This window comes from Paenibacillus contaminans (genome assembly GCF_003285015.1).
GTDB lineage: Bacteria > Bacillota > Bacilli > Paenibacillales > NBRC-103111 > Paenibacillus_V > Paenibacillus_V contaminans.
The window spans coordinates 1-42,245 of sequence record NZ_QMFB01000054.1; the positions used below are offsets into that span (position 1 = coordinate 1).

The following is a 42,245-nucleotide window of genomic DNA, read 5'->3' on the forward strand; positions in this document are numbered from 1 at the left end:
CGCCGGAGCCAATAACGTTCATCACGACCAGCCTGCCGAACGGGAAAGCGGGGACGCCGTATGCCGTGACGCTCGAGAGCTCGGGCGGGATCGGGACGCGAAATTACTCTCTCGTCAGCGGCGGATTGCCGATTGGAACGGCATTCTCATCGGCGGGCGTTTTCTCGGGGACGCCTTCCGTGGCAGGCACTTACACGTTTACCCTGCGGGTAACGGACAGCCAGCCGGCAAGCGCCTCTCAAAGCTTCACCATCGTGATCGCCCCATAAGGCGAGCCGCTGCTGCTACCGACTTTGCTCCGCGGGTTATGACTCTCATGCAGAGCCCGTCATATACAAAAACACGCCTTGTTTGGCGTGTTTTTTTGCATAAAAAGAATTATTCTTGACCTCATCGTTTGCAGCGATGCGCTCTCCTGGCGCTGCCAGTTATGCTGTCGCTACCATCACTACTCTATCATTTTATAGCCATATGCATTGCTGCGACGCCGCCACTATAGCTTTTTACATCGACTTTGGAAAATCCCGATTCTAAAAACATTTGTTTAAGTACATGTTTATTGGGGAAATTACGAGCTGATTCTTGTAACCATGAATATTCATCATAACTTTTGGCAATAAACTTTCCAAGCAAGGGCATGATATAGCGAACATAAAAAAGGGAAAGCTGCCTATAACCGATTAATGTCGGTTGGGAGGTTTCTAAACAAACTACTTTTCCGCCCGGTTTTGTTACTCGATACATTTCCCGTAAAACGGTTGAATAGTCCGGTACATTTCTTAAACCAAAACCAATGGTTACATAATCAAATGAATGATCTTCAAAAGGGAGCTCCATGGCATTTCCTTGGATAAATGTAAGTTGCTTTAAAGCTTGCTGCTCTTGCTTCTCCTGTGCAATTTTGAGCATGTTTTTGCTAAAATCTAATCCAATTACTTCCCCGCGCGTTCCAATAGCATTTGCTAAAGCAATCGCCCAATCCCCAGTTCCAGTGCACACATCAAGTGCTTTACTTCCTTCTCTAACCTTCATCTGTTTCATGACATCTTGACGCCATGCGAGATGTCTCTTAAAAGTGATGATTGAATTCATCGAGTCGTATTGATTCGATATCTTTTCAAATACATGATGAACCCTTTCCATCTTTGTTTGTTCAGTCATGAAATCCCCCCTCTTCCACAAATACGATATCATGAAAATGTATCTTTCTATTTTAATATTAATCCCATACAATATAAAACTGCCGTCGTTTGCCCGCGAGCTGAGAATTCAAATATACCATAATGATTAACGATAAACGTAGAAAAACAAAAACGGCATCTCTGTCGTTGCCATTAACCGTTCTTAAGCAAAGCATCCGCTGCAGCTGGAGCGATGCGGGTTAGCAGCTTCAGGAGTTTGACTTTGCCGATGGCGACTTCAAGCCGGTCTCGGCGGTACGATGTCCAGAACTCTGCCGCCAGCTGTTGCGGAGTTATTTTTCCCCTTCCTCTTCCGCGAGTCATGTCCGTATCCACGATGGGCGGAATGATTTCGAACACCCGAATATTCGTCGTTTCCAGTTGATAACGCAAAGCTTTGGTAAAAAGATGCAATCCCGCTTTGGTTGCGCAATAAACGGGAGCGGATTTCTTGGGCACAAGCCCTAATCCGGAGGATACGTTAACGACTGCAGCTTGTTCGTGACGAGCGAGCAGCGGCAGCAATTTCGCCGTAAGCCGGATTGGCACGGCAAGATTAAGCGAGATCTCTTCCTCGATCCGGTCGAACGTCCCCGTTTTGTCAATTTCCATAAAGGAATAATTGTACTGAACGCCCGCATTATTAACCAGAACGCTTAAGCTTGGATGCTCGTCGTTCACTCTCCTGACCAGCAAATCCACTTCGTCCTCCGACTGAAGATCGCATGCATAGGCTGTAATCTCCGGATAGCGCGTCTTCACCTCGTTAAGCTTGCTCTCGCTGCGGCCGATAATGATGACCTTATTGCCGTTACGGACAAATTGCTCTGTCAGAGCGAGACCGATTCCGGAAGCGCCCCCTGTAATTAATACCGTATGATTGGATGTCTTCACAAAAAATCCCCCTTTCCTAATTATCAGTATAGATAGAAAGGAGGAAATTTCCTTAACCTAGGTTAAGCTTCGGCGAATGCGGCTTAACGCAACAGGCGTAATGCCCAGATAAGAGGCGACATGATATTGCGGGATTTGTCCCGATAGATGACCGTATCGCTCCAGGAACAGCAGGTACCGCGCTTCGGCCGATAGCAAAAGCAGCTCCCGTTCTCGGGTTTCTTTGTTGATGAACAACTGCTCGGCAATGATGCGCCCCAATCTCTCCCAACATACATGCCGGTCGTACAAAGCTTGAAAATCCTTGTAGCGGAATGTAATAAGCTCGCTGTCCGCCAGCGATTGCACGGAGAAATAGGAAGGCATATTCAGCAGCAAGGCGCTGTATGAGGCAACGAAGTCGTTTTTTGCGCAAAAGCTTTTGTTGAACTCCGCGCCGTCAGGCGTGGTATAGTACAGCCGAAATAATCCGCCGGCACAAATGCCGATCGAGTCCGTCCGTTCGCTGGCTTTGACGAAATGACTGTTTTTGGATATGGTCCGATGAGACGTCAGCGTCCGAAAATAGGCCCATTCTTCTGGCGGAATCGGCACTCTTTTTTGCAGCTCTTCATAGAGGGTTTCCCATGTCTTTTCCATATCTAGTAAGATTCGATACGTCGGGCATAATTCCTGTCGGATGGGAAACTTAAGCTTCCCCCCTTTCTTCCGGAGTATCTCTGTGAATCAAGCTTGCCGAAAGCAAACCGAAACCTAGAACGAGCGCCAGCAGAACGAATGTAATCAAGTAACTGTACGTTTTCATGAAATGAATGGATACAATCGGTCCAAGACTTGTTCCGGAAAATAAGATGAACGTATAAACCGAAACGGCAATCCCCCGCGACTTGCCGCCCAATTGACCGATTAACGAAACGAGGGACGGGACCGAGATCGCAATGCCGGCGACAAATAACACGCTCATGCCTATCAAAACAGGCAGACTGGAGAACATTCCTAAGGAGGCCAGGCCGACTATTGCTAAACATAATCCTCCGCGAAGCACCGGACGAACGCCAAACCGCTTCGCCAAATTCCCTGCAAACGGGGAGATCAGCATACCCAGCACGCCGATGGACCGAACGTAAAGAACTTCTTGTTTGCTCAGTCCGAAATCGGGACCGCTCAAATAATTGCCCAAAACCGTGTACATACTGACAAATGACATAAGCAGCACTAACGCGACCGCGTAGCTTAAAACGAGATTTTTTTGTGTAAATACGGTTCCGATTTGCTTAAGGGGCGCCCAAATGCTAACGTGCGCTTGCTGAATCTCCCCTTTCGGCAGCAGCCGCATGATCATAAGCGAAGTCGCTGCATAAACGGCGGCAAGCCAATAAAAAACCGTATTCCAGCCATATTGCTGACTAATCAGACTGCTTACCAATTGCCCGACGATCCCCGCAACCAGAAATCCGGTGCTTATAAATCCGATTGTCGTCACCCGCTTCTCCGCCGGGAACATTTCAACGGCATAGGCCAGGGCAACCGGCGAGAAAGTAGCTGCTGCAGCGCCTTGGACAAATCTTAGCGCAATAATCCATGCGAAATGATCGGCCATACCAAGCAGCAAAGTTATCAGCGTTAAAGCAATAAGTCCGATTAAAATGATTGTTTTGCGCCCATATTTATCGGATAACGCTCCGTAAATCAAACAACCGATCGCAAAACCAAGTGAAAATACGCTGCCTGTCGCCGCAGCTTGCGTTAATGTAATATTAAACATTTCAGCGAACAAAGAAATAAGAGGAATGGTTACGTATAGGCTTGACATGACCGCCATTCCAGACCAACAAAGTACAGCTGTCATAACGGAATAGTTTCTTTGATTCATGGTTGGACACCTCTTCTTTAACATATAAATTCGAGCTCATTTTGATTAGATAATCTAACTACATTCGTAAAAAAATTTATCTTCCCACCCCCAGTCTTTTTTCAATGCCGTCATTCAGTTTAATCAGTATTTTTTCCAGCACCTTTCGCTCCTCCGGTTCCATTTCGATGATGATCGAAGAGCAAACAGACCAGAATGCCGGTAAAACTTGATCGACCAATTGCCGGCCTTCGGACGTAATTTTGACATGAATCATACGGCGATCCAAATCGCTCGGCTCCCGGACAATCCAGCTTCTCTTCTCCAGCCAATCCAACAAAGCCGTTACCGAAGCGCGCCTGATACCCAGCCTGTCTGCAAGCGATGACGGAGTGACAAGCTCTCTGCCTTCATGCAGGGTAAGCAGCAGCAGCAAATCGAATTTGCTCTCGGTAATGCCGAACGGCGCTAAATCGAGATCAACCGCATCCAAAATGTTATCCCCAAGCCAAAGCATCAGCAATCCGAGATGTGCCGATTTGCGGTCCGTGCCTTTCGATGCGGTCTTGTCCATCAGCTCCAAATACGGCTTAACGCCTAATTTCGGCAGCTGATCGGGCGTATATTCCTTGTTGTTTTTTCTGCTCATGCCATCACCTTGCATTTAATTAGATTATCTAACTATAATTTAATATAACGGAATGATTTCGAGAATGCAACAACTTTATCATTTAGAAGCCTCGCCCACATCCTGAAAACTTCTCCCCCAACGTCAGCGTGACCATACCTCTAAAACTCCAAAATATTTTTCACCTCCAAAGACAAAAAACGCTCGGAAACCCGAGCGTTAAGCATTTATTCATGATGATGCTAGAGACGGACTATTCATCAGCGCTTAGCCGCACTATGTCCGACGCATATAAGCACGTACCGTGATGGGGGCAAAAATCGCCACAATGACAACAGCTCCGATGAGCGAGATAACAAGATCCCAACCTACCGTTCCGGAGTTGGCAAGCTCCCGGACGGCAGAGACTAGGTGCGAGATCGGATTGATGTTAACGAACCACTGGAGCCAATCGGGCATCGTTTTAACCGGCACGAAGGCGTTCGATAGAAACGTCAGCGGAAACAGCACGATCATCGAAATCCCTTGGACGCTTGAAGCCGTACGGGCAATGACGCCGAAAAAGGCGAATATCCAGCTAATCGACCAGGAGCAAAAAATGACGAGAAGCGCAGCGATGGCCACGTGTTCCAATCCTCCGTCGGGCCGATAGCCCATTATATATCCCATGGCAAAGGTGAGCACCGTTGCAATCGTATACCGGACGGTGTCCGCCAGCAAGGCTCCGGCCAATGGCGCTATGCGCGCAATAGGCAGCGACTTGAATCGGTCGAACACGCCTTTATCCATATCCTCGCGTAATTGCACGCCGGTGACGATTGAGGTTGTGATAACGGTTTGGACGAGGATGCCGGGAATGATGACGGGCAAATAACTCTGCACGTCTCCGGAAATAGCACCGCCGAAAATGTAAGTAAACATCAAGGTGAAAATGATCGGCTGGAGCGTTACGTCGAACAATTGCTCGGGGGTGCGGCGAATTTTCAGCAGTCCTCTATAGGCCATCGTCAACGAGTTGCGCACCGACTGGCCGAAGCTCGTGTAGTTTTTCAACTGCCGATCCATGCCCGGCTTCATGACAGCACTTTTCATATGGTTACCTCCTCCGCTTTGTTCGATTCAAATGACTCCGGTGAAGAGCCCTCCTTCACTCCATGGCCTGTGATCGTTAAAAATACCTCGTCAAGCGTCGGCTTCTGCACGCTCATCTCGGTCAAGCGAATTCCCGCTTCGCGGAGTGCGATAAGCAAGTCCGTGACCTTATCCGTGTTCGCCATAGGAGCAGTAATCTTACCGGCTTCATCCGACACGGCCGACTGGATGTTAAGCACCTGTTCGACGGTCAGTCGGGCAATTTCGAGGTCCTGCGTATTTTGGACTCGTAATTGCAACGACGAAGTGCCGACCGATGCTTTCAACTCATCCACAGTCCCCTCTGCGACGACGCGGCCATGATCGATAACGGCGATCCGGTCTGCCAGCTGATCCGCCTCTTCGAGGTACTGCGTTGTCAGCAGTACGGTTGACCCCGTCTTCACAAGCCGGCGGATCGTATCCCACATCTGCGCGCGCGTGCGAGGGTCCAGCCCTGTAGTCGGCTCATCGAGGAAGATGAGCGGCGGCTGCGCAATGAGGCTGGCAGCCAGGTCCAGACGGCGGCGCATGCCGCCGGAGAAATTTTTCAACGGCCGCTTCGCCGCCTCCGTCAAGCCGAATTCCTCAAGCAGCTCTTCCGATTTACGCCGAGCCTCTGCGCGGCCTAACCCGAGCAGCCGGGAGAAAATAACCAGATTCTCGGTGGCGCTAAGCGACTCGTCGACCGATGCGTACTGACCGGTCACGCCGATCAATTGACGAACGATTTGCGACTCCTTCACCGCATCGTGACCGAAAATTCGCGCCGACCCCGCATCCGGCCGAAGCAAAGTCGCCAGCATACGAATCGTGGTGGTCTTGCCGGCTCCGTTCGGACCAAGCACACCGTAAATCGTCCCGGCGCGCACATTCAAATTCACGCCGTCCACCGCGCGATTTTCGCCAAAAACTTTGACGAGCCCGTGTGCCTCAACGGCCCAATCACCGTTGTCCGGGGCCTTTCTGCCTTTGTTTACATGGTTCATTTCAATTCCTCCCCTGAAATCGTCTATTAGTGATGGTAACTTACATTTATAAACTGAATGTAAATAATGGGGAGCCCGCCTCACGTTCTCCGCCAAACGCAAAAAACACGCCAAAAAGCAGCGTGTTTTTGCATGTAACAAATATATATAGCTTACAACCCCAGCTTATGACCTTTCTCCAGCCGAACGATCTGCTTCTCGCCGTCGTCAGCCAATTCCCGGAACTGATCGATCGTTTCGCGCATTTTAGGCAGCGCTTCCTGCTTGTAGGTGCTGATGGAATCCAAAGCAGACAACACATCGGCAAAAGCTTGTTTCAGCGTTTCAACCGAAATGTTCGTTTGGAGCGATTGTTTATGGATTTCGGCTCCTTGATTTTTTAGCATTCTGGACGTGCCGGCAATCAGATCGTTCGTCGTTTGGTTCAATAGCTCGATCTTTTTCAGTACAATCTTCTGATTGTACAGTGCGCCGGCCACCGTTACGGATATCTTTAACGCGGATATCGTTACATTTTTCGCCCTGTCTACCCCGCGAATCAGTTCTTTGTTATTTCTGATAACCACCTCGATTGCCATAATCCCCTGTTGGTTGACGACAAGCATCTGCTGCAGGTCCATAACCCGTTGACGCAGAGGGAACAGCACTTCTTCGGTAATGAACCGGATCTTGTCCGGATCTTCGTCCCTCAGCTTTGCGGATTCGATTTGCGACTCGATCGATTCGTCCATCAAAGTCCCAAGCTGAATTTCTTTTTGAAGCTTCTTGGTCAAATCCCGAAGCGTCTGCTGCTCGATCTCGAGTGTAGTGTTATCGTTTTTGAGCGTCGACTTGCCCTTATCCAACGAGACAACGATATCCGCGATGACGGAATCGGCTTTTTGGTACTTAAGGAAGTAGGCCCGCAGCGGGTTAAACAGCTTGCCCAGGAATCCGCTTTTGGCAAAATCGACCAAGCTCGGATCCAAATCCTTCAGCTGAATGTGCAGTTCAGTTAAACCTTTGGCCACTTGACCGCCCTCATCGCCCGTTTTGGATAGATTCCCTACCGAAACCTGAAGCAAGGAATTTTTCTCCGAAGACGATCTCATCGTGTTGAGACCGAAGGCTTCGATGGATTGCAAAATCTCTCTGCGCTTCTCAAGCGACTCGACATCGAGCGTCATGATCGTGGCGACATTGGAATCCGCCACTTCTTTAAGCTTTGCAAGCTCCTCGGGCACAGGCTTAACCTCTTGTTCGATCGCTGCCTTAATCTCGGCTGGACTCGCCACTTCCATCGAAAATGACATGGTACTCCTCCTTCGGTTTTACGTTACATTTGAACGTTAAACAAGTTTCCGATCTTATAAATAACATCATCCGTATCGGCATTGATGCTGGCCGCTTCATTGATGCTCGATATGCTTTGAAGCGCCTTAATGTTGGCATTGTACCCGATCGTATAGATGGGAACCTCGTAGTGCTCGATTAACCCCTTGATATCCTTCAACGAATAGCCCTCATTCGTCTCGCCGTCGCTCAAGACAAAAATAATCGGTTTTACATTCGGGTTAACCGCTAATTCATCTTGGAGCATTTTCAACGCCACAACAATGGCATCGAAGGTAGCCGTACCTCCGCTGGCTTGGAGACTATTCACCGCACCGACGAACATGGACTGCTGGTTCGTGTCGTATTTTCCGATAGGTAAATTCATGGATACGGCGCTTGAATAAGAGACAAGACCGATACTGTTGTCTTTACCTAAGTACTTTTGCCCCTTCAGCAAGGACTCCTTCAAACGGTTCAGCGGCTGGCCCGCCATACTGCCGGAAACATCCGCTACAAACACGGCGACTATAGGCTTATTGCCGTTTTTCTTTTCTTTCCACAATTTCTGCGCTGACGACAGAAGGCTGCCATCCGCTACGGCAAGCTCCGACTTGTAGTCTTCTAGATTGTTAAAGCCCTTTTCCTTCGCCGATTTTTGATATTTATCCTGTGCGACAAAGTCCGCAAACTTTTGGATAATGTCTAACTTCGCCTGCGGCAGATCGCCTAGAGCATACAATGGACTGTCATGCCTTACGCCAAAAGGAGTGAAAACATAACCGCCCTTCAAGTCGGCAGCATTGGCATATGTTTGATACTCCAGAACAAACCCGTCAAGCATACCCGACTTTGCCGCATCGCGCATCTGTATTGTTGTAGAAGCAATAAACGGAACGTTAGCTTGGAATTTCTCAAACCCTTGAACGGCCTTTTCTCCCAATATATTGGAGCTGTCGAAAGCATTGAGAGCTGTCAGAAGGAGGTTTAAGCCTGTAGAGCTGGCAAAGGGATCCGTATACCCCATCGAAAACTCGTTATTTGCTATCGCTTCGGTAACGGTTTTGACATTCACGGTTCCATAAGTACCTACTAAGGCGTCGTATTTGGCTTTGGCAATGACGATGCCGGGAACGTTGCCGACGAGACGATTGGTTACAAGCTGCGTCTTGACGCCGCTCGCCTTAACCATTTCGCCCCATAGCTCGTTTGAAGGCGTGAAGGCATCCGGCACATACTTACCGGATTTGATGTAGTCCGCGGCCGTACCTGAAGCGATATTGCGAACCAAAACGGAAACGGGTTTCCCGTCTATGGTGATATTCGCCTGGTTGAACTCGGTCGCTACATCCGTCAACCACCCGTCGACACCGGTACCCGACTTTTCGGTGGATGAAAAAATCTCCACGTATTGATTCGTCGTGTTTTTTACGGTTACCGGGAATTTGGAGATATCCGGCAGCGACTCCGCAACATCGATCGGGTTGAGGTCGATCTGTCCCTTTAAAGGCGGCTCAGCAGTTACTGTGATATTGGAGTAAAGCTTGCTTAATTTCTTAGCCGCATCTTCCGAAGACACTTCGGCTTTGGATTTCCCCAAGTTGGAGGTCAGATTTACCCCCAAATACACAAGCGCGAAAACCAATACCAAGATGACGCCTGATAACAGGAAGAACTTGCCCTTCTTTGCCAAACCTAGCACCTCTCACTGTTTATAATATTTGGTTTGCTTAATTAACGAGTCTATTTCCTGCATGCAAGCCATATTTTCAATATCCCCCGGCTCAAAACTATCCAAGCGGGATATTTCCAGCAGCAGCTTATCCAGCTTCAACAAGATTTCCTCATTCGTGCTTAGAGAATCTTTCATAAAAGTCAGAAAATCATTGTAGAGATTAGTCTTTTCTTGAAGAAGCTCTTGAGAAAACGCCGTTGATTTTTGGCCCCTGATACGCTCAAACTCCGCCTCGTCAAAAACATGGAGTCTGTTCAGCATACTTCTGACGTTAAGATAAAATAGCTTCTCTATTTCCTTAATTACGGAAGCAAACTTCTTGTAACTTAACTCAGCCGGGTCGAATCTCTGCAAGAGGACATGTAACAAGGTATCGTTCTTTTTGCTTAATCGCTCCATCTGGTCTAAAGCGAGATTGATATCGCCCTCCAAGGATTTTACGCGTCTGTAGCGAGTCAAAGCTTCCACGTAGTCTTCGCGCGTACTGATTTGCTTAACCGGTAAAGCAACCGGCTGTTTAAATAACAAGACGTAGCTCCCGTATAGCATCGCAAGCGCACTGGCGAACAGCAATGTCACTCCGATTGCCGTTTCAAGAGCATCTCCACCTATCTCAACCCCTAGAAATCCGGGAGAAAGCACGAGGATATTTAAAATCGCCACACCTACAAGCAGTCCTGCTAGTTTTATGTACTTTGTGCCAGTCAACTTTTACACCTCCTCTGCCCCCCACAAGGAAATACGTCCAGATTATAAATATGTGGCGCCTCTTTTGAATGTGAATCCGCGCTTCCATATCTTGCAAGAAACTCGTGCGTACTATGGACATTCGACATATTTCCTCATTTTCCTTTTTATAACTACTTTTCTTACCATGGATTATGCGAATGAAATCGATAACGTACAGACATGCCTGCCTGGAAAAAAACAAAATAAAAAAACGGCATTTCTGCCGTTTGTGCTCTTGAGGAAAAATCTGTTCTCGACGATTATAAGACTTTACGGCATTCCGTCATTGAATGCCCCCGCCAATTGCTCCAGCTTGCCTATGTCGAGAATGATTATTTTCTTTTTGGTGATCGTTATCGCTTCCTGAAGCTGCATATCCAGCAGCACCTTCGTTACGGTTTCCCGCACCGTTCCCGTCAAGTCGGCAATTTGCTGATGCGTCAGCCGGATATCGATGGCGATGCCGCCTTCTTTCCGAAGGCCGTGCTTCTCCGTCAGCCGCAGCAATCCTCTGGCAATGCGGGTACGCGCATCAAGTGTAGTCAAGTCGGTGATGAATTCGTTGGCTCGCCGTAACCGGTCCAGGGCCGCCTGCAAAATACGTATAGCGATTTGAGGACTCTTATTGATAAGCGATAGAAAGTCGTGGCGCTTCAGCACGAAAAATGTCGACGGTTCCATCGTTTTGGCCGATGCGGAACGCGGATATTGTTCTTGCAGTACGGCCATTTCGCCGAATAAATCGCCGAAGCCCAGGATTGCCAAAATAATTTCCCGCGAATCGTCCGTGCGATATATTTTAACGGCGCCCGATTGTATAAAAAACAGCTCGTTGCCTTCGCCGTATTCCTGAAAAACATCGACGCCCCGCTCATACTTTCTTTCCATAAACAGCGTCGACAGCTCATCCAAATCTTGCTGGTTCAGATCCTTGAAATATGGAAGGCCGTCTAAAAAAAACTTCATATCCTGCATAGCTTGACCTCCCCTCCACTTGGTTCTGTATTGCTTGCATAAGGATGTGAATAGCGGATAATCGGACTTACCGCCCCTCCCGAAAGAAAGGGTACTATGCCGGAGAATTTTGCATTTGACGAGCGAGCGCAACTGTTCTTGTACGCCGTTTGACCAAAAGCTGGAATGTAATTACCAATTCATATCTACTATTATAGCATCCAACTCTGGGAAATCCCACCCAATCGATCGTAAACAAATCTCACAAGGTAGAATCATCGCCGTAAGTAAAAAAGAAGAGCCTGAATCGCGTGGATTCAGGTTCTTCCTTTATTTAGAAACGATAGCGCTTATCGGTATCCAACCACTTCTTGAACAAACCTTTCCAATGCGGAGACGTTTGTCATGTTTTTGTTGCAGACGCCGCTATCCACGCATACATAGTTGCCGATCGCCTTATAGTAGTCGGGCGAGGCGTTTACCGGCTTCATCCTGGTAACGGCAGTAAATAACGCAACTTCTTCATGCCGATTGCATAAAAAGCATACGCCTTTATTCGTCGGCGTGAATCTTCCTTCGATGCCGATGAATTGGCCGTTCAGCGGATAAACGAGGAATAGTCGATTCGTCGCGATATCGTTCCAGCCCAGATAAGTGATATAACGGTAGTCGATAGCGGTTAAATCGGGAACCTTCAGCTTTTTGGTTTTGGGAAACAGCTTGTTAAGCATCTTTCCCGTAACCGGTGAAAATTCCGTCATATAAGGTTCCAGCGAATGCAGATAATGCTGGAATTGTTCCTCTGTACGTATCGCCGAAATATTATTGAGCAATTGAAGTTGAAGCTCTGTCGCGTCCGGGAACGCTTCAATAATTTTCATCTGAGCGCTATATCTTACCGATTCGACCACTTTCGGATCGGTAACTGTATGAAAAGCCTTCTGCAGCAAAGCAGCCTGCTTTTTGATTAGGTTATATTGATGGTTTCTAATAAATGGAGTACCCACTGTCTTCAGCCCCTTATTTTAATAAAAACAAAAATAAGTGCGAAGCCATTATTAGAAACGATATCGTCTTAATTTGGGCGACATTGTACTATCGCAGTCCGCCCATGCAAAGTATCGCCCTAAGTGTAGGCTTCGCATGAGCTGCTTCTTAATTCGGCAATATGATTTGCCATTCCTATCGCCCTCCGTTCACCAGCATTATAAAAGAAGTACAACCTGCTCCGCAATTGCTTAAATGATTATAGTGAAAGTTTCGTAAGCTCTCCCCTAGCAGACGCTTCACTGCTCCAACTCCATCCATAATTCGAGAAGCGCATCCAGTTTCGCTTGAGTCTCTTCGCGCTTGCTCCAAATTTCCTGAAGCTGAACGGTATCGCCGGTACCGCCTAGGTGATCCAGCTTTTCATCTTCTCGTGCCAGCTCCGCTTCAAGCGCTGCAATCTCAAGCTCTATTTGCTCGGCTTTCCGCCCGTTTGCTCGTGCCGTACTGCTCCCGTCGGCCTTTGTGGAACTCTGCCGATCACGAAAAGCCGACTGGTTCGATTCCTTCTTAGCATCGTACCGCCGATTGTTTTCCTGTGTCGGGCGCTCCCCGCACTTCTCCTTGTAATCGTCGTAATTGCCGATATAACTCGCGATCCCGCCTTCCCTTAATTCCCACACCCGCTTCGCCAGACGATTGACAAAATACCGGTCATGGGAAATCGCCAATATCGTTCCCGGAAATTCCTCCAGCGCCTCCTCAAGCGCTTCGCGCGAAGCGATATCGAGATGATTCGTAGGTTCGTCGAGCAGCAGCAAATTCGGCTTGCGTCTCACAAGCAAGGCCAGCCGCAAACGCGACCATTCGCCGCCGGAGAGCATTTGCAGAGGCTTGAACACCTCAGCTCCGTAAAATAAATATTTGGCCAGCACGTTTCGCGCTTCGCCTTCCTCAAAGGCGCCCTCTGTGCGGAAATAGTCCAGTACCGTAAGCTTACTGTCGCTGGTCGGCTCTTGCTGCGCCAAATAACCGATCTCTACCCGCGAGCCTTGCTCGATCACTCCTTCATCCGGTCCGATAACACCCAGGAGCAGCTTGAAAAGCGTCGTTTTTCCAGAACCGTTATCCCCGAACAGCACGACTTTCTCACCGTAGACCAAACTGCCTGCTGCCCCGTCTAAAATCATTTTTGTGCCGAAACGTATCCTTACGCCATCAAAGTCGAGCACCTTCCGACCGGAACGGTCCTGAGGGGTCATCGAGAAATCGGCTGCTTTCTGCTCTAAAACCGGACGTTTTATCGGATCTATCTTCGCCAGCGCTTTTCGCATCGAAGCCGCTCGCTTGAAAAACTTCTCGTTGTCACCGTTCCGTCCCCATTCCTCAAGCTGACGAATCGTTTCTTTCATTTTTTTGATCGTTTTCTGCTGTTCCTGGAACTGCGCGAACTGCTGCAGAAGCCGTTCTTCCTTCTCCTTCATATACCCGCTGTAATTGGTCAAATACGTGAAAGCTTCACCGTCTTCCACTTTAATCATTTTTGAGCATACGACATCGAGAAAATAACGGTCATGCGAGACAATCACACATGCGCCTTCATAACGCATAAGGAACTTCTCCAGCCACTCTATCCCTTTGAGATCGAGATGATTTGTCGGTTCGTCCAGAAGCAGTAAAGCCGGCCGGGTGACAAGCTGGGACGCAAGAAGGACCCGTGTCTTCTCTCCGCCGGACAAACTCCCGAAGCGCCTCCGGTCATTGCTTCGATCGATTTGCAAACCGCTCGTCACTTGATCGATCGTCGTGTCCATCTCATAGCCGCCATTCTGCTCGAACCGCTCTTGCGCCAAAGCGTACATCTTGAGAAGACGTTCCATCGATTCGGGGCTGCCGGCTGTATCGGCGCTTGACATCTGCCGCTCAATATCCGACATTTCCCGTTTGACGGTCATCAAATCGTGAAAACCGTATGCCAGCACTTCATATACGGTCAGCTCCTCGAACTCGGAAGGAACTTGCGGCAAATATCCGATCCGCAAATCCTTTTTGACGCTGAGCGTCCCTTCGTCCGCCTGGTCATGGCCCGAAATTAATCGGAGCAAAGTCGATTTTCCGCTTCCGTTGCGGCCGATCAAACCGGCCTTATCATGATCTTGAAGCTGGAATGTTACTCCGTCCAAAACAAGGTTTGCCGCATGGTATTTCTTTATCTGTTGAACGTTAACGATAATCATTGTAAAAGCCTCCTGGTTTTTAGGAAGACCCCGCCGCAAGTTCACAAGGATAAATCGGCTTCGCCGCCCTAAACGCTTTCGAAAAAAGCGACTTCGTAAGCAGATGCTTACGGACTGGCGCGGTTACCGAGGCTGAAAGCCGCTTTCGCGACATACTTTCTGATAAACCAAAAAGAGCCGCGGCAACAAGCCCGCGGCCCTCTGGATGTGAAGCTTTATCCGTTGTGGCTAAGGTAGGCGTCTTCTCGCGAATGGTAAAACGTATGACCGTTATTGGACAGACTGATCCCGTTCGCGAAAAATACATGAACAATGCCGGCACAAGCTATCGGCAGCTGGCTGATCCGGCTATTGACCAATTCGTGATTCACCTACCTCACCCCCTTTGCATGAATAGCATGAATATATCATAAATCATGTCGCACTGGCAAATTTATTAGGACATCCGGGTTTAAAGCAAAAAACACGCCGGCTGTCGCGTGTTCTTGCTTCAATGCGCATATAAAGTCGCGATAATGGCTTCTTTGTTCCCGTATTTCCCGTATTAGCCGGTAAATTCTTGAACCCACTCTTTGTTATAGTAAGCTATGCCGATTTGCGTAAAGCCGCTGTTCAGGATGTTGGCCCTGTGTCCGGGACTGTTCATCCACTGATTCATTACTTCCGAAGGGCTTGACTGGCCCTTGGCGATGTTTTCACCTGCGGAGTTATAGGTAACCCCGAACGATTTCATCATATCGAATGGAGAACCGTAAGTCGGAGACTGATGATCGAAATAATTGTTGTTGTACATATCCTGCGCTTTAGCCATGGCTACTTTTGAGAGCTTGTCGTTCATGGTAAGAGGCTTCAGACCCGCCTTCGATCTTTCTTGATTGACGATGTCAAGCACTTGCTGCGCATATTTGGCCGAATCGCCCGATTGCTGCGGACTCGCCGGCTGCTGAGGTTGCTGCGGTTGTTGCGTTTGCGTTTGCGGTTGCTGCGGCTGCGGCTGAGTTTGCGGCTGCTGCGGTCGCGGATTTGCAGGATTCTGCGGACTGACCGGCATCGGATATAAGGATCGATCTACCGGATTTTTAACCTGATCATTAATGCGATTGAACCAATCCATCCAATTGGAAGCGTCGATTGGCATTTGATTGGCCGTGATTTTCCCGTCTTCCGCTGTAGATAAGGATGATGCCTGCGTTAAATTGGACATTTCCGAAGCTCGGTTGGATTTCATCTCAACCCTTGTTTGATCTGGAACCGACTGCTTTTTTGTAACATGATTATTGCTTGTACAACCTGCAGCGACTAAAAGTGCGGCAATTACGACCATTTTCTTAATGACGAATACCTCCCTTTGACTGAAGTATTGGTGTTATCGAACAAAGTTTTTGCATTGCGGCTTTGGTTTATTCGAAATCGGAATATGCAAAGCGAGGCCAGGCTTCCCCTTTTTAACAATCCGCATAAAAAAATAAGAAAAACCGTCCGGAAATCGCGGACGGTCCTTTGGTGCATGGATATACGTTTGCGCGTGGGGGAGGTAGTGGGTTGGAGCTTTCAACCGCTCTTGAAATCGTGTGATCTGGAATTGGTTTTGCGGGTATCACACGATTTCAAAGGCGGCACGTAAACTTTGCAGCCCCAACCCACTACCTCTTCTCTTCTTTGTNACGTAAACTTTGCAGCCCCAACCCACTACCTCTTCTCTTCTTTGTTGCTTTCCCATCACGTCTTTTCCAAACCGCTCCCCGATCGATCACGGACGGTTCTTTTTACTGTGTGCGCATTGACATTTTTGCGTTCAGTTTTTGCCCACTTGAAATCGAGTAAGGCTTCCTTTCCTTGCCTGTAGTCCGAAAACGCCTCCTTGCCGGCGGTAAAGGCTTCCTTTCTCCGCTTGCAGTCCGAGAACGCCTGCTTGCAGCAGGTATTTTGCTCGGCACCATACTTTTATTTATGATCGCCATGATTCACGGTGATGATTACATTTCCTTTTTTATGACCTTTATCTACGTAAGCGTGAGCTTCGCGAATTTGTTCAAGCGGATAACATCTGTCAATAACGGATTTTAACTTGCCCGATTCGATAAGCCCTTTAAGAAAAACGATATCTTCCATCAGCTCCTTAGCTACCCCCTGGCCTTCAACCGACACAAATTTCCCGTTCGGAGCCAGCGCTTTCCTGCAGGCGGATTTCGAGGTTTTTCCTACCGCATCGAAAATGATATCGTATTGGTTTCCTTTTGCCGTAAAATCCTCGATCGTGTAATCAATAACGTGATCGGCTCCCAAAGACCTTACTAATTCCAAATTTGACGTACTGCAAATGCCGGTAACTTCCGTCCGGAAGTGCTTGGCAAGCTGTACCGCCGAAGTGCCTACCGATCCGGAGGCTCCGAAAATAAGAACCTTTTGACCGTTCCGGATATTGCCCTTCCTTAGAAAATGCAATGCGGTCGTCCCTCCGAAAAAAACGGCGGCGGCTTCTTCATACGTTATGTTATCCGGCTTGACGGCCAGTAGTCCGTCTTCCGGCAAACAGATATATTCGGCATAACCGCCAAAACGCATCCCGGTAAACGCAAAAACCCGATCCCCATTTTTATACCGCTTCACATCGCTTCCTATCGCCTCGACTTCTCCGGACAGTTCCACACCGAGTACCGGTTTTCGCGGTTTCCGGAAGCCCAGCACGATTCGCATGGGAAACCAATATATAATCGGACTGACGAATCCTCGAACCCGGCAATCGCCGCTTGTTACGGCAGTCGCATGAATTTTAACCAATATTTCGTTTTTCCCGGGTCTGGGCTTTTTGATCTCATGCAGCTCCAGAACATCAGGGGACCCGTATTTTGTGCATACAACTGCTTTCATGGGGTTTCCTCCAAACCTCATATTTGCAATTAGTATATATCCCGCACATGGTTACAATATAGATACTTAAGTATGGTTTCAAAAATGCCGTTTATAATAAACCCAGGCTGCGGGCGCGCGCAACAGCTTCGGTGCGTCTTTTGACCTGAAGCTTGTCGAACATATTCCGGTTATATCCCTTAACCGTACTCAGTGCGAGGAACAGCCGCTCCCCGATCTCATGATTCGAAAAACCTTGGGCGATAAGGCGCAATATTTCCAGCTCCCGCTCGCTCAATGGCTCAATAAGAGCCTTGTCGTTTTGGTCGGGATGCGGTTCGGATTTACCCTTGCTTTCCAACCCCTCGGCTTCGCATAACGCCAGCAATTTTGCCCTATAATCGGACTTCATGTCCTGCGCCGCCGCTTCGCGCAATAGCTTTTCCATCCGGCTCCCTTCATCTATAAAGATCCGAATGAAGCCGCCGGGCTCGGCTATCGTTAAAGCGTCCTGCAGCAGATTCACAGCCTTGAACGTTTGGCCATGCGCATACAAAGCGGCCGCCAGCAAAACCGTTGTCTTGAGCCGTTCATCCTTCAGGCCTTTTGCGTCGGCTTGTTGTCTCGATGCTTCCAAGATCGCCGCCGCTTTTGCCGTGTCACCTCGAGCCAGATGCACCCTGGCCTCGCAAATAGGAAGTTCATACTTAATCGCCAGGCGGGAAGCTTCAGGCAAATTGTCCTGTTGAAGCAAAACAAGCACATGTACGGCTGCGATTTGGGGCTGCAGGTGCACGAAATGTTGCCGGCCGGCGAAAAAATCGGCTTTAGCCAACATTTCAGCCGCTCCCTTTACGTCTCCCCGCGTTAACTGAAGACGGGCGAGAAACACCTCGCCTGCCGTGACCCGATCCGTATTTTCCAGCTGCTTCGCCAGCTGCGTGCTCAATTGTCCATGCCGCTCGGCAGCATCCATGTCGTTCCATTCATAAAAGATGCGGGCTAACCCCAGATGCGCTTCGCTTGCGGCCGGAAACGGCGGATTTCCTGCCATTTTCAGAACGGAACGATAGGACTCCGCCGCTTCATGAAGCTGATTATCCGATTCCTGTATACTCCCGACGCCGAGTGCAGCCATGATCGCGATCAAGGCGTGGCCGATTCGCCGGCTGCTCGATAAGGCTTCTGCATACGCCCTGCCTGCCGCGATTCGATCCCCTTGAAGCTGATAAGCATACCCCTGTGCCCATGTCGTAGCCGTGCGGACAGGCAGATTATTCGGATGCAAGTACTGGAGGGCGCGCCGCGACTCGCTCATAATCGTCTCCGCCTGATGCTGGCTGACAGCCTGCGCAGCGCGTATGGCGGCAATATGTCCGATCAGATCGCGGGATTTGTCATCTAAATGTTTGCCTTCAAGGGCTTGCTCGGCAGCAAGCAGCTTCCGCTCGACTTCGGCCGTTTGGCCCGTCATCAGCATTCCGGAAGCGTACATCACCCATAATGAAGGTCTCGCATCGAGCTCTTTTTTGGGCAAAGCATGCAGCCAATTCATGACGGGAACCATTTCTCCGCGAAAGAGCAAAGGCATCCCTTCTCCCTCCGCCAGTCGAGCGGCACGTTCCACATCGCCCGCGGCTGCGGCATGATGGAATGCTTCCATTTCCAAACCGCTGCCTTCATACCATTCGCTGGCACGTATATGTAATTCCGCCACGCCTTTCTCACCCAAACTTCGAAGCAGCCGATTCCGCAGCAGATCGGCAAAAAGATGATGGTAACGATACCAGCGTCTCTCATCGTCCAAAGGAATGATGAACAGGTTGGCATGTTCGAGATACTCCAAACGTTCTTGCCCCGAATCGGCAGTATCGCCTTCAATCCCGCCGTCCTTGCGAAGGACTGCATCGCAAAGCGCTCCGCACATCCGATCGAGCATCGAAGTGCGCAGCAAGAAATGTTGTATGCTTGCCGGTTGCCGCTGTAGCACTTCTTCAACGAGGTAATCGACTATAAGATGATGGCTTCCGGTAAAAGAGCGGATAAAGCCGGCTCCGTCTTGATGCCCCTGCAAGGATAGCGCGGCTAATTGCAGTCCGGCAATCCAGCCTTCAGTGCGTACTTCAAGCATGGCGATTTCTTCCGTGGAAAGATTGATGCCCATCGTATGGCTAAGAAATGCTTCGGCTTCCGGATAAGTGAACCGCAAATCGCCGGCGCGCAGCTCGGTCAGCTGGTTTCTGGCACGCAGCCGGCCCAGCGGGAGTTGAGGATTTTCGCGGGAGGCAACGATCATATGCAGCTGCGGCGGCGAATGTTCCAGCATAAAAGCGATAATGTCATCAACCGGTTTGGATGCAATCGTATGGTAATCGTCAAGCACAAGGACGAACTGATGCGGGATAACGGCAGCTTCATTGAGCAGAACGGTTACTATCGACTCGATCGGCAGCGGCTGAGAAGCTTGCAGCGACGCCAATATGCCATCCGTGTTCGCTCCGACCGTCTGCAAAGCGGCGCAAACGTAAGTCAAAAATCGGGCAGGGGGTTTATCTTTCTCGTCCAGCGACAGCCAAGCGGCCGGGGTGCTGCAGGCGGAAAGCAGCTCGCTGACAAGCGTCGTTTTGCCAAAGCCGGCGGAAGCCGTAATGAGGGTCAATTTGCGGTGCAGTCCCTCATTCAGCCGCTCGACCAATCGCGGGCGGAGAACGATGTTCGGGCGAAGAGAAGGAACATAAAGCTTGGTGGATATTATGGACGTGGACATCGGTCATAACCGCCGTTCTGCACCTTAAACCACAGTGCTTTATCGATATTATTATGTTCGACGGTTTGTCTTTTTTTCCTTTTCGCTTACCGGCTTAACCGGTATAATCCGCTCCAATAAAATACGAAAACCACGTCCGTCGGACGTGGTTCGTGGCCTATTGCAAATCGATGACTCTACCGGTAATCATGCCTTTCTCATCTCTGGAAAATTGAAGCGCCAAATATTTATCATCTGTCCCGCTAAAGTGGACGGAGTCCGAAAATCCTGTCTGGCCTTCCGTAAACAGCGTTTCCGGAGAAAGCGTTACACGCCAATCGTCATACTCATAGGTGAAGCTCCCATTTTTATCGAAGGACACTTCCTTGACGGATTCGGGGATGACTGTGCCTTCGGGTATTTTCCTCTTCAAGTCTTCGATGTGCTTCACAAGCTCCGCTTCGGCATCATCGACAGGGGCGGCCGATTCGGAATCTTTGCCGGAAGCCGGTTCCTTCAGCAGCTCCTTCAGATAAGCCTCGGCCTTGGAGGGATCAGCTTTGGCTTTATTCAGAGGCAGATCGAACACGATGGAGCTCCCCTTATAATCGCTTTTCGGGCTTATTTCGCCTGTGGCTTCGTTATAGGCAAAAGCTTCGCTGTTATAAAAGCTGCCGCCGCTGCTGATTGCGAGATACACCCCTCTATCGGCGAACATTTCCACGTCGTCGCATTCAATCAGTCTGTACATGACCCCATCCATAACGAATTCGCCGTAGCCGCCCTTCATCGTCATGATGTTCACCTGCCATGGCTTCTGGCCTTTGATGAAAGGCGAAACGAAAAACGGATCTTTGCCGTATTCCGGATCGCTTGTTTTCGGCATCGGCGCTCCGTCTTGTCTGGCGACGGATACGACGGCATAAGTTCTGTCGGGATTTATGTCCTGCGGAGAGCTTTCCAGCTCTCGAAGTCCCGCCCCCGAGACAATGCCGTGCAAGGTAAATTGATAGTCGCCGGAAGCGACGGATCGATTGATTTCTATGGCGTCTCCGCCTTCAAAAGCTTTGGCGAGACTGTTTTCCCCCAGATGCTCGGCAACCTGCTTGGAGCTAAAAAGCTGTGAGGCCGCTATAGCCGATATCGACACGGCGAGCGTCAGTACGGCAGCCAGCACTCCTATGGACATTTTTTTTCTATAGCCATGCTTCATTTGATTTCTCTCCTTAAACCGGTTGATTATACTTTGGTTTACATGCTCCCCAGGCTCCTCCGTCGAAGCAAGAGCTTGCTTGAGCATTCGGTCCCACTTTTCGGAATCGCTCATGAGGACTCAACCTCCAATATCTTTTTCATCGCTTTTCGTGCCTGGTAAAGCCGGCTTTTGACCGTCCCCGCGGGAATTCTCAATGCCGACGCTATTTCTTCGACGGACATTTCCACGGTGTAGTACATATAAATCGGAATTCTCAGCTTGTCGTCCAGCCTGTCTGCGGCGGCTTGAATTCTGCTTCGAAGCTCGAGAGACAACACCGCGTCCTCCGGTGTCGCTTCCCGTTCAGACCCGCAGATGTCCACAGCCTCATTGAGCTCAGCCGTGGGCGCTATCCGCTGCCTCCAGGCAAACTTCCGGCGTTTGTTTTTGCGCAATTGGACCGCTATGGAGATGAGAAACGCTTTCGGATTTTGGCTCATGTCCATTTTATGACGCACTTCCATCGCTTTAAGGAAGGTTTCTTGATAGAGATCATCCGTATCCGCTTTATTTCCCGCAAGCTTGTAGCAAAATCCGTAGATCGCTTTACCATGCTGTTTGACAAGATCGCTTAGCTCTTCGATATCCAAGTGGTGGCTACTCCCTTCTGAATGGCCATTCATCTATATATTGTCATAACCTTGGGATCGGTTCACTAAAAAAAGCAGCCCTTATGGCTGCTTGAGATTTCCGTTACATTTTTCAGTATAATGGATCCTATCTGATCGTTAAACAACACCTTCACTTTTACCTTTTAATAGAAGGAGAGGATTCGAAAGTGCTTTTTAAAAACCGCATTTTGGACGGAATAGCCGACGGCACGGTTTCGCTTGCATTTCGCCGTTGGAACAAAGCCGCCGTCAAAAAAGGAAGCCGGCTGCACACTTCGATCGGACTTCTCGAGATTGGAGACGTTACGATTGTCTCTGACTTGGACATAACGGAAGCGGATGCCATTCGTGCAGGTTTTTCCACGCGTGGGGAGCTTATAAAGGATATCAATGCTTTTAGCCGAGAAGGAGATATTTTCCGGATTGAAGTAACCCGAGTCGGAGACGATCCCCGAGAAACGCTGCGGGAACAGGACGATCTGACCGACGAACAATTCGCGGATTTGCAAAATAGGCTTACGCGTTTGGACAGAGCCGGCTCTGCCGGTCCATGGACTGCCGCTTTCCTCAAGCTTATCGATCGGCATCCCGGCGTCAGATCGACGGAATTGGCGGCCGCAATCGGGTGGGAAACGGAAAATCTGAAGCTGAATGTCCGTAAGTTGAAAAATCTCGGACTAACCATCAGCCTTGGAACCGGATACCGGATATCGCCGCGCGGCAAAGCGGTTATGAATAGGCTTCATGTCCATTGAGCAATTCGATCATTGCGGTTAGTTTAGTTATAAGAGATGCACAGCATTTGTTTGTGTAACGGATAAGTCGTCGACATCAATCCCCCAAAACTTCAGTGCTTAAGATGTATGCTCCATGCCGCTGATGACTTGTGTTTTGGAGACATAGTAAGGAGAAGTTTACTGTTTATAAGGCAAACCTCACTATCTCTCGCCGAAAACCCGTGTTCGGACGAGTTAATGAGGCAAACGCAATTATTAGTGAGACAAACGAAATTGATAGTTGTGTTTGCCTAACTAATGGGCGAGAGCGAGCATGTTACCTGCGAAATAGTGAGGACAGCCTCATGAACAATAAGGCTTTCTACACTAGCGAACGGTCCAGTCTTCGGTGTTTGATTCTCGTGTCTTCATCGATTCCTAGTTTTACACTTGATCGCGTACTAAGCCGAATCTCTTATGCGAATCCCTCTCTCCTCTCCCGAGTCGATTATGCGCGACTAGCTCACGTTTCATCTGAACAAAAATAAACCCTCTCATTTTTATCACATTTCATACAAGGAACTCGCCCGATAAAATGTTAGAATAGAGTGTATGCATTTAAAAAAACATTCTAGGAGCATGACAAGTGCGGGCACATCCAATCTACATCTTACGTATAGCAGGCTTATTTGACGGCATTTCATTGTTGGCATTACTAGGCATCGCGATGCCCTTGAAATATATTTGGGGGATAGAAAAAGCCGTAACCATTGTAGGAAGCGTTCATGGGGGAATTTTCAGCCTATACGCGCTGGCGATCGTTTATGCGGCAATTCGCGTGCAATGGAATGTTCTTTGGTCTGCTGCGGCGGTTCTGGCGGCTTTTGTGCCGCTTGGCAACTTCGTACTGGACTGGAAGCTAAAGAAGGCGCAAGCCGAATATGGGGTAAAACCTTTTAACTATGCGCTGCTCGTTTACAGCATTGTGTTTTTTTCTTTTTTCGATTTATTTGCGCAGCTCCCGGTCATGAGCACGTTTGCCGCTTCCGTCGGCGCCAGCACGTTTATTGCGGGTTTTGTCATCGGGCTGTATTCGTTATCGAACACGATCGGCAATATCGTATCCGGCATTATGACGGACAAGTTGGGCCCCTTCAAAATGCTGATGGCCGGGTTGCTGCTGTCAAGCGGCGCTTTGCTGCTTTATCATTTTGTCGATCAGCCTGTTTTCTTGATTATCGTACGGATCATACACGGTTTCGTCGCAGGATTAATCGTTCCGGCCGCTTTCACTTTCTCCGCAAATACTACGGTGAACGGCCAGCAAGGAAAAAAAGTCGCCTTCACCGGCACATTCGTAGGACTGGCGGCAATTATCGGGCCCGCCTTCAGCGGAATTATGGCCAGCAAAACCTCCGTGCCGTTCGTCTTTACGTGCATCGCGGTTTTCGGCTTTTTGCTCGCCGTTTTGTCGGCCGTTTTCCTCGGCAAGTACAAAATCATGAAGAAAGGGAAAGACACTTCGCTTGCTCAAGAGTCAGGCTCGCTCTTCAATGCGGGCGTAATAAAAGCTTACGGCGGCGCTTTTTTCTTGATGTTCTCGCAAGGCGTGATCGCTTATTTATTGCCTCTGCAGGTCCAAACGCTCGGATACGATTCGAGATTAAGCGGCACCTTAATGAGCACCTTCGGCATTATTGCCGTTCTCATCTTTGTGCTTCCCACGAATCGGATTTTCGATCGCGTCGCATCCTCAAGCACAATGGCCATCGGAATAGGTGTAATGGGATGCAGTCAAATTCTGATTAGCCAGTCTACGACTACATTAGCGCTTTATTTGGTATTGGGATTATATGGGGTAGGTTTCGCCTTCTTGTTCCCTTCGATCAATACGATGCTTATTAATGCTACGCCGGCGCAACTGCGCGGTAAAGCTTACGGTTATTTCTATGCCTTCTTCTCGCTTGGCGTCGTGGCCGGATCTTCCGCATTAGGCTGGCTTCCCTTTGACAACAATGGAGGATTTATTTTCACGGGAGTCGTGTTGCTGCTGTTCGCAGCTTTCGCTGCCTTCGGTAAACAAAGAGAGCTTGCGGTAAATCAGACGTAAAAGCATGGCTTGATCAAAATGCTGCAGTTTGTCAAAATAGTGGTATAATAAAAGGATTCAAATGTCATTCACTCCACAAAAGGGAAGGAGAAGCATTCATGAATACGAAGCAATTGGATCGAATCGGTACGGGGAAGGGATTTATCGCAGCCCTGGATCAGAGCGGCGGAAGCACGCCCAAGGCTCTCCTGCAATACGGCATTCCGGAAAGCAGTTATTCCAACGAAGAAGAGATGTACACGCTGGTTCACGAGATGAGAACGCGCATTATCAAAAGCCCTGCGTTTGATTCCCGGTACATTTTGGGTGCGATTTTGTTCGAAAATACGATGGACCGTTCCATCGACGGTCAATATACGGCCGACTACCTTTGGGAGCAAAAAGGGATCGTGCCGTTCCTTAAAGTCGATAAAGGGCTTGCCGATCTCGAAGACGGAGTCCAGCTCATGAAGCCTTTCACGGGTTTGAACGAGCTTCTGCAGCGCGCGGCCCAGCGAAACGTTTTCGGGACCAAAATGCGCTCGCTAATTAAAGAAGCGAACCCTGCGGGCATCAAAAAAGCCGTCGAGCAGCAGTTTGCCATAGGCAAGCAAATCGTCGAGATGGGCCTCGTTCCGATTATCGAACCGGAAGTCGATATTTACAGCGCGGATAAAGAAGCATCTGAACAAATACTAAAAGATGAAATCTTCGCTCAATTATCCGCCCTTGATAAAGACGCCAAGATCATGCTCAAGCTCTCCATACCGACCGTGGACAATTTCTACAGCGACGTCATGGAAGATCCGCATGTCGTACGGATCGTGGCTCTTTCGGGCGGCTACTCGCAAGCGGATGCAAACGAAAAGCTGTCCCGCAATCACGGCTTGATCGCCAGCTTCTCCCGCGCCCTCTCGCAAGGACTGACGGCCGGGCAAACCGACGAACAATTCGACGCGCTGCTGTCCAAAACTGTTCAGGACATTTATGAAGCCTCCATTACATAACGGACCGCTGTAACAGCCGTTTCGGGAAGCTTTTTTCACGAAGCCGGCGTTAAGCTAAAAAACAGGGCTGTCTCCAAGTCTTTATAGACGAAAGAGACAGCCCTTAAATTTTTGCTAAGGATAAACGGCTTCGCCGTCCTTAAGACAAAGACCTGGCAAGACGAAAGCCGAGATCGTCAATCCGGAACGTAGGGTGACTGCGCCGGCGGCACGTCGACCCGCAGCCCCTTTCCTCTTCCGCCCAGCTGCCGCCGCGAAAAAGTCTATAGGAGCCGTATACGTTCACGTCGTATAGGTCCCAGCACCACTCCCAAACATTTCCCAGCATATCGTAGAGCCCCCACGCATTGGGCAGCTTTTTCCCTACCTCGTGCGCCATGCCCCCTGAATTCTCCTCATACCAAGCGATTTCATCCAGCTCGCCGTACCGATAGCCGCAGGTTCCCGCTTTACACGCATACTGCCATTCCGCTTCCGTAGGAAGGCGATAGCCGTCCGCCTCCCAGTCACAGACGACACCCTCGCCATCATCGCTTACCGAGTAACATTCCTTTAGTCCCGATTGCCGAGACAGCAAGTTGCAAAATGAGACCGCATCATTCCACGAGACATTCACAACCGGTACGTTCGGTTCGTCAACAGGTTCAGCTGACTTTTGCACGAGCGAGAAATATAAATCTTTCGTAACCGGAAGCGGCGCAAGCAAAAAAGAATTCACCTGAGCCGTCCACGCCGTCTTTTTTCGATCGTCCCTTAATTCAACTTCGCCTGTGGGGATTTTCACCATCGGATACTTATCATCATGATGCCGTATGTTTGACAACGATCTTCCTCCCGTTAGATCATTTACTCACCTAATTGGAACATTGCCTAAACTGCCGCCTTTCGAAAACAGCCGTTGAATGTTGGTTTCGACCGTCGGATCGGGCAGCAGCGGCGGCGCTTGATGCGGCTTCGTACGGGCGTCGATGATGATGTTGTCGCAGCCCCAATGCTTATTCTCATAATAGCCGTTTATCCCGTGAATATCATGGGACGGATTGCTGCGTGTGAACGTGGCCCAAAGAAAATTGTTTATCGTCTCGCTCATAAAGCCGCTGTCGTCACATAATAGGATCATCGGACAAGACGGCAGCTTTCCCTTCTCGAGAATCGCCGCAGTCAAAGCGTTTATGTCCTCTTCCACTTCCGCATAGCTCCTAAATGCAGGTCCTTGAACGGCTGCGATCCCCGGCATCACCATGCAGGCAGGACCGAACCCCCGCAAGTCCTTTAATGCGTCCGGAACTTCCTTGCACAACTCTCTGATTTTATCTCCGACAGCCGCGAAAACGACCTTGCTCCCCGTGTTCAGCCCGGTTCCTGAGTAATCCAAAGTGTCGATCGTCGTGTTGGTTTGAAAATGAATGTCGCGGTGAAGATCGATCCGTTCCAATATATAGGTTAGAAAATCCTCGATATGATGCGTGCTTAATGTCCGTTTCTCTTCAGCCGCAATGAACAAATACTTGGCTAAGCTTAACTGTCCCGTTCCTAAAATCCGATTTGAGATCGTCAGCAGCTCCGCAGGCCGTTTCACTTCCTGATAAGGCGTATAGCGTTCGCTTCCGATTGCAAACAGCAGCGGATGTACCCCTGCCGCATCGACGGCATGGACTTCCTTGACCCCCGGAATTTCTTGCTTGATCGCCCCTCCGGTCAGCTCATGGATCAATTCGCCGAAGGAAGTGTCTTCCTGAGGAGGACGTCCGACGACGGTGAACGGGAAGACTGCATTTTGTCTGGCGTACACCTTATGCACCCGCATGACGGGAAAAGGATGAATTAAACTGTAATAACCCAAATGATCGCCGAAAGGACCTTCCGGCTTCGTTTCACCCGGATGAATTTCACCGGTTATAACGAAATCCGCATCGTGACTGATACAAAATCCGTCGACGTAACTGTATCGGAAGTGACGCCCTGAAAGCAGTCCTGCGAAAGTCAGCTCGCTCATCCCTTCGGGCAAAGGCATAATCGCCGATATCGTATGCGCAGGCGGCCCGCCTATAAAGCAGCTGACTTTAAGAGGCTGTCCCAATCGATTCGCTTTGTCCTGATGGACGCCGATCCCCCGATGAATTTGGTAATGAATGCCCACTTCTTTATTTAGTTCATATTCATTTCCGGTGAGCTGTACGCGGTACATCCCCAGATTGGAATTCATGATTCCCGGCTTCTCCGGATCCTCCGAGTACACTTGAGGCAAGGTGACGAAAGCGCCGCCATCCTCTTTCCAATGTTTAATTAGCGGGAGGTCGGATATTTGGATTTCCTGAAAATCGGACGGAAGACCGCCGTTTTTTTTGAGAGGGAGCGCTTTTCTTGCCGCTAATCCTGTCCCGATGTACTTGAACGGATTTTTGAGCGCTTTGACAGGATCGTTGCGTAAAGCGATCACGCTTTGCGCCGACTCCAGCGTATCCCGAAAAATAAACTTGCTGCGCTCCATCGTTCCGAATAGGTTCGATACCGCCCGAAATTTCGAGCCTTTCACCTTTTCGAACAACAATGCCGGGCCGCCGGACGCGTAAACTTTCATGTGTATGGCAGCCATTTCGAGGTCAGGATCGACCTCTTCATGAATACGAACCAGATGTCCGTGTTTTTCCAAATCAAGAATGCATTGCTCCAAGTTGCGATATCTCATTTACACGAACGCTCCTATTCACGCATACTAAAGCCCCGTGGCTCGTCCCTCGCTGGGATAAGGATTTCAGACCACAGCATGTTCTTTCTTCTTCACGTTACTACCTATTATACCATCTTTTCTCTTGATGCCCTAGGCTCCATCAAATAACCAACGAACCTCTAAGACATGAAGCCCCCCTCCGCTGGTGCCCGCCAAGTACAACCCCACAGCGAAAACAGCGAATTCCGTTTGAAGCCTCCAGCGCCCCGGAATCTCCAGGAATCACCAATATGCTTCCCTCGCTCCTGCTGCTATAGTTAACACATGATCCTTAATAAAAGAAGAGTGATTTAGATGTCGCTATTAATCGGATCCCATGTCTCCATGGGTGGAAAAGAGATGTTATTACACGCAAGTAAGGAAGCAGCCTCGTATAACGCGTCAACCTTTTTAATCTATACGGGAGCTCCGCAAAATTCGAAACGTAAACCGATTGACCAATACCATATAGAAGAAGGTCACGCCCATATGAAGCGGCATGGCATTTCTAACATTGTTGTACATGCTCCATTCCTCATAAACTTAGCGAACACGAAGAAAAAAGAGGTTTTCGACTTCGGTGTGACCTTTCTTCAAGAAGAACTTAAACGGACCGAAAAATTGCAATCGGAACAATTGGTCTTGCACCCAGGATCTCATGTAGGTGCAGGCAGCGAGAAGGGAATCGAACAAATTATCCACGGATTAAATGAAGCTTTTACTGAGGACAGTCACGTACAGGTTTCACTGGAAACGATGGCTGGAAAAGGGACGGAATGCGGTCGAAGCTTTGAAGAGATCGCAAAAATCATAAGCGGCGTTCACCACAACGAACGATTATCCGTTTGCTTGGATACCTGTCACATTCATGATGCCGGATACGATATTGTCAATGATTTTGACGGCGTCCTGGAGGAGTTTGATCGAGTGATTGGAATAGACAGATTGAAAGTTCTTCATATTAATGACTCCAAACATGAACGAGGGGCAAGAAAAGATCGTCATGAAAATATCGGGCACGGGCACATCGGTCTAAAAGCTCTTGATTATATCGTGCATCATCCTCAACTCGTTTTGCTTCCAAAAATATTGGAAACGCCGTCGATTGGAAAAGTAAAATATAAAGATGCCCCTTATAAACATGAAATTGCTCTTTTAAGAAGGGAAATAACGGAACCGATTGCTAAGAACACATAAAATGTTTAGAACTAAGGCATCATCGCCTTGGTTCTTTTTGATGCTGATTTAACAAGGACGAATCGCCGATGGATATGTTAGCGAGGCAGATTCAGGGCAGCTTTTATCCCCACAAACGGACGCCATGCATCACTGTCCCTTGTAAGGATTATGCTATAATGAATTATCGTAATGGAAGGAGAGGGTCCAAATGGAGACCGTGGAATTAATTGCAGTCAGCGCCTTAATACTGTCTCTCCTGCTTCTGCTGAAAGTGATCAGCCTGCAGAGACAACTTAATGAATTAAAATCGGACCAACACCAACACTGGCGTAACAACCTGCCAGAAGTATCCGGATTATCCAACCCTAACCTAAACGCGCCTGCCTCTTCACCGAATGTGACCCGTGTCAGTCCTCCTGTTAATCTTGATGAGAGGTTACGCATGCTGCTTACATCAGGAAAAAAGATTCAGGCAATCAAAGAGTTCAGGGAAGCAAGCGGTTTAGGCCTCAAAGAAGCCAAGGATTATGTGGAGAACTTGGAGCGGAACCCGTATTGAACGGTTTCCATTTTGAAGCAAGAAACCGTTTCATGAACTATAACCTTCTTCGTCCGTGGCGTTAATAACCCGAAGTCTCATTACTTGAGCACACCACAATACTGGACTCATAATCAAATGGTTAACGAAACGCCCCTCCGAAGCAGATCGCAAAGGTAGATTCAGACTACGCCCCCTTCCGCTTCACTCCGTCCGTGCGGGACGAATCGCCGGCCTCATCGAAACCGACGATTCGCTCTTGCACTTGTTTAGTTAGAAAGTTCGGGCAGCTTCGCGCGCTTGTTGGATAGCCCTTCCTTTAATCTCCGTTGCTTGATCGGGAACCGCGGCCATACCTTCTACAAAAATACGTTCGAAACTGGGAACCCCAAAAAACTCCATAATGACCTGCAAATGGCGATTACCCATCTCCATATCTGCGTCGACTGAGCCTGGAGACAAGAAACTCCCGCTAGCTTGAATGTGTATCGCTTTTTTATCGCTCAGCAAACCGACCCGGCCTTTATCCGGCATGTATTTGAAGGTTTTTCCCGGTATGCAGACGGAGTCGATATATGCTTTCATAACGGGCGGATACGAATAATTCCAGGTCGGACTTACCCATACGTATTTATCCGCAGCAACGAATTGATCGGCCAATTCGCCGATACGACCGACCTTCGTTTTCTCCGCATTTGTCAATTCTTGAAAAGAAACGCCTGCCCCCAATTTCCTCCAACCGTTTAAAACATCGGCATCAAGCTGCGGAATGTCCATTCGATAAAGATCAAGCTGCACAACTTCGTCTTCAGGATTTGCGGAGCGGTATGCTTGTATGAATTCTTTGCCTACTGCCATACTATAAGACGTTTCATGATCGCCCGGATGTGCTGTGATAAATAATACTGTAGCCATAATGATCTCTCAACCTCCATTTTTGTTGTTGATCCGTGACGAAGATTCGCCCCTTCACTACGATGACGGATCAAAATTCGCGAGTGTGACACGCAGCGGGATAAAAAACGAATATTTAACGCTTGTCACATCTTCCGACTTTCATTCGTCAGTATTTATAAAGGCCAATTTATTTGAAGGAATGTGAACCATGAGCGAACATGAAAATTTGGCGGAGCGATTCGAAACGCACCGGAGTCATCTGCAGGCGGTGGCGTATCGAATGCTTGGTTCATTGAGCGAGGCGGAGGATGCGGTGCAGGAATCTTGGCTGCGTCTCAGCCGTACGGATACGAGCGATATCGGGAATCTGGGGGGATGGCTGACCACAGTTGTTTCGCGGGTATGTCTAGACATGCTGCGGTCACGAAAATCTAGACGCGAGGAATCGCTAGAGACGACCTTGCCCGAGAGGCTTGAGAGTTATAAGGATGGGAGCGACCCCGAAGAAGAGGCGCTGCTCGCCGAATCAGTCGGCCTCGCGCTGTTGGTCGTGCTCGACACGCTTAACCCTGCGGAACGCGTCACTTTTGTGCTGCACGATATATTCGCCATGTCCTTTTCCGAGATTGCACCGATTACAGGAAAATCGGAGACCGCTCTAAGACAACTGGCAAGCCGTGCGCGCCGCCGGGTGCAAGGGCCAGGGGCAGCTTCGGAAGCGGGCTCTACTAGCGAGCTGACCCGTAACCGGGAAATTATCGATGCTTTCCTCGCCGCTGCGCACGCCGGCGATTTCGATACGCTAGTAGCGGCGCTCGATCCGGATGTTGTGCTGCGGGATGACCGCCAGCCAGAAGCCGCACGAGTGACTCGTGGCGCGATAGCTCTGGCCAAACAAGTCTCGGGACGCGCTCAAGCTGCACAGACGGCTCTTGTGAACGGAGCGATAGGAGTCATCGCGGCTCCGCGCGGAAAACTTGCTTACGTACTCCAATTTACAATAAGGAACGGAAAAATCGCCGAAGTCGACTTGATTTCCGACCCCGCGCGTATAAGCCGCCTCGACTTAGCGGTGTTCGGCGTTTAATTCCCATCAGAAAGTCAGTTTACGATTTTTCGAGCCCCGCTTAAAACCGATTTCCTTGAGAAAAATATGCAGCGACGCTCTTAAATTTGGGAAGAACCGCCATTCTCACATTTGGCTTTTCAATATGTTAGAATGATAAAAACGAATTATTTATTAAGGAGGAACCTGTCGTGAGCGATGGCATAAAAAGTTTAACGCAACCCATCACCCCGCATTTGTGGTTCGACAAGGATGCGAAAGAAGCCGCAGCGTTTTACTGCTCCGTATTCCCTGACTCCAAAATAACAAGCGTGACCATCTTATACGATACCCCTTCGGGTGATTGCGATCTCGTTTCGTTCCTCGTCTGGGGACAGCCTTTTATGGCTATCTCTGCCGGGCCGCTCTTTACATTCAATCCCTCGATTTCGTTTATCGTTAATTTCGATCCTTCTCGCGAACCGAACGCAAGTGAACTGATCGACGAAGTGTGGAATAAACTTTCAGAAGGCGGCACCCCGCTTATGCCGCTAGATAAATACCCTTTTAGTGAACGATTCGGCTGGCTGCAGGACAAATACGGTGTCTCATGGCAGCTTATGCTGACCAATCCGGATGGGGAGCCTCGTCCCCCGATTGTCCCATACATGATGTTCGTAGGCGACAACTGCGGCAAGGCGGAAGAGGCACGGGCGTTTTATCTTTCCGTTTTCCGAAATGCCAAACCGGGCACGCTTGTTCGTTATGGCCCCGGCATGCCGCCTGACAAGGAAGGAACGGTTATGTTCACCGACTTCATGCTGGAGAACACTTGGTTTGCGGCAATGGACAGCGCGCATGAACACAAGTTTCAATTCAGCGAGGCGATATCCCTTTTGGTGCATTGCGAAACACAGGAGGAAATCGACTACTACTGGGACAAGCTGTCCGCCTTTCCCGAGGCCGAACAATGCGGCTGGCTGAAAGACAAATACGGCGTCTCGTGGCAAATTTCCCCCGCCGCAATGGACGAGATGATGACTACGGGCACGCCGGAGCAGCGAGAGCGCGTTACACAGGCATTCATGAAAATGAAAAAGTTTAACCTTGCGGAATTACAAAAAGCATTTTTAGGGAGTTAAGTTGATGAGGCTGTTCGGCGAAAAATTTGATAAAGTATTGCCAAAACGCAGCTTATAAAATTTACTTTTATAAAACTTGGAAACGGCGTGAAGCATATGCCGCTTTGATTATGAGAAATCGCAATCGATTCCTCATAATCAAAGCGGCATTTTTTATCCTTCATGCTTGAAAGGCAGACGTATAAGTGAGAGGTTTTGAGACTAAGATGAACCAATGGCTTGACTAGCAGCTTAGTACAGAAAATAATCCGAGGAGACGTGAAATACTTCAAACGGAGATTAAGCACGGTACGAAGGAGTTTTTGAAACTTCGCCGACCTTTAGTGACAAGCGCGATTACCGTTGAATAATAAGTGCTTGGTAGGTGAAACATTTTTTCAAAAAGCACCGGGAAGTCCCGATGCTGCAGGTTTGTATTTGGTGGACCCAGGAAGATCGCCCCCGACCTCATCGCTTCAAGCAACGTGATCTTTCGCCGTCGTCTGTTTCGCAGTCCGCAATTTTCGCATTTTGCCCTCTCACTTCAGCGTTGTATAAATAAATTGACCGATATTCGTGATAGCCTGCCGCGCTTCCGGCAGCATGTACGCCAAAAAATGAAAGACACTCCACATATTTTCCCAAACTTCCAGTTCAACAGCGACACCAGCGGCTCTTGCGCGATCGGTGAAACGCAAGGAATCGCTTAACAACACCTCTTGATCGCCTACTTGGATGAATAAACGAGGAAGCTGGTTCAAATTCATCCTTAGCGGCGATAACAAAGGTATTACCTCCGATTTGCTTCCTAAGTAATCATCCAAAATCTTTTTATTTCCCTCCAAACTCCCTGTCGGATCAAGCTCCGCTCGACTCGAGTACGATTCACCGTCCAAATGAACGAGATCGGTATGCGGCGAAATCAAAAAAGCACCTGCCGGCAAATCTTCTCCGTTCTCCCGCAAAGAAAGCAAGGTCATAAGCGCAAGGCTGCCACCGACAGAATCTCCCCCGAAAACAATATTGCGCGCGGAATACCCGTTCGCCAGCAGCCAGCGATACGCCAGCAAGCAATCCTCGTTGGCAGCAGGAAACCGATGCTCTGGAGCAAGACGATATTCGACAGTCAACACTTGTACACCGCAGGATTCTGCAATTCTGGAACAAAGATCCCGGTAAAATTCGCAGCTGCCGGCTACAAATCCTCCTCCGTGGAAATAAAGAATCGCTCGGTTGTCCTGTTCCGGAACAAGGTTCACCGGGATGAGCCACTCTCCGTTTAACGGACCGATAGTTGTTTTTCTGACCGTAATATCCGATGGATTCGGTATTTTTTTCGCAGCCTCGAACATATCCCTCCGAATTTGTTCCACCGTTTTGTTTTCGAATCTGCCGGTTTGCTTTAAGTAGCTTTTGATTGCTTCTAGTTGTTCGATAGGCGTTTTGTCCAAGTTTATTCCTCCTACAGGTTGATTACCGTCAGTATAAAACCTGTAGTAAGATACAAGGTCAAGCTAAGATTCCATGTTGAGTACCCGGAGTGTCGTCTGCACCTCTGGATGCTTATCCGTTGTTTGCAACTCCTTTTTCAAGTTATCCAGCATCGTCAACGTTTTTTCCTTCTTGGCAATTTCAGCACGGATTTTGTCCGTTTTCTGTTCGATCACAGTAATAAAATCACCGATCGTGATTTGTCCGTTACTGGACTTGATCAGTGCTTTTTTGATTTCCTTTAATGTAAACCCGCAGGACTTGGCATTTTGTATAAAAGCAAGCCGAGTCAGCACATCATCCGAATAAACGCGGTAGCCTGACTTTGATCGCTGAGGGGGTGCGATAAGTCCAAGTTCCTCGTAGTATCTTAACGTTTCCGTATTTACATTCGCCATTTTTGCGATTTGCCCGCGTAGATAGGCCGACATTCCCCATCCCTCCAATGTATACCCGTACATTCTCATACTATTTAAATTTCTCGATAATCACAAGCAAGAGAAGGTCCGACTGTAAGAGACCAAATTGTGCTGCCGAGTCACCTAATCCCCGAGGCTTCCAAACGCATTTCAAGTCGAACGTATGACTTTAAAAACTTGAGTTACTAATTGCTCTACATAGTTTTTTTCAATCGGATCCCCCGTAACTAGTAAACGGTAGAAAATCGGACCGTAAATGAGATCTGTGCATATTACGATATCGAGATTCTTCTCCAGCTCTCCACGCTGAAGCCCCCGATTCATAATATTACGAACCTCAAGCCTGCGAGGCTGAATATAGCGGGTCCGAAATGCCTCGGCCAATGCAGAATCAACCTGCCCCTCTCCTATAATTTCCAGGAAAATGGACCCCTCACGGCTTATCATAAACAGTGCCATATTCGTAGCATGTTCCAGGATATCTTGAAACACCGAACCTGTATCCGGCACCGGCAATCTTGCAGAAGCAGCAGATAGAAAACCGTCCATCACCACTGCAGCCTTGTTTGGCCACCATTTATAAATTGTGGCTTTGCTTACCTGGGCACGCTCAGCGATTTTCTCTACCGTAACAGCTCCGAAGCCGCTTTCCAATAATAATTCATAAGAAGCGGAAAGGATGGAGCTTTGCGTTTCCATATTGCGCGGACGCCCTCTTTTTCCCTGCACATGAATCCTCCTTTGTCAAAATCCGCTTTTTCCAAATAAACGATACGTTTAGTATACAAAATAAATCATTTTATAAAAAGTCTATTTACAAAACGATACGTACAGTATATCATTTCAATTAATAATTATAAAACTAAACGTTCAGTATTTATTTAAAGGAGGATATTTATGGCTAGTGAACAAGGGAAACAAAACAAACGCTTATCAAGTTGGATAATGTTTCTGTTGGCAGCCGCGTGCGGACTTATCGTTGCCAATCTTTATTATGCTCAGCCCCTTGTAGGACCTATCAGCATTGCAACCGGCCTTACTGCATCAACGGCGGGATTCATCGTTACAGTGACCCAAATCGGTTATGTAGTCGGGCTGCTGTTCATCGTACCGCTAAGCGACGTCATTGAAAATCGGCGTCTCACGTTGGTAATGCTTATGGTTGCAGTTGGCGCACTGTTAACTGCCGGACTCGCACCCAATGCACCGTTATTCTTTATCGCATCTTTATTCATTGGTATTGCATCGGTCGCGGCCCAGATTCTGGTGCCATTCGCCGCCTATTTAGCTTCCGAAGACCAGCGCGGCCGCGTTGTCGGTAATGTTATGAGCGGCCTCTTGCTCGGTATTATGTTCGCCCGGCCGTTGGCAAGCTTCGTAACCAGTCTTTGGGGTTGGAGAGCTATATTTATTTTGTCTGCAATTGTTATTTCTTTATTGACCGCCCTGCTATCATTTGCACTTCCTATTCGTAAGCCGTTTCCTGCAGTACGTTACAAAGAATTAGTTCTTTCTTTAGGCGTTATTTTGCAGCAAACTCCCTTGTTACGACGTCGCGCTCTGTATCAAGCTTGTTTGTTTGGTGCTTTCAGTTTATTTTGGACTGTTGTTCCTTTACATTTAGCGGATCATTTCGGAATGTCCCAAATAGGTATTGCATGGTTTGCGCTAGTTGGTGTAGGCGGGGCGATAGCCGCACCGATTGCCGGAAGATTAGCGGATAAAGGTTGGAGTAAATTGTTAACGGGAATAGCCATGATTGTAGCCGTATTGTCTTTTTTGCTCATCCATCTGTTTCAAGGTTCTTCAATCTTTGCTCTGATTCTTCTCTTTGTATCCGCCATTACACTCGACATGGCCGTATCGGGGAATCTTGTGATTAGTCAACGTACGATTTATTCATTGGGAAGTGAAGCGAGAGGACGCTTAAATGGACTTTTCATGGCAATATTTTTCGTAGGCGGAGCCATCGGTTCATCTTTGGGAGGCTGGTCTTATACCCAGGGAGGCTGGAGCTTCACATCTCTTATTGGCACGATCTTGCCGCTCTTGGCTTTGGTTTACTTTCTCACCGAAAAAAGAACAACTGAACGGATTGAACATACTAAAACCGGGTAAAACCAAAAGCCTCCGCAAAAAATGATTCACACATCTCGCCTTCGGTATACAGTCGCGGCAATGATGATTGCGGCAAGTGTCCAAGCACCCAAAAGGATGCCGCCTTGCACTGGGGTGAGCGCACTTGCATGATCGGGCTGCGGAAACCACATCACAACTCCTGCCATGTCCGGAAGATACTTGGCGAAATCTGCTTGGTCCCGTATAAGCGGACCAGCTATGAAGTAATAGCCGAGCATGATAGCGAGCGCAGGAAGCATCCGGCGCAGAACAACTCCGATTGCCGCACCGATCAGTGCAGTCAACGTGAGGTATGCGCTTACTCCCAGCATGGCGGACACGAGATTTCCCCCTACAATAGGAGCCCCGGCATCTTCGAAAAGAATATGGGTTAGCAGAACTCCAGAAGATGATACAACGAATGCAGCAGGGATGAGCACGACTGTCAGTGCGAATAACGCCGCGAAAATCTGGATGCCTCGCCGCGGCATTGCCATCAGTGTTGTGCGAATCTGACCGCCGTTAAATTCGGAGCAAATGGTCAGTATGCCAAAGATCATAAGTCCCGCTTGCGAATAGCTGACAGAAGCCAACCCGATTTCCAGCCTGCTTTGTAGGGAGGTTAAGTCCTGCAATCCGGCGTATGAGAAAGCGTAAGCCAGAATAAGATTGACGATAAAGGTACCGCTGAGGGTGAACCATGTAATCGGCAGCGAACATAGCTTTGACAGCTCTGCCTTTATCGCCCGGCACATTTCTTGACCATACGTCCGGGTTATCAACGTACTCATACATCCCTCCGACAAAAGGTAATCGTTCCAATGAGCAACAATGCTGCCACCCAAGCCGTCATAACTGCACCACCCCCAAGCGGTGTGAGTGTACTCCCGGCATCTTCGATTTCATGAAACATGCGAATTCCGGCCATATCCGGCAGATAGTTCGCCAAAGAGGTGATGCGGGTCAGCAAATAAGTCACGGTCACGACGGAGCTATTCAGCATCAAAACGGCCAGCGGCAGAGCGGCGTGCCGTGTCAGGATCGTAATTCCTAAAGCCAAAAGTGCGGTAAGCACCCAATAGCATACAACGCCGATAAGCCGGGAAATATCGGTAATCCCAAGCGCAGGAGCATGCTCCACAAGGATGATCTGAACCACAATCATTGTGAGAATGATCGCGATGATGGCGAGAATGGCGCTAACCGTTGCAACGGCAGTCGCTTTCGACAGTAGAAAACGAATTCGTGATGGGTTGGCGGTCAAACTGGTCGTCATCTGGCGTCCGCCGCTGCCGGATTCTTCACTCTCAGTGAAGTACTCACTACTGATTGCTATAATGCCAACAATAATAACTCCCATAACACCGAACCCCAACTCTTCAAAACCGATAGGGTATTCGACCGCTGTTTGAACGCCTTTTGTGATTTCGGAAAGCTCCTGAAAGGAGCGGATTACGGCGATTGCAGGTGCAACAAGTATACCAACCACAACTGCAATCCATATGGTGGGTAAAGAGAGAAGCTTTGAAAACTCTGCGGCAAGCGCTTTTTTCATGAGATGTCCCTCCTCGTGGTAAAAGCGAAGAAGGCATCTTCTAATGTCTTATGGGAACCAACGATCTCGATAAGCGTACCGCTTGCCACAATGTGCCCCTTATTGAGAATAACAATGTCGTCTACCGTTTCGGCGGTTTCCCCCATCAGATGACTCGATAATAATATGGTACGCCCTGATGCCGCACGTTCACGGAGAAACGTCCTGATCCAACGGATTCCCTCGGGGTCAAGCCCATTCGTAGGTTCGTCCAATATCAAAATCTCCGGATCGCCAAGCAGCGCGGCAGCCAAGCCTAGTCGCCGCGCCATACCAAGAGAGTAACTGCCAACCCTCTTCGAGGCAGCATGCGCAAGCCCTACAATTTCGAGGACTTCATTGATCCGAGAACGCGGAAGCCCTGCGGACCTGACAATCCAGTTCAAATGCGCTCGCCCTGTGCGCAACCGATGCGCTCCCGATCCGTCAAATACGGCGCCAACGGCCGTCAGCGGATCGGCAAGCTGGGCGTATGGCACGCCATTGATCAGCGCAGTGCCTGATGTGGCTCGGTCAAGTCCCAATAGGATTCGCAGAGTAGAACTTTTCCCTGCGCCATTGGGACCGAGGAACCCGGTCACGCGACCGGGCTTAGCTTGAAAGCTAATGCCGTTTAGGATATTGTGCGATCCACGGCGCTTTGTTAACTGTTCGATAGTGAGCAAGCATAACACCTTCCTTGTCTTTGTTCTGCTTCACATCATATCGAACCAAGTCTAAAATCAGGGAAGGTTATTTCTAAGTTTGGTCTAATTTTTTCCGATCCACACGGTCGTCCCCTCCGCATTGGAACTAAAATCCACTTGCAGTCTCATTTCATTTAGCATGTGCTTTGAAATCTTGAGTCCCATGCCAGCGCCGCGATTGGCAGACAGGGCATCCATCCCCGGTCCATGATCTTGAATGATGAACCGCTCTTGCCCGATATCCACAGCAATACCGATAAACCGTCCATCGACCGCATGGCGAAGGACATTTTGAAACAGGTTGCCAAGCACGCGCGTCATCCATTGCGGATCGATTTCCCATGAGATGGTCGCATCGAACGGGAAGTCCGCGTCTATATGGAAGCCTGCGTTCTCAAATGCCGGATACCATGATGCAACAGATGTTCTTAGAAATTGAACCATATCGGTGGGCTCGGGATGGTACGGGTATTTACCCGATGTAAGCAATGTATAGGATAAAAGATCATCCATTAGCTCGCTAATATGCGTGATCGTGTGGTCAATCGCTATGAGCGAGGCCCCCCCTTCCTGGCTGAGAGGTTCCCTTTGCAATCTGGAGGCGTGCCCGCGAAGAGCGGTCAGCGGCGTCCGTAAATCATGGGACAGATTGGCAATCAGTTGTTTTCTGAGCGATTCTTCTTCTAGCTCCCGCTGGTGGCTATCGCGGAGTTTCCGGATCATTTGATTAAACGAAGCCCCCAACTGATCCACTTCATTCATTCCAGAATCACGTTCTGGGATCGGTTCTGGAATCCAGGAACCGTCCCCTGGAACAGACATCGCCTTTTGCAGGAGGATGAGCTGCTGCCGAAGACGATAAAAAAACACCCCTGAAACCGAAATAAAGGTGATAATGATGAGGCCGATCAAACCGGATATGCTGCGTGTCGTATCCATGCTCGGGTCAGAAGACGGATTCACGCCAGCTACCATCATAAGGATCATTACGGGAAGCAAAACAAGGCTCAGGAAATGAACCACTAAGTAACGTCGAAAAAAAGAGCGTTGTTTCATATTTTTATCCGATATCCAATTCCGCGTACTGTCTGGATGATTTCCGGCGCATTAGGATCTTGTTCCATTTTCTCTCGAAGATGGCGAATATGGACCGACAGAGCTTTGTCTCCATTTATGTATGATTCTCCCCAGACAGCCACCCATATTTGCTCTTGCGTAAGAATCTGATTCGGATGGCGCAGGAAACACTCAAGAATTTGGTATTCCTTTCCGGTCAGGTTAACTTCTCCTCCAGTACGCTCATTGATCACCGTGCGTCCGGTAAGATCAACAAGGATGTGCTGTCCAAGCTTTATACGATCCGTGAGTCCCGCTCCACTGCGGCGGAGCAGCACTTCTATCCTGGCAGCTAGCTCATCAAGATGAAAAGGCTTGGTGACATAATCGTCGGCAAACTGCAGCCCTTGCAGCTTATCATCGACAGCCGCTCGGGCGGACAGCAGCAAAATGGGCAGCGAAGGCGCTGCTTTCTTCAATCGCTGGCCGACCGTAAAACCGTCCAGTCCAGGCAGCATAATATCGAGAATAACCACATGACTTCCCTGTATTTCGTTTTCCACATTTTCACCGGATAACATCCAGCGAACTGCATATCCCCGCATTTCAAGTTCCTCTTGGACCCAGCGTCCGATATCTTGATTGTCTTCAATAAATAGAATACGTTTCGCTCTCATGACACCACTTCCCTTGCTTATCTTCTCAATCTTTTACAGAAATCTTCAGATCGTCGCCATCTACACTTACCTGAATCTTGATCGTTCCATATTCATCTACAACTTGGCATTACTGATTACATTTGTCAAAAACCAAACACGATATTTTCTCACTGATTTTGTCTAATTACTTCTCCTTTTCGTCCTGGAAATAAAAGAGCCATTTTATTACTTCTTGTAAAACGGTTGTATTTAACGAATAGACGATATAGTTTGCTTTTCGCTTATCCCTAACCAATTCGGCTTCTTTCAAAAGATTCAAATGGCGCGAAATACTTGGCTTACTAATCTCAAAATGATCTGCAATTTCACCAGCCGTCAAATCCTTTTCTTTTAACAAATCCAATATTTCCCGTCTTGTTGAATCAGCAAGAGCCTTGAATACTTTGTTAATAGACATATTATTTATCCTCATTTAATTTATGTATTTAGCTAATTAGCTAAATTTAATTTCAAATTACCACAAGAAGAATGTTCCGTCAAGATAAGTATGAAGAATGGGAACCTATTTGACTTGGCCTATCGATAGCTATCATTTTACGATGCGGTCGCGGCGTCGCTTTCAAAACCTGCTGGAAATATCACGATTCCGGAATTACCTTTTCTGTCATTCCCCCGCCCATTTAAGCAACACACAGCACTCTACATTTGTAGCGTTTATAAACGTAGTATACAAAAAAACGGCATCTCTGCCGTTTGAGTTCTGTATTGGTGGAGCCTAGGGGGATGTATGAATCTCGATTTAACCTTCTGACGAAGCTGACTCGCCGAAG

Annotated in this window: 40 protein-coding genes; 9 read left to right on the forward strand and 31 right to left on the reverse strand. The window is 48.7% G+C overall.

Features of this window, described 5'->3' with window-relative positions:
- The coding region (locus tag DQG23_RS40200) for a putative Ig domain-containing protein (protein WP_192894697.1) at positions 1-269 on the forward strand (269 nt) is incomplete at its 5' end.
- A gap of 187 nt (positions 270-456) precedes the next feature.
- On the opposite strand, the gene DQG23_RS40205 is transcribed toward DQG23_RS40200, so the two are convergent.
- The 19 genes from DQG23_RS40205 to DQG23_RS40290 form a co-directional block, all read right to left on the reverse strand.
- Positions 457-1,161: a demethylmenaquinone methyltransferase gene (locus tag DQG23_RS40205; RefSeq protein ID WP_113036688.1), complete on the reverse strand. Its 705-nt coding sequence runs from the start codon at positions 1,159-1,161 to the stop codon at positions 457-459.
- A 173-nt stretch (positions 1,162-1,334) separates the two neighbouring features.
- Positions 1,335-2,075 (reverse strand): SDR family oxidoreductase, encoded by a 741-nt coding sequence (locus tag DQG23_RS40210; RefSeq protein WP_113036689.1) that lies wholly within the window; start codon positions 2,073-2,075, stop codon positions 1,335-1,337.
- A 57-nt stretch (positions 2,076-2,132) separates the two neighbouring features.
- Entirely contained in the window at positions 2,133-2,714 is a 582-nt protein-coding gene (locus DQG23_RS40215) for a Crp/Fnr family transcriptional regulator (protein ID WP_113036690.1), read from the reverse strand.
- 49 nt (positions 2,715-2,763) lie between these two features.
- A complete protein-coding gene (locus DQG23_RS40220) occupies positions 2,764-3,948 on the reverse strand; it encodes an MFS transporter (protein ID WP_113036691.1) in 1,185 nt (394 codons plus the stop codon).
- 76 nt (positions 3,949-4,024) lie between these two features.
- Entirely contained in the window at positions 4,025-4,576 is a 552-nt protein-coding gene (locus DQG23_RS40225; protein ID WP_113036692.1) for a MarR family winged helix-turn-helix transcriptional regulator, read from the reverse strand.
- 255 nt (positions 4,577-4,831) lie between these two features.
- On the reverse strand, positions 4,832-5,647 hold the full coding sequence (locus tag DQG23_RS40230; protein WP_113036693.1) for an ABC transporter permease: 816 nt from the start codon (positions 5,645-5,647) through the stop codon (positions 4,832-4,834).
- Positions 5,644-6,675, reverse strand: coding sequence for an ATP-binding cassette domain-containing protein (locus DQG23_RS40235; protein ID WP_113036694.1), 1,032 nt, complete (start codon positions 6,673-6,675; stop codon positions 5,644-5,646). The genes DQG23_RS40230 and DQG23_RS40235 overlap by 4 nt, the downstream gene beginning before the upstream one ends.
- A gap of 152 nt (positions 6,676-6,827) precedes the next feature.
- Complete coding sequence (locus DQG23_RS40240) at positions 6,828-7,967, reverse strand: toxic anion resistance protein (RefSeq protein WP_113036695.1); 1,140 nt, start codon at positions 7,965-7,967, stop codon at positions 6,828-6,830.
- Positions 7,968-7,990: 23 nt separating this feature from the next.
- Positions 7,991-9,679, reverse strand: a complete 1,689-nt coding sequence (locus DQG23_RS40245; RefSeq protein WP_113036696.1) for a vWA domain-containing protein — start codon at positions 9,677-9,679, stop codon at positions 7,991-7,993.
- Between the two features lie 12 nt (positions 9,680-9,691).
- A complete protein-coding gene (locus DQG23_RS40250) occupies positions 9,692-10,429 on the reverse strand; it encodes a hypothetical protein (RefSeq protein WP_113036697.1) in 738 nt (245 codons plus the stop codon).
- A 291-nt stretch (positions 10,430-10,720) separates the two neighbouring features.
- On the reverse strand, positions 10,721-11,425 hold the full coding sequence (locus DQG23_RS40255; RefSeq protein ID WP_113036698.1) for a Crp/Fnr family transcriptional regulator: 705 nt from the start codon (positions 11,423-11,425) through the stop codon (positions 10,721-10,723).
- A gap of 329 nt (positions 11,426-11,754) precedes the next feature.
- Entirely contained in the window at positions 11,755-12,411 is a 657-nt protein-coding gene (locus tag DQG23_RS40260) for a FusB/FusC family EF-G-binding protein (RefSeq protein WP_113036699.1), read from the reverse strand.
- Positions 12,412-12,690: 279 nt separating this feature from the next.
- The gene (abc-f, locus tag DQG23_RS40265; protein ID WP_113036700.1) at positions 12,691-14,628 is read right to left on the reverse strand and encodes a ribosomal protection-like ABC-F family protein; all 1,938 of its coding nucleotides are present in this window, start codon (positions 14,626-14,628) and stop codon (positions 12,691-12,693) included.
- Between the two features lie 215 nt (positions 14,629-14,843).
- Positions 14,844-14,999 (reverse strand): hypothetical protein, encoded by a 156-nt coding sequence (locus DQG23_RS42695; RefSeq protein WP_192894698.1) that lies wholly within the window; start codon positions 14,997-14,999, stop codon positions 14,844-14,846.
- 173 nt (positions 15,000-15,172) lie between these two features.
- Entirely contained in the window at positions 15,173-15,856 is a 684-nt protein-coding gene (locus DQG23_RS42700) for a CAP domain-containing protein (protein ID WP_238178249.1), read from the reverse strand.
- 716 nt (positions 15,857-16,572) lie between these two features.
- The gene (locus tag DQG23_RS40275; protein ID WP_113036701.1) at positions 16,573-17,499 is read right to left on the reverse strand and encodes an NAD(P)-dependent alcohol dehydrogenase; all 927 of its coding nucleotides are present in this window, start codon (positions 17,497-17,499) and stop codon (positions 16,573-16,575) included.
- A 91-nt stretch (positions 17,500-17,590) separates the two neighbouring features.
- The gene (locus DQG23_RS40280) at positions 17,591-20,245 is read right to left on the reverse strand and encodes a winged helix-turn-helix domain-containing protein (protein ID WP_113036702.1); all 2,655 of its coding nucleotides are present in this window, start codon (positions 20,243-20,245) and stop codon (positions 17,591-17,593) included.
- Positions 20,246-20,402: 157 nt separating this feature from the next.
- Positions 20,403-21,551: a hypothetical protein gene (locus tag DQG23_RS40285; protein ID WP_113036703.1), complete on the reverse strand. Its 1,149-nt coding sequence runs from the start codon at positions 21,549-21,551 to the stop codon at positions 20,403-20,405.
- Positions 21,548-22,069 (reverse strand): RNA polymerase sigma factor, encoded by a 522-nt coding sequence (locus DQG23_RS40290; protein WP_113036704.1) that lies wholly within the window; start codon positions 22,067-22,069, stop codon positions 21,548-21,550. The genes DQG23_RS40285 and DQG23_RS40290 overlap by 4 nt, the downstream gene beginning before the upstream one ends.
- Positions 22,070-22,257: 188 nt before the next feature.
- Here DQG23_RS40290 and DQG23_RS40295 point away from each other — a divergent pair, with 188 nt between their 5' ends.
- The 3 genes from DQG23_RS40295 (at position 22,258) to DQG23_RS40305 (ending at position 25,902) form a co-directional block, all read left to right on the forward strand.
- Positions 22,258-22,845 carry an ASCH domain-containing protein gene (locus tag DQG23_RS40295; protein WP_113036705.1) on the forward strand — a complete coding sequence of 196 codons (588 nt, stop codon included), beginning with the start codon at positions 22,258-22,260 and terminating at the stop codon, positions 22,843-22,845.
- A gap of 607 nt (positions 22,846-23,452) precedes the next feature.
- The gene (locus DQG23_RS40300; protein WP_113036706.1) at positions 23,453-24,916 is read left to right on the forward strand and encodes an MFS transporter; all 1,464 of its coding nucleotides are present in this window, start codon (positions 23,453-23,455) and stop codon (positions 24,914-24,916) included.
- A 98-nt stretch (positions 24,917-25,014) separates the two neighbouring features.
- Positions 25,015-25,902, forward strand: a complete 888-nt coding sequence (locus tag DQG23_RS40305) for a fructose bisphosphate aldolase (RefSeq protein ID WP_113036707.1) — start codon at positions 25,015-25,017, stop codon at positions 25,900-25,902.
- A 139-nt stretch (positions 25,903-26,041) separates the two neighbouring features.
- On the opposite strand, the gene DQG23_RS40310 is transcribed toward DQG23_RS40305, so the two are convergent.
- The gene (locus DQG23_RS40310) at positions 26,042-26,689 is read right to left on the reverse strand and encodes a formylglycine-generating enzyme family protein (RefSeq protein ID WP_192894700.1); all 648 of its coding nucleotides are present in this window, start codon (positions 26,687-26,689) and stop codon (positions 26,042-26,044) included.
- Positions 26,690-26,752: 63 nt separating this feature from the next.
- On the reverse strand, positions 26,753-28,591 hold the full coding sequence (locus tag DQG23_RS40315) for a UbiD family decarboxylase (RefSeq protein ID WP_113036709.1): 1,839 nt from the start codon (positions 28,589-28,591) through the stop codon (positions 26,753-26,755).
- Positions 28,592-28,927: 336 nt separating this feature from the next.
- Between DQG23_RS40315 and DQG23_RS40320 the strand changes: the two genes are divergently transcribed.
- Both DQG23_RS40320 and DQG23_RS40325 read left to right on the forward strand, forming a co-directional pair.
- Positions 28,928-29,809: a deoxyribonuclease IV gene (locus DQG23_RS40320; RefSeq protein ID WP_113036710.1), complete on the forward strand. Its 882-nt coding sequence runs from the start codon at positions 28,928-28,930 to the stop codon at positions 29,807-29,809.
- Between the two features lie 190 nt (positions 29,810-29,999).
- Positions 30,000-30,350 (forward strand): ribosomal protein L7/L12, encoded by a 351-nt coding sequence (locus DQG23_RS40325; protein ID WP_113036711.1) that lies wholly within the window; start codon positions 30,000-30,002, stop codon positions 30,348-30,350.
- A gap of 252 nt (positions 30,351-30,602) precedes the next feature.
- Here DQG23_RS40325 and DQG23_RS40330 read toward each other — a convergent pair whose 3' ends face one another.
- Positions 30,603-31,244, reverse strand: coding sequence for an NAD(P)H-dependent oxidoreductase (locus DQG23_RS40330; RefSeq protein ID WP_113036712.1), 642 nt, complete (start codon positions 31,242-31,244; stop codon positions 30,603-30,605).
- 190 nt (positions 31,245-31,434) lie between these two features.
- Here DQG23_RS40330 and DQG23_RS40335 point away from each other — a divergent pair, with 190 nt between their 5' ends.
- Entirely contained in the window at positions 31,435-32,313 is an 879-nt protein-coding gene (locus tag DQG23_RS40335) for a sigma-70 family RNA polymerase sigma factor (RefSeq protein WP_113036713.1), read from the forward strand.
- Between the two features lie 170 nt (positions 32,314-32,483).
- Entirely contained in the window at positions 32,484-33,413 is a 930-nt protein-coding gene (locus tag DQG23_RS40340; RefSeq protein ID WP_238178250.1) for a VOC family protein, read from the forward strand.
- Positions 33,414-33,931: 518 nt separating this feature from the next.
- On the opposite strand, the gene DQG23_RS40345 is transcribed toward DQG23_RS40340, so the two are convergent.
- From DQG23_RS40345 to DQG23_RS40355, 3 genes are all read right to left on the reverse strand, one after another.
- On the reverse strand, positions 33,932-34,843 hold the full coding sequence (locus DQG23_RS40345; protein ID WP_113036714.1) for an alpha/beta hydrolase: 912 nt from the start codon (positions 34,841-34,843) through the stop codon (positions 33,932-33,934).
- 63 nt (positions 34,844-34,906) lie between these two features.
- Positions 34,907-35,314, reverse strand: a complete 408-nt coding sequence (locus tag DQG23_RS40350) for a MerR family transcriptional regulator (RefSeq protein ID WP_158560952.1) — start codon at positions 35,312-35,314, stop codon at positions 34,907-34,909.
- A gap of 138 nt (positions 35,315-35,452) precedes the next feature.
- Positions 35,453-36,031 (reverse strand): TetR/AcrR family transcriptional regulator, encoded by a 579-nt coding sequence (locus tag DQG23_RS40355; protein ID WP_113036716.1) that lies wholly within the window; start codon positions 36,029-36,031, stop codon positions 35,453-35,455.
- A 168-nt stretch (positions 36,032-36,199) separates the two neighbouring features.
- Between DQG23_RS40355 and DQG23_RS40360 the strand changes: the two genes are divergently transcribed.
- The gene (locus tag DQG23_RS40360) at positions 36,200-37,420 is read left to right on the forward strand and encodes an MFS transporter (protein ID WP_113036717.1); all 1,221 of its coding nucleotides are present in this window, start codon (positions 36,200-36,202) and stop codon (positions 37,418-37,420) included.
- Positions 37,421-37,446: 26 nt separating this feature from the next.
- Here DQG23_RS40360 and DQG23_RS40365 read toward each other — a convergent pair whose 3' ends face one another.
- From DQG23_RS40365 to DQG23_RS40390, 6 genes are all read right to left on the reverse strand, one after another.
- A complete protein-coding gene (locus DQG23_RS40365) occupies positions 37,447-38,211 on the reverse strand; it encodes an ABC transporter permease (protein ID WP_238178251.1) in 765 nt (254 codons plus the stop codon).
- On the reverse strand, positions 38,208-38,975 hold the full coding sequence (locus DQG23_RS40370; protein ID WP_113036718.1) for an ABC transporter permease: 768 nt from the start codon (positions 38,973-38,975) through the stop codon (positions 38,208-38,210). Before DQG23_RS40370 ends, DQG23_RS40365 begins: the two co-directional genes overlap by 4 nt.
- Entirely contained in the window at positions 38,972-39,679 is a 708-nt protein-coding gene (locus DQG23_RS40375) for an ABC transporter ATP-binding protein (RefSeq protein ID WP_113036719.1), read from the reverse strand. Before DQG23_RS40375 ends, DQG23_RS40370 begins: the two co-directional genes overlap by 4 nt.
- Before the next feature lie 84 nt (positions 39,680-39,763).
- Complete coding sequence (locus DQG23_RS40380; protein WP_113036720.1) at positions 39,764-40,756, reverse strand: sensor histidine kinase; 993 nt, start codon at positions 40,754-40,756, stop codon at positions 39,764-39,766.
- Positions 40,753-41,433, reverse strand: coding sequence for a response regulator transcription factor (locus DQG23_RS40385; RefSeq protein ID WP_113036721.1), 681 nt, complete (start codon positions 41,431-41,433; stop codon positions 40,753-40,755). The genes DQG23_RS40380 and DQG23_RS40385 overlap by 4 nt, the downstream gene beginning before the upstream one ends.
- Positions 41,434-41,599: 166 nt before the next feature.
- Positions 41,600-41,866, reverse strand: coding sequence for an autorepressor SdpR family transcription factor (locus DQG23_RS40390; RefSeq protein WP_146762480.1), 267 nt, complete (start codon positions 41,864-41,866; stop codon positions 41,600-41,602).
- Positions 41,867-42,245: the final 379 nt, after the last annotated feature.

Coding starts and splice junctions, on each gene's coding strand:
- DQG23_RS40280 (WP_113036702.1), bottom strand. CDS start 20,245: ATGTCCACGTCCATAATATCCACCAAGCTTTATGTTCCTTCTCTTCGC.
- abc-f (WP_113036700.1), bottom strand. CDS start 14,628: ATGATTATCGTTAACGTTCAACAGATAAAGAAATACCATGCGGCAAAC.
- DQG23_RS40385 (WP_113036721.1), bottom strand. CDS start 41,433: ATGAGAGCGAAACGTATTCTATTTATTGAAGACAATCAAGATATCGGA.
- DQG23_RS40240 (WP_113036695.1), bottom strand. CDS start 7,967: ATGTCATTTTCGATGGAAGTGGCGAGTCCAGCCGAGATTAAGGCAGCG.
- DQG23_RS40325 (WP_113036711.1), top strand. CDS start 30,000: ATGGAGACCGTGGAATTAATTGCAGTCAGCGCCTTAATACTGTCTCTC.
- DQG23_RS40320 (WP_113036710.1), top strand. CDS start 28,928: ATGTCGCTATTAATCGGATCCCATGTCTCCATGGGTGGAAAAGAGATG.
- DQG23_RS40370 (WP_113036718.1), bottom strand. CDS start 38,975: ATGAAAAAAGCGCTTGCCGCAGAGTTTTCAAAGCTTCTCTCTTTACCC.
- DQG23_RS40305 (WP_113036707.1), top strand. CDS start 25,015: ATGAATACGAAGCAATTGGATCGAATCGGTACGGGGAAGGGATTTATC.
- DQG23_RS40255 (WP_113036698.1), bottom strand. CDS start 11,425: ATGCAGGATATGAAGTTTTTTTTAGACGGCCTTCCATATTTCAAGGAT.
- DQG23_RS40360 (WP_113036717.1), top strand. CDS start 36,200: ATGGCTAGTGAACAAGGGAAACAAAACAAACGCTTATCAAGTTGGATA.
- DQG23_RS40310 (WP_192894700.1), bottom strand. CDS start 26,689: ATGGTGAAAATCCCCACAGGCGAAGTTGAATTAAGGGACGATCGAAAA.
- DQG23_RS40225 (WP_113036692.1), bottom strand. CDS start 4,576: ATGAGCAGAAAAAACAACAAGGAATATACGCCCGATCAGCTGCCGAAA.
- DQG23_RS40285 (WP_113036703.1), bottom strand. CDS start 21,551: ATGAGCGATTCCGAAAAGTGGGACCGAATGCTCAAGCAAGCTCTTGCT.
- DQG23_RS40330 (WP_113036712.1), bottom strand. CDS start 31,244: ATGGCTACAGTATTATTTATCACAGCACATCCGGGCGATCATGAAACG.
- DQG23_RS40220 (WP_113036691.1), bottom strand. CDS start 3,948: ATGAATCAAAGAAACTATTCCGTTATGACAGCTGTACTTTGTTGGTCT.
- DQG23_RS40235 (WP_113036694.1), bottom strand. CDS start 6,675: ATGAACCATGTAAACAAAGGCAGAAAGGCCCCGGACAACGGTGATTGG.
- DQG23_RS40365 (WP_238178251.1), bottom strand. CDS start 38,211: ATGAGTACGTTGATAACCCGGACGTATGGTCAAGAAATGTGCCGGGCG.
- DQG23_RS40230 (WP_113036693.1), bottom strand. CDS start 5,647: ATGAAAAGTGCTGTCATGAAGCCGGGCATGGATCGGCAGTTGAAAAAC.
- DQG23_RS40315 (WP_113036709.1), bottom strand. CDS start 28,591: ATGAGATATCGCAACTTGGAGCAATGCATTCTTGATTTGGAAAAACAC.
- DQG23_RS40275 (WP_113036701.1), bottom strand. CDS start 17,499: ATGAAAGCAGTTGTATGCACAAAATACGGGTCCCCTGATGTTCTGGAG.
- DQG23_RS40205 (WP_113036688.1), bottom strand. CDS start 1,161: ATGACTGAACAAACAAAGATGGAAAGGGTTCATCATGTATTTGAAAAG.
- DQG23_RS42700 (WP_238178249.1), bottom strand. CDS start 15,856: ATGAAATCCAACCGAGCTTCGGAAATGTCCAATTTAACGCAGGCATCA.
- DQG23_RS40215 (WP_113036690.1), bottom strand. CDS start 2,714: ATGGAAAAGACATGGGAAACCCTCTATGAAGAGCTGCAAAAAAGAGTG.
- DQG23_RS40380 (WP_113036720.1), bottom strand. CDS start 40,756: ATGAAACAACGCTCTTTTTTTCGACGTTACTTAGTGGTTCATTTCCTG.
- DQG23_RS40335 (WP_113036713.1), top strand. CDS start 31,435: ATGAGCGAACATGAAAATTTGGCGGAGCGATTCGAAACGCACCGGAGT.
- DQG23_RS40350 (WP_158560952.1), bottom strand. CDS start 35,314: ATGTCGGCCTATCTACGCGGGCAAATCGCAAAAATGGCGAATGTAAAT.